Source organism: Epibacterium ulvae (assembly GCF_900102795.1).
In the GTDB taxonomy this organism is placed as follows: Bacteria; Pseudomonadota; Alphaproteobacteria; order Rhodobacterales; family Rhodobacteraceae; genus Epibacterium; species Epibacterium ulvae.
The window spans coordinates 454,209-511,879 of record NZ_FMWG01000001.1; the positions used below are offsets into that span (position 1 = coordinate 454,209).

The window sequence follows — 57,671 nt, forward strand, 5'->3', positions numbered from 1 at the left end:
GCTGCACCTCAAGAACAGATGTGGCAGTGCCTGCAAGATCATCAAAGTAGCGTGCCAACAGTTCTGCAGCTGCGCCTAAACGATAGTCGGCCGAAGCGCGCATATCGCTGAGCGGTGTAAAGTCTTGCGCAAGTGCGTGTTGCGCTTGGGCCAGCGTTGTGCGCGTCCATGGTTGGCCAAGCAATGCGGCTTCTGCGGCTGCGGCGCGTTTGGGTACGCCAGCCAAGCCGCCAAAGGCCAGCCGCGCTGCTATGATGGTCCCGTTTTTGATGTGTACATTGAACGCGCCCAGAACTGCAGAAATGTCCTGATCAAACCGTTTTGAAAGTTTGTAAACCCGCAGGGCCTCTGCGGTTTTGGGAAGGGTAAAACGTTCGACAAATTCACCCGGCGCGCGATCTTGTTTGCCGTATTCAATGAAGAAATCTTCGACGGCTAATTGACGGCGTGTCTCGCCTTTTCTGAGGGTCATCTGTGCTCCAAGCGCGATCAGCACTGGCGGACAATCCCCGATGGGAGATCCGTTGGCTACATTCCCACCGAGCGTTGCTGCGTTGCGCACTTGCTGACTGGCAAAGCGACGCAACATGTCGGTAAACGCAGGGAAATCTTCACGTACCGCAGCACGAAGAGCGCTGATGGTTGTCATCGCACCGACCTCAAGTGTCTCACCTGTGTCTGTGATGGTTTTCAGATCGTCGCACCCTTGTAAAAAGATCACAGGATCGGGGTTTTGCAATTTCTTGGTTACGTCAAGGCCAAGATCCGTGGCTCCAGCCACCAGCCGAGCTGTTGGCGTTTTTATGTATATGGCTGCAAGCGCATCCGCGCTGTCCGGGCGCATAGGGTCTGCGCTGGGTGTGGCGATTTGTGGCGCGTTGGCGATCCATTCAGGCACGGGTGCGTTTTGCGCAGCTTTGGCGGCACGTAGGATTGGGGCATAGCCGGTACAGCGGCACAAGTTGCCTGCCAGTTGATCGTTGTAATCGGTCTCGCCATTTGCATGGGCCGTGACCATAGACATCACAAATCCCGGTGTGCAAAATCCGCATTGGCTGCCATGATATTGGATCAGCGCATCTTGTATCGGGTGCAACATGCCATTTGCAGCGGCTACACCTTCGACTGTGCGAACGGACCGTCCGTGCAGCTGCGGTAAAAACAGGATGCATGCATTTTGCGCCGCATGGCCGTTTTCATCGCTGACCATCACAGTACAGGCGCCGCAGTCGCCTTCGTTGCAGCCTTCTTTTGTGCCGGTCAATCCGCGTGTCTCACGCAGCCAATCCAAAAGGGTTAAAGTTGGCGGCACATCTTTCAGTGCCACGCTCTCTCCGTTCAGAAGAAAGGTGATGTCCATTATGACACCCTGTCGCCATACCAAAAATGAGGCCGGTTGTGCCTTTGGTCGATGCGACGTAGACCAGAGGCGGCACTGTATTGTTCAGTTCAATCGAGACTGTACGGAGCTGTGCCGCCCTCTGGCAAGGAAAACCTGAAAAAATTGCTGAGCTGCTTGGAATTTGCGCATACTCCCTCTTCCAAGGATGTCGGCAAGGAGACCGGAACCATTACCATTTGCCGGATTTTTTGTGATGGAGTGAAACGCATTGGCACAATCGCGTAAATCACGGTGGCTCGTAATCGCTTGCTGAGGTAGCTTTCATGGTATGACAGCTCCTCGATTCATACACCTGCGCACTCATACGGAATATTCTTTGCTGGAAGGCGCTTTGCGGTTGAAAAAACTGCCGGACTTATGCTTGGCAAATGACATGCCGGCGATTGCGGTCACAGACACCAACGCAATGTTTTCTGCATTGGAATTTTCGGTCACAGCATCAAAGGCAGGTGTCCAGCCGATCGTTGGCTGTCAGGTGGATCTCACTTTTCAAGAAGCCGAGCCGGGCGGTAAGCCTAAATTGCCTGCTCCTGTTGTTTTGCTTGCGCAGAACGAGACCGGTTATGAACATCTGATGAAGCTGTCTTCCTGTCTTTACGTCGATAAGGGGGGGCAGCTACCGCAGGTCACGTTAGAGGAGTTAGCAGCCAATTCAGCAGGGCTTATTTGTTTGAGCGGCGGCCCGCTTGGACCTGTTGGTATGTTGTTACGGCAAGGTCAGCGTGATGCGGCTGAAGCTTTGATGCATCGCCTTAAGGCGATTTTTCCAGATCGCCTCTATGTAGAGTTACAGCGCCACCCGGGAGAGGATGGCCAACCCGAAGCGGAACGTCTGACAGAACGTGGCCATGTTGAGATGGCCTACGCGATGGATCTGCCCTTGGTTGCGACCAATGACGTCTATTTCCCCAAGGCAGATATGTACGAGGCGCATGATGCGCTGATCTGCATCGCTGAGGGCGCTTATGTGGATCAGATGGAAGGGCGCCGTCGCCTGACGCCGCAGCATTACTTCAAAAGCCAGGAAGAGATGATCACGCTTTTTGCGGACCTCCCAGAAGCGATTGAAAATACGGTTGAGATTGCGCAGCGGTGTGCGTTTAAGGCCTATCTGCGCGATCCGATTTTGCCAAAATTTGCCGATGATGAGGTCGCAGAATTGCGGCGCATTGCCAATGAGGGCCTGCAAAAACGTCTTGCGGTAATCCCGCATGCGGTGAGCGTTGAAGAATATCAAGAGCGCTTGGATTTTGAACTGGGCATTATCGAAGGCATGGGCTTTCCGGGCTATTTTCTGATCGTTGCGGACTTTATCCAATGGGGCAAAGATCAGGGCATTCCGGTGGGGCCGGGGCGGGGGTCGGGCGCGGGCTCTTTGGTGGCTTATGCGCTGACGATCACCGACCTTGATCCATTGCGCTATTCTCTCCTGTTTGAACGGTTCTTGAACCCGGAACGGGTTTCAATGCCTGACTTTGACATCGATTTTTGCATGGATCGGCGCGAAGAGGTGATCCGCTACGTGCAAGAGAAATATGGCCGTGATAAGGTGGGGCAGATTATCACCTTTGGTGCGTTGTTGTCCAAAGCGGCGGTGCGCGATATTGGCCGGGTGCTGCAAATGCCCTTTGGTCAAGTGGATCGTCTGTCCAAGATGATTCCAGTGGAAGGTGTCAAACCCGTTTCCATTGAAAAAGCGCTGGTGGATGAACCCCGTCTGAAAGAAGAAGCGCGCAACGAACCTGTGGTCGATCGGCTGTTGACCTATGGCCAGCAGGTAGAGGGACTATTGCGAAATGCCTCAACCCACGCAGCGGGGGTTGTGATTGGCGATCGGCCTTTGGATGCCTTGGTGCCGCTGTATCAAGATCCGCGTTCAGACATGCCTGCGACACAGTTCAATATGAAATGGGTGGAACAGGCCGGGTTGGTGAAATTCGACTTTCTTGGCCTGAAAACCCTGACCGTGATCCAGAACGCGATGAACCTGATTATAAAATCAGGGCGGGACATCCATGTATCAGAAGATGGGCGAAGCCTTTATGAGCCGCCCGAGGGCGCTGTGAATGAAATCAACGCCATTCCGCTGGATGATAAGGCGACATATGATCTTTATTCTGCGGCGAAAACCGTTGCGGTGTTTCAGGTGGAATCCACCGGCATGATGGATGCGCTTAAGCGCATGAAACCCACTTGTATCGAAGATATCGTTGCGCTCGTTGCGCTTTATCGTCCCGGCCCGATGGAGAATATTCCCACGTATTGTGAGGTGAAAAACGGCCAGCGCAAAATTCAATCTGTGCATCCTTTGATCGATCATATTCTTGAAGAAACACAAGGTATTATCGTTTATCAGGAACAGGTTATGCAGATCGCTCAGGTGATGGCTGGTTACTCTCTTGGTGGCGCTGACCTGCTGCGCCGTGCGATGGGTAAAAAGATCAAAGAGGCGATGGATGCTGAGCGTCCGAAATTTGAAAAAGGCGCGGCAGAAAACGGGGTGCCTGCGAAAAAGGCCTCCGAAGTTTTCGATTTGCTTGAGAAATTTGCCAACTACGGGTTTAACAAATCCCACGCGGCCGCCTATGCGGTTGTAAGCTACCAGACCGGCTGGCTGAAAGCCAATCATCCGGTTGAGTTCATGGCAGGGGTCATGAACTGCGATATCCACCTAACCGAAAAGCTGGCGATCTATTTCGAAGAGGTGCGCAAGGGGTTGAAGCTTGCATATGTGCCGCCCTGTGTAAATCGATCTTTGGCGACCTTTGATGTGGTTGATGGAAAACTGGTCTATGCGCTGGGCGCGTTGAAAAACGTTGGCACCGAGGCGATGAACCTTATTGTGGCTGGCCGGGATGATCGGCCATTTGCGACTTTGTTTGACTTGGCGCGTCGGGTGGATCTGAAAAAGGTGGGTAAGCGGCCCTTGGAAATGTTGGCGCGGGCAGGTGCCTTTGATCAGCTTGATAAAAACCGGCGTCGGGTTTTTGATAGCCTTGAAGGGTTGGTTGCTTATTCTGCCGCTATTCATGAGCAGAAAAATTCTAATCAGGTCTCGCTCTTTGGGGAAGCAGGGGATGATCTGCCGGAGCCGCGCATGGCAGGTGTTCCGGATTGGTTGCCAGCGGAACGGCTTGCTGAAGAGTTTCGCGCGATTGGGTTTTACCTGTCCGGTCATCCTTTGGATGACTATATGCCTGCGCTGAAGCGCAAAGATGTTATGACGTTGGATGAGGTCGAAGCAAAAGCAGCGCGAGGGCCATTTATGGCAAAAATGGCGGGTGTTGTTGCTGGGCGGCAAGAGCGCAAATCCGCGCGCGGAAACAGGTTCGCTTTTGCGCAATTGTCAGACCCTTCAGGGGCCTTTGAGGTAACGCTGTTTTCTGAAGTGCTGGAAAAATCGCGCGAGTTTCTGGATACGGGGTCTAAGGTCGTCATTACGGCAGAAGCCACGATGGAAAGTGATCAGTTAAAATTGCTGATCCGTTCTGTCGGACCTGTGGATGCTGCTATTGCAGATGCCGGACGCAGCTCATTGCGGCTTTATCTGGATGATGCCAGCGCGGTCCCTACCATTGCACGTGTCTTAGAAGATGCCAAATCAGCCGCCCGTTCTGCATCTCCGGGTGAGATCTATGTATATCTACAAGATCCAAAGCTGCCCGGCGATGTAGAGATGGATCTTGGTCAGATGTTTCCGATCAACCCACAGATCAAAGGCGCGCTGAAATCACTGGATGGTGTTTTGGATGTTGAAGAAATTTAGGGCAGCAGATCATCAGTGTTTTTGAGGCCAAAATCTAAAGGCGACAATAAAATATCGGCCAGCGTGTAACGGTCCAGCACCGCGAGAAAGGCACTCTGCGCTTCAATCAGGGGCGATTTAAGGCGGCAGGTTCCTGTGATTACACATTTGTTTTGGGGGCGCATGCATTCTACCAGACCGAAATCAGGTTCAATAGCGCGTGTTACTGTGCCAAGGTTAATCTGTTCAGGGGCGTGGGCTAAGCGCAGGCCTCCAGATCTGCCACGTTGAGCGACTAAAATCCCGGCTTGTGTGAGATTGGTTGCCACTTTTTTTACCGTACCATGGGGCAGATTGTAGAATGTCACGACCTCTTCCACTTTGATGATGCGGTCAGGATGCGACCCAGCAAAGATGAGCGTGCGAAACGCAATATCTGTCATATCAGTCAAGCGCATTGCTTAGGCTCCTTGTGAAGTCAAACCTTGGCCTAATGCCGCAGGCTGAAAGTGAACAGGGGGTGCGACAGATTGTCTGCCACTAAAGAGGTATATTGAATATCTGATTTGGAATGCTCATAAAATAGATACATAAAATATCCATTATGGAGAGCCCTATGACTGCCCCGTTAAGCGAAGCGACTTTAGCCACTATCGAAGCCACTGTACCTGCATTGGAAGCTGCAGGGGGGCAGGTGGTTCAGCGTTTGTATCATCACTTGTTAGCAGATCCCGAAATTCGGTCTTTGTTCAACATGTCGCATCAGGAAGGAGAGTCTCCGCAGCATAAGGCCCTTGCAGGAGCAATTTTGGCATATGCGCAAAACATCCGTCAGCCTCAGGTCTTGGCAGCTGCAATTGAGCGGATCGCACAAAAACATGTGGCCTTGCAAATCATGCCACATCATTATGATGCGGTGGAAAAAGCATTGATGGCTGCGCTTGGTGATGTGCTTGGTGAGGCCGCAACGCCAGAGATTGCTGCAGCCTGGCAGACGGCTTATCGGTTTCTCGCTTCTGTTCTTATTGATCGTGAAAAGACACTCTATGAGGCAAGCGCATCAGCGCCTGGGGGGTGGGACGGCTGGCGCCGTTTTATGATTACTGAAAAACATCAGGAAACCGCTGAAATTGCGTCATTTGTATTGAAACCTGTCGATGGCGGTGCCGTTGCAAAGCATTTGCCGGGGCAATACCTGACAGTGCTGCTGTCCATAACAGAAGTGGAGACCGTACGCCGAAACTACTCAATCTCGTGTGCTCCAAATGGGGATGCATATCGGATCACGGTCAAGCACGCGCCACAGGGCAAGGCTTCAGGCTGGTTGCATACAGTGGCACAAGTGGGCGATGAAATTGATGTGGCTGCGCCTGCGGGACATTTTTATCTGGATCTGAAAGACAAATCTGAGGTGGTTCTTGTGTCTGGCGGCGTTGGATTGACGCCTATGATTTCCATGTTGGAAGCAACATCTGGAGCAGGTGTGCCGATCACTTATATTCATGCTGCGCGCAGTGGAACGCATCACGCAATGGGCGCGCACCATCGGGCGTTGGCTGATCGCTCGGTGGTGTTTTACGATACGCCAGAGGCCGCCGATGCGGTTGGCGTGGATTATGAACACAAAGGTCAGATCTCTGCGGATTGGCTGGCTGACGAGACCAAGTCAAAGACAGCAGATTACTATATCTGCGGTCCAACCCCATTTATGCGTTCGATTGTTACGGGGTTAAAGGCGCGTGGTGTTGCTGCAGAACGCATTCATTATGAATTCTTTGGCCCTGAAAGCGAATCTTTCTAAGGAGCGGACAACAAAGCGCTGCTTAATAGTGCGGCGGTCGTTCATCGCCAAAGACCACTCCGCCGCCCGCATCGCTTTCACGTTGGGCTTCGCGTTCCATCAACATTTGGACACGACGCTGCAGCAATGCGATATCTGTCTGTTGCTGTGCGACAATTGTGCTCATCTCATCCAGATTACGGGTGAGGTGGGCAATTTGTTCTTCCAGATGCTGCATTTATCAATCTCCAAGAGCGGCGGGCACCTTCTGATAGGGTGTTTGCGGGGTGGGGTCTATGGCTTGTCTGCAGAATGGTTTCCCGTGAAACGTTGAATGCATGGCGGATTTACTCTGGATTGGCATGCACGACTTGCCGCTTGGGCGTGCATGGGCTAGACGCGGAGCCACGTTTTATCACCACCTGCGAGGAGGCCGAGATGGCCAAGATCAAGAAGCAACCCCGTCCCAAGGCGCAGACGCCGAAGGGGTTTCGTGATTATTTTGGAGCAGAGGTAAGCCAGCGCACAGAGATGTTGCAGGCGATAGCAGGTGTGTATCATCATTATGGCTTTGACGCACTGGAGTCTTCGGCTGTTGAAACCGTAGAGGCGCTGGGCAAGTTCCTGCCTGATGTTGATCGTCCCAATGAAGGTGTCTTTGCGTGGCAGGAATTTGATGAGAACGATAAGGGTGATTGGATGGCCCTGCGTTATGATCTCACTGCGCCTTTAGCACGGGTTTATGCCCAGCACCGCAATGACCTGCCCAACCCTTACCGTCGGTATGCGATGGGGCCTGTGTGGCGGAACGAAAAACCGGGCCCTGGTCGCTATCGCCAGTTTTATCAGTGTGATGCGGATACCGTCGGCACGGCTTCTATGGCGGCTGATGCTGAGATCTGCATGATGTTGTCAGACACGCTGGAAACCGTGGGTATTCCACGCGGTGACTATCTGGTGCGGGTCAACAATCGTAAAGTTCTGAATGGCGTTTTGGAAGCAATGGGGCTTGCCGAAGATGATCCTAAGCGTGACGATGTGCTGCGCACGATCGATAAGTTTGACAAAGTTGGCGAAAGCGGCGTGCGCGAATTGCTGGGCAAAGGGCGTCTGGATGCGTCTGGTGCTTATATCGATGGCGTGGGGCTGGGAGACGCGCAAGCGGATCCAGTGATCGCCTTTTTGACCTCCCGTGCGGATGATGTGGCAGGCACCATGGCCAATCTGCGTGCTGCTGTTGGCGGGAGCAAAGTTGGCGCTGATGGTATCGCTGAGTTGGAATTGATCGGTGAACTGGTAACAGCTGGTGGCTATAGCGCGGATCAGATCCTGATTGATCCCTCCATCGTACGTGGCCTTGGGTATTATACCGGTCCCGTGTTTGAAGCAGAGCTGACCTTTGAAATTCTGGATGAGAAGGGGCGCAAGCGTCAATTTGGATCTGTTTCCGGCGGTGGGCGTTATGATGGTTTGGTGAAACGTTTTACCGGTCAGGAAGTGCCAGCGACTGGGGTTTCGATCGGTGTGGATCGCCTTTTGGCAGCTTTGCGCGAAAAGGGCAGGATTTCAGCGCAGGCCAAAGGGCCGGTTGTCGTCACTGTCATGGATCGTGACAGGATGGCTGATTATCAGGCCATCGTGGCTGAGCTGCGCAATGCAGGTATTCGGGCAGAGGTCTATCTTGGCAACCCAAAGAATTTTGGGAACCAGCTGAAATACGCGGACAAGCGCAACTCTCCCGTTGCGGTTATTGAAGGCGGGGATGAAAAAGCACAAGGCATCATCCAGATCAAGGATTTGATTTTGGGAGCTAAGATTGCCGAAAATGCCACTCTGGAAGAGTGGAAAGAACGTCCCAGCCAGTTCACCGTACCCCGCGGCGATTTGATCGCTAAGGTACGTGAAATCCTAGAAAGCCAGGATTAAGACCATGGCAAATCGATCAGATATACTTTCTCGTGCGCAACGGTTTCGCACCAGTTTTGAAGCGGCGGGTGCGGTTTTGGTGGAGCCTCCGATCCTGCAGCCTTCCGATGCGCTTTTGGATCTATATGGCGAAGACATTCGTGCACGGGCTTATGTCACATCAGATGCCTTGCGCGGCGAGCAGATGCTGCGCCCGGATTTTACGGTGCCTGTTGTTCAGATGCATATGCGCGAAGGCGCAGAACCTGCACGCTATACCTATGCAGGGGAAGTGTTCCGGCGTCAGGAACAAGACACAGAGCGCGCCAATGAATATGTGCAAGTTGGGTATGAGGTCTTTGACCGTGTTAACCCAGCGGCGTCAGATGCAGAAGTGTTTGCACTGATCACATTGCAGCTTCGTGATCTGCCTCTGCGCGCCATCTGTGGTGATATTGGTATTTTAAAAGCCGCTGTGCAGGGTCTGAAAACGACGGACTTACGCAAGGCAGCGCTGATGCGCCACATATGGCGGCCGCGTCGTTTTAAATGCTTGCTTGATCAATTTTCGGGTCGCATCGATGTGCATCCCAGCCGACAGGCGCTTCTCTCGACTGAGGGGTGTGTAACCGGGACGGCACCTGAAATCGGGAAGCGCAGCTCGGTTGATATAGATGCGCGAGTCGAACAATTGCGTGCCGATGCACAGGCACCTGCGATTGATGAGCATGAAGTCGCTGCGCTCGAAGCGCTTTTGAATGTGCGTGAGACGATCCCTTTTGCAATCGAACAGCTGCGCGATGTTGCTGTTGATTTACCTGCAATTTTACCTGCGCTGGAGCAGCTGGATGCGCGTGCAAATGCGATGCGCGCGCGTGGCATTGATGTTGAGACGCTTGAATTCGAGGCCTCTTATGGGCGAACTTCGATGGAGTACTACGACGGGTTTGTCTTTGGCTTTTATGCCCGGGGGCGCCCTGATCTGCCTGCCATTGCCTTGGGGGGGCGTTATGATGCGCTGACCCGTCAACTGGGGCAGGGGAGTGAAATTCCGGCGGTTGGCGGTGTCTTGCGTCCTGATCTCATCCTGCAGCTTGAGGAGGAGACAGTATGAGCCTCAAACTTGGTGTACCGTCTAAAGGGCGGTTGATGGAAAAGACGTTTGACTGGTTTGCAAAGCGTGGTGTGACACTTTCACGTACTGGATCTGACCGTGAATATGCTGGTCGTGTGGATGGTATCGGCGGTGTTGAGCTGGTGCTTTTATCCGCAGGAGAAGTGCCACGGGAACTGGCTGTGGGAAACATTCATCTTGGTGTGACCGGAACGGACCTTGTTCATGAGAAACTTGCCCGTTGGGAACAGCAGGTTGAAGAAATTGCACCGCTCGGCTTTGGACATGCTGATCTGATCTTGGCTGTGCCGCAGTTCTGGATTGACGTGGAAACGCTGGATGATCTGGATAGTGTCGCGGCGGAATTCCGTTCAAAATACGGTCATCGTTTGCGGATCGCGACAAAGTATCACCGTCTGGTGCGAGAATTCCTGACAGATACAGGTGTTGCGGATTACCAGCTGGTCGACAGTCAGGGCGCGACTGAAGGGACTGTTAAGAATGAAACCGCTGAGATGATTGCGGATATCACTTCTACCGGTGAAACGCTGCGCGCGAACCATTTGAAAATCCTGTCCAATGGTTTGATCCTAAAGTCGCAAGCCACGATCTGGCGCAGTCGGGTTGCCTCCTATACCGCAGAAGAAAAAGACACGCTTAAGCAATTTATCCAGATGCTTTCTGTCTAAGCAAATCTGTTTGCCAAGGGCGCGTTTGAACAGTTTCAGGCGCGCCCTTTGTGTTTCATGCTTGTACTTTTTGAGCGGAGCCGGTTTTGATGGCACGATAACGCAATCGCTCAAAGGACAGGCAAATGGCAGGCCCACATGACACACGTTCCACAGTAGATTTGGGCGCTATGTTGCATCTGCGGGGGCAAGCACTGGAAAAAGGTGCGCCTATTGCGCTGCCTTTGGTTTCTAGCTCTATGTATCATTTGCCTGGTTTACCAGATGGATCCGCGGCTTATGGACGTGCGGACAATCCCACGTGGGAGCATCTGGAGCATATGCTTAGCCATTTGGAACAAGCAGAGGCGATTAGCTTTCCCTCTGGAATGGCAGCCATCGCCGCGGCGTTATTTGCAACTCTCAAGACGGGGGATCGCCTGCTGATCCCGTCAGATGGGTATTATGTGACACGGCGTCTGTCTGATCGCTTTTTGTCTCGCCTTGGTGTTGAAATTGTAGAACGTCCGACTGCGCGATTCAGTGAAGGGGGCTTTGAAGGCTTTGCTGTTGTTTATTTAGAAACGCCGTCAAACCCTGGCCTTGATATGATGGATTTGGCTGCGGTTGCAGCGGATGTGCGGGCTGCAGGTGGGGTTACGATTGCAGACAACACAACGATGACGCCTTTGGGGCAGCGCCCGCTTGATCTTGGTATCGATATCGTTGTCGCTTCGGATACCAAAGCGATGGGGGGGCACTCTGATCTGCTCATGGGGCATATCGCCAGTCGTCGTTCCGACCTGATTGAAGCAATGAGAGAATGGCGGACATTTTCAGGCTCTATTCCTGGGGCGCAGCCGGCATGGTTGCTCCATCGCGGCATGGAGACGTTGGATGTACGGTTTGATCGTATGTGCACCTCTGCTCAAATCTTGGCAGAGCGCCTATCTGCGCTGCAAGGCGCACCAAAGCTGCGCTATCCAGGACTGCCTGGTGATTCTGCCTATGTTTTGTCGCAGAAACAATGCCTGCGTCATGGGTTTTTGATGTCTTTGACCTTTGAGACTGAAGCCAAAGCAGAGGCCTTTATCAACACGTGTGCCTTGATCCGCCCAGCAACCTCATTTGGTGGTGTACATACGTCGGCTGAGCGTCGCGCACGTTGGGGCGATGCAGTCCCTGCGGGGTTTGTACGACTTTCTGTTGGAGTGGAGCCTGTCGAGGAGCTGTGGAACGCAATTTGCGATGCTTTGCCTGATTAGGGTCTGGCAGCAAAGCCTGTGATAGATTTGCCTAGAGCACGCCAATTTCTGCAAGAGCTTGAGACAGCTCGGGAGGGAGTGGATCTTCGGTTGTGGATCCTTTTGTGAGATCCGCTGGACTATCTTCGGTTTTGAGATAGCGCCAGCCTTGAAAAGGGCGTTTGGGGGCGGTTTGTGTGCTGTGTACTTTAGGTTCCAGAACAATCGCGCAACGCCTTACGCCGTCTTCTGATGTTACCTCATCTAATCGTAAAATGCGTTGTCGACATTGGATCAACCCTTTGATGACCCAGTAAATTGAGCCACCATTCAGGAGTTCTGCTTCACGCTTTGGCCACATGCGGGTTATGTGGCGCGGGCAGCCATCTGTCCAATTCTTGCGATGAAGATCTTGCCAGGCCTGAAGGGTTTCCACGCTCTCGCTTCCTACTGAAAGTTTGACGAGGTTTACGGTCTTGTCCACAGGTTATCCCCAGAGTCGTTCAACATGAATACGAGTTATATATAGTAGCTCTAGAATTGCTGCAGACAAGGTCTTGTGGTATTCTGAGAAAAGAATTGCTCGAGCAGTAAATTTCTCGTTGAGAAAATTCAAAGCTGCAGCTATCAGCTTCTGCTACTCTGACTGCCTCAAATTCATAAGGAATCACACCCAAATGAGCCGCTTTGCTGCCCCCATTGCCGAACAAATCTGGGATATGAAATACCGCTTTAAGAATGCGGATGGATCTCCGATTGATGTGACCGTAGAGGACAGTTGGCGCCGGATTGCGCGCGATCTGGCACGTGCAGAAAAAGATCCTGCAGCTTGGGAAGTGAAATTTTATGAGGCGCTGGAGGATTTTAAATATCTTCCTGCCGGACGGATTACAGCAGGTGCGGGCACCGCGCGGCAGGTGACGCTGTTTAACTGTTTTGTGATGGGCACAGTTCCCGACAGCATGTCTGGCATTTTTGATATGTTAAAAGAAGCCGCGCTGACCATGCAGCAGGGCGGCGGTATTGGGTATGATTTCTCAACCATCCGCCCACGTGGGGCTGATGTAAAAGGTGTTGCTGCAGATGCCTCTGGTCCATTGTCCTTTATGGACGTGTGGGATGCGATGTGCCGCACGATTATGTCAGCCGGGTCACGCCGGGGCGCGATGATGGCGACCATGCGGTGTGATCATCCGGATGTAGAAGATTTTATCACTGCAAAAGCGGATTCAGCGCGCCTGCGCATGTTTAACATGTCCGTGCTTATCACCGATCCATTTATGGAAGCGGTGAAAGCAGATGGATCATGGGAATTAGTCTTTGACGGCAAAGTGTATCAGACCGTTCAGGCACGTGACCTGTGGAATAAGATCATGCAGGCGACGTATGACTATGCCGAGCCTGGGGTGATCTTTATTGACCGCATCAATAAATCCAACAACCTGAATTACGTAGAGCAGATCGCAGCGACCAACCCGTGTGGTGAGCAACCTTTGCCACCTTATGGGGCGTGTTTGCTTGGCTCGGTTAATCTGGCGCGTTTGGTAACAAATCCTTTTGAAACCAATGCAGAGCTTGACCCCGAAGCGCTTAAAGAACTCGTTGGCACGGCTGTGCGGATGATGGACAATGTGGTAGATGTTTCCAAATTCCCATTAGATGCGCAAGCACAGGAAGCGAAGAACAAACGCCGGATTGGTCTGGGAGTTACCGGGCTGGCAGATGCGTTGCTGATGCTGGGTCTGAGATATGGTTCTGACGAGGCGGCGCGTCAAACCGACCGCTGGTTGCACGCGATCGCGCGCGCCGCATATCTGGCGTCGGTGGATTTGGCAAAAGAAAAAGGCGCGTTCCCTTTGTTCGATGCTGAGGCATATCTGGCCTCAGGCAATATGATGAATATGGACGAGGATGTGCGCAATGCCATCCGTGAGAATGGCATTCGCAATGCCTTGCTGACCTCGATTGCACCAACGGGTACAATCTCATTATACGCTGGGAATGTCTCCTCCGGGATCGAGCCCGTCTTTGCATATGCTTATACGCGCAAGGTTTTACAGAAAGACGGCAGCCGCACCGAAGAGGAGGTTGTCGACTATGCTGTTCAGCTCTGGCGCGATAAATTCGGCGAAAAAACCTTGCCCGAGTATTTTGTGAATGCGCAAACCTTGGCGCCCAGCGATCATGTGAAAATGCAAGCAGCAGCGCAGAAATGGATCGACTCGTCGATTTCAAAAACCATTAACTGTCCCGAGGATATCTCATTTGATGATTTCAAAGATGTCTATATGCAGGCTTGGGATCAGGGATGTAAGGGGTGCACCACTTATCGCCCTAATGATGTGACGGGATCGGTCTTGTCGGTTTCTGAAAGCTCAGAAAAAGCGCCGGGTGAAGGTGCGGAAGCCCCCCAAGCGACAACAGGCGCAGATGTGGTCTATATGTCAGATCCACTGGATCGGCCACAGTCTTTGGAAGGCTCTACCTACAAGTTGAAGTGGCCAGATTCTGAGCATGCGATCTACTTGACAATCAATGATATTATAATTGGTGGACACCGCCGCCCGTTCGAAGTGTTTATCAACTCCAAAAATATGGAGCACTATGCTTGGACGCTTGCTCTAACCCGGATGATCTCAGCCGTGTTCCGTCGCGGCGGCGATGTGTCTTTTGTGGTAGAAGAGCTGAAAGCCGTGTTCGACCCTCGTGGCGGTGCCTGGGTTCAGGGCAAATACATTCCATCCATTCTTGCTGCGATCGGTGGTGTGATTGAGACTCATATGGTGAAAACGGGATTTATCGAAGGGGAAGGTATGGGATTGAAGTCCGACCCTAAGGCGGAAGTCGTAAATCTTACAGAAGCCCCTCGTGGTAAGGCTTGCCCATCTTGCGGCGAATACAGTTTGCAAATGGTTGAAGGATGTATGACCTGCACAAGTTGTGGTTTTTCCAAGTGTGGCTAGATTTATGGGCCGTGTAGTTGTGTGTGTGGAACGACACATAAGGTGACACTTATTGACGCCGAGTTGCCACTTCTCGGCGTCAAACCTGCAATTTTTATGACAACCTTTTGCGTGCGCCATCATTTGTATTGCAACTGGTGAAAAGTGAAAATTCGGTGCAGTTGCCGGTATGGCTTCCTATGTTGGATAAAAGCAAACTCGCACTCAAAACTTCGTTGCAGCAAGTTTTTTCCAATTTTGGCAAATATATGATGGAGATCAACATAAGATTGCATCACATTATATTTATTCAATTTGAGGAATTGACGATCTAACAATGAATGAGTTTGACGAGTTACCCCCGCTCCGTAAGACAACCATATCAGGTCGTGTTCAAGTCCGACGTGCACGTACCGTCGAGCAAATCCAACGCGCAAAAAAGCACGGTTATGCTAATCTCTTGGAACGGGTGGAGATCAATGACAGATCTTCTCCTGACTACGTTGTGTCTGAAGTTCTCGTCTTCTTGATGAGGGAAACCAAGACGCACAACAACCGCGCTCTTTTTGACAAGCTCTTTTTCGTTCTGTGGCAACGCATTAAACGGTCCTTCCCGTGGTACATCCCCGGTCAGGATGGCACAGATGATTCAAGCCAGCTTCAAATGGAAGACATGGTCTTAGATAGCTTGGGAGCCCTGATTGCGAGTGATCAGGCTGACTATGATGAAGACTTAGACTATTATGAAGTCAGTTTTGACCAGGCCATAAAGTTTGATCGGATAGATGCATGGCGTTCGGTCATGGGTAACGCCGCAAAGCGTGTTTCAATGACAACTGGTGATGAGGAAGAGCGTCTGACAGCCGAGGTAAAAACTGCACTCACAAAAATGGCGAGTGATGATTTTGTTGAAAACGAAGAAAAAATTTACCTGAAAGAGTCATTGCGTGCGATTAGCCAACTCCCAGAGAAGGAAAGGGAGGTTATGCTGTACAAGATGAAGCAATACCCCATTGAGTCGACTGACCCATCCATCATTTCAATTTCATCAATCCTGAAGTGTACGCCGAAGACTGTTCAAAATCGTCTCAAGTCAGCGCGCTCCAGAATTAAGAAGATGTTAGGGGAGGAATAATGATGCCCAAGAATCTTACAAAAGAGGATGTCCTGCGTTCGTTCTCCATTGAGGAAGATCAGTCCAAGGAAACGCTTGATGCCTACCTTAAGCAATACCCTCAGTTCGCTTTGAATCTTATTGAGCTGTCGCTTGAGCTTGAGCTACTTGAGCCTCGATCATCCGACGCAGATGAAGGCGTTGAAACCAACCCAATAGACACATCACAGGTGAAAGCCGCTTTAAGCGGTGAAAATGCCAAAGGGATTGCAAAAGAGTTAGGATTCCCACGCGCTGTTGTCGCCGCATTTAGAGATAGAGTTTTTGCACCAGAAACGCTGCCTCAGTCGCTAGTGCGCCGAACCGCATCTGCTGCTTCAATCGGCAAAGCACAGCTTTTAGCTTATTTGTGCATGCCAACGCATATGCCTTCCGGTCTCTCAATGAAAGCGACGGGTAAGCCTGAGGAGATGGAGAAGATTTCATTTTCAGATTTTGTTGCGGACTTGGGTCTTGATGAGACGCAGAAGGCACGGCTCTACGACGGCGGTTACGACAATGGATCCAATTGAGCGGGGTAGACAACGCGCTGACGAGCTTCATAAAGAGATAGTTGCAACTGGCGTTGACCCATCTGACTTAATGGGCATCGCTCTAGCTGCTGTAGGCATTTGCGGAAAATACGATGTTGAAGTTCAAAAGGCCAAGCCGGGGAGCGCTCCTTTAAAGGGATGTCACGCTTACCTCGACACGGACCTTGCTGTACTTGTCTATGCCGAAACAGGTGACACTTTTCTTGATGCATTTCATGTTGCTCATGAGGTTGGCCACTTGGAATTTGGAGGCCAAGTCCACACTGACACCGAAATCGAACCGGACCCTCTACGGCCGACAGAGGTAGCTTCTGTTGGCGTTGAACGTGTTGTTGATTACGGTCGCCGGCAACGGCGCGAAGTCCAAATGGATCTGTTTGCGCGCGAGCTACTATTTCCAAGGTCACTTGCTAGGACGATGCACCTAAATGATCTAAAATCGGCGTCTAGTATTTCAGCAGAACTGGGCATTCCATTTGCGGTCACCGCAATGCAGATCATGGATGCTATTTTGCTGCCGGTGCGACCTCCGTTCGTAGCGAAAGCACCGACACCCAAGCCCCTCAACGACGTTCAAACCAGGGCCGCAGAACATCGCGGGTCACCTTTCTTACTTGAAGCAGGTCCGGGGACCGGAAAAACACAAACTCTGGTTGGCCGGATCACGTCATTGCGCGATGAAGGTGCAGACCCCGAACGGCTGCTTGTACTGACCTATTCCAACAAAGCTGCCGGAGAAATGTTGGAACGCATCACCTCAGCATGGCCGGAGGCCGCAGGCAAGATGTGGGTAGGCACGTTTCATTCGTTTGGTTTGGACTTGATCCGTCGTTTCTACGACAAGTTGGGATTGCCGGACAATCCCGTGATGATGGATCAAACTGAAGCGATTGAGCTTCTTGAAATTGAATATGCACATCTAGATTTGACCCGTTTTCGCGACCTTTGGGATCCCACAGACAAACTACGTTCCATTTTATCAGCCATTTCACGTGCAAAGGACGAGGTTGTTGATGCTCAGAAGTACGCTAATTTAGCAACTGCGATGGTGGATGAGATTGATCCGTCGGACGAAGTTCGTAAAAAGTCAGCACTTATTTGCGAAGAAGTAGCAAAGGTCTACGAGGTCTACGAGCGTCTCAAAAAACAGCGCAACAAGCTAGATTTTGGGGATCTGGTGGCACTACCGGTAGGCCTGTTTGAAAGTGACCCAATCGCACGCAGCCTGATTCAATCTGAATATGACCACGTCTTGGTCGATGAATATCAGGACGTAAACCGGGCTAGCGTTCGCTTGCTAAAAGCAGTTGTTGGAAACGGGGAGAACTTGTGGGTTGTGGGTGATGCGAAACAATCGATCTACAGATTTCGAGGTGCGTCATCGTACAATTTGATAAGATTCGATACGGAAGATTTTCCCAACGGAGCACGTGCAGAGCTAACGACGAACTATCGATCAAGCGATGAGATCTGCAAGGCATTCGAAACCTTTGCCCGCTCTGGAATGCGCAATGCTCCGGCATCATTCAAGGTCGATGCGGCTCGTGGCGCGCTTAAATCAAAACCTCAGTTCATACGTGCACGTAACAAGGATGACGAGATCGAGGTCTTAGCGAAATCTATCCAGGCGGTTCATCAAACTGGTGTGCCTTACCAAGATCAAGCAGTCCTGTGCAAAGGAAACGAACGATTGGCAGCTCTCGCTGCTGGCCTGGAGGAACGGGGGATTCCCGCCCTCTTCCTTGGGCCATTGTTTGAACGCGATGAAATACGAGAATTAATGTCACTGCTCTCGCTCGCGGTTGAGGCACGACCCATGGGTTTGGTCAAAGTAGCCTGCATGAAATCGTTCGAAATGGAACTTAATGATGTTGAGATGATCGTTTTAGCGATGCGGGAGGCAAGCATTGATCGTTTAGGTTTGTGGCCTGAGTTTGATACGACCAACTTGGCACTTTCCTCTACCGGCCGCGTTGGCTTCGAACGGCTTCAAGCAGTTTTCAAAGATATAGGGCCTGCGACAGATCCTTGGGACCTTCTGACCAGGGTTCTTCTAGATGACACGCATCACCTTGCTGATCTGGCCAAAGGAACCACTGCTTCGAATAGGAATGCATCAATTGCCATTTGGCAATTCATGAACTTTCTGCGGACCTTTCCGAGAGAGGGGGATGGATATCCCATCCAGAGATTGATGAACCATGTTCGACGCATCGCGTTGTTGGCCGATGACCGTGATTTACGGCAGTTACCAGATGCGGCGCAGGAGGTAGATGCGGTACGCCTGATGACCATGCATGGCAGCAAAGGATTAGAGTTCCCTGTAGTCCATGTTCCAAGCCTGACAAAGGACTCGATCCCAATTGGGTTTAGCGGATTTACCAAGCCGCTAGACCCACCAGATGGTATGATCGAGGGAGTTGCTGGTCCGGGGATCGATGCCTTGCGAGAAGGGCATGAAGAAGAACAAGAATGTTTGTTTTTTGTTGCGATGTCTCGCGCCGAAGACCAACTCTATCTTTATGCGGCGACTGAAACGATCGCGAAAGGCAATACTTCCGGGCGAAACCGACCTTCTTCTCCATTCGTGTCTCTGCTTGGCGACACTATTGAAACACCGCCTGTCGATGGAACAACTGCTCGAACATCGAGAAACGCTAGCCCAATTGGGGTAAATTTTGATGCACCATTGGAATTGTATCCTGCGATTCCAGATCAATATATGGCTTGCCCGAGGAAGGTCTTCTATACTCACATCATGAAGCTGGGTGGGCGGCGGCGAGAAACACCGTTCATGCTCATGCATAACACTGTCCAAAAATTTGTAGATACGGTCAAAACCATGCATGGGACTGCTCTTGCTTGGGCAAATGTAGCAGGCCACTTTGAACAGGCATGGGTCGAAGAAGGTCCGACAGAGAACCCGTACTGCAACGACTACAAATCGATTGCCCATGATCTGTGTCAGTTCTTCATTGCTAACCATGCAGGATTGCAAGGTGTGGAACCGCCCAAGTTGGAATACCACTTTGGCGATTGTTACGTCGTTTTGCGCCCTGACGAAGCACATACCATTTCATCCCCGTCAAAGACTCTGAGACGAATCAGGACAGGTCGTATGCAGCGTAAGCCGCTCGACAATCTTGAAATTTGTATGTTGTTTCTGGCATCAGAGATTGACCCAAGTATCTCCGGAGCCGAGATGTTGTTTCTAACAAGCCACGATCTTTTTCCAGTGGAACTCAAAACTCAGATGGCTAAGAACCGGGTTTCCAAATTGCACGGCTTAGGTAAGGCTTTCCATCAAGGTAGGTTTGAGACCAACCCAGATGATCGCTGCCCAAACTGCTCAAACTACTTTGTCTGCGGTAAATTACCGGCCGGTACGGTGCGTAAAAAAAATCTTAATTAATTTTTACCGACTCTCAGAAATTGAGTCGATTGACCCATTGCAAGCAGGGACAGGCAGTTCGTGCATAACATAAAGGGTCATTCAAATGGCAGACGAAAACAACAATTCTCCAATCATGGAGTTCGACGATATCGGTGACGCTGTACGCGGTCATCGTCCTTTGCATAAGGCACGTAAGTACCGTGTTGATGTTGCAGACGAAACTTTGAAAACCACAAAGATCAAACTTGATGATCCTATCCCGCTGGGTCGTCAAATTTTGGAGGCTGTTGGGGCACATCCTGTAGAAGAACATGGCTTAATCGCTGTCTTGGGCAATGGCGACTTTGAAGACATCAGCCTCGATGAGCCATTCGATCTTCGCGGGCGTGGCGCAGAAAAGGTCATCTACTTCATGACCGACCGTAGCTTCAAATTCAAAATCGATCATCGTGACTTGGAATGGGGCAAATCGCTCATCAGTGGCTTCGTTCTCAAAAAATTGGCGTCTCTGCCCGCCGGGTACGATCTTTACATGGAAGTACCTGGAGGTAAGGGCCACGATGAATTGATCGAAGACTGCGCTGTTATCAACTTGGGTGAACGCGGCGTTGAACGTTTCATCACCGTTATGGCGGAAACGACGGAGGGGCTTGAGCCCCTCCCACCCAAGGATCGCGAGTATCTTGAAGCAGAAGGGTTTTCGTATGAATTTCAAACTCACGGCGGGCAAGCTGGGGTTATCATCAAGGATTTTCCACTTCCAGAAAATGCCTATAACAATGATACCGCCGACTTGCTAATCCTATTGCCACGCGGTTATCCGGACGCCCGTCCAGATATGTTTTTTGTCGATCCATGGCTCAAGTTAAAGAAGACGGGCGCAGAGGCACGGTGCGCGAATGTACCACATGTCTTTGGTAATCGCACATGGCAACGCTGGTCGCGTCATAGCACAGCCTGGCGTCCAGGGATTGATGGTTTGCATACAATGGTGGCACGCGCTCGATGTGCGTTGGAGAAAGGCCATGTATAAACTTGAATTGGATGCAGTCCTACAATCTGCTCATTTTGAACTGATCGAAAGGCTATTGGATACGTCTGATGGGTCAGAAGCTTCTGCGTATATGTTGTTTGGAAATTCAGAAATCACAGCCGACCCTTGGTCTGGAGCACCTCGTTTGCGTGTTGTGTCCCACAAATTTGTCCCAATCGCAGAAACAGAGAAAGTCAGCTCGTCAGCTCGTCATGTGACTTGGTCGACTGGCGGATTTATGCGCCTTCTATCTAAGGCCAAGTCGGAAGGTCTAATTCCAGCATTGGTTCATACCCATCCGCGTGGCGTGGCCCGTTTCTCAAGTCAGGATGACAAAAACGAGAAGGGCCTCGCTCGTACGGCGTTTGTTAAAGGTGTAAAAGGGCTTCTCAGCATCGTTATCGACGGAGGACATAGTATCGCAGTACGGTTATGGACCCCTGATGGCGGATGTCATGAAATCAAGCGCGTAACGTCTGTTGGGCCAAAAGTTCGATTTTTGACGAGCCTTTCACTCGATACGGCAGATAACCGAGTGCTGGATCGTCAGGCACGTTTGTTCGGCTCGTCCTTCAACGATGTAATTAGTCAACTTCGCATAGGCGTGGTTGGAGCTGGCGCTACTGGTAGTGCTGTAGCGACGCTTTTGATCCGGTTAGGCTTTGGACGCGTCTTAGTCGTAGACAAGGATGTTCTAGAGCTGAGTAATCTAAATCGAGTTCATGGTGCACGCCGTTGCGATGTGCAGGCAGAACTCACCAAAGTAAAAAATATTGCACGTTTGGCGGCTGAAACTAACTTGGGTCCTAAAGTGATAGCGTTGCAATCATGGGCCGGTTCGCAAGAATCCCGTGATGCATTGAAGTCCTGTGATGTTGTATTTGGTGCGACCGATGATCATTCGGGGCGGATATTCTTGAACCGTTTGGCACGCTTTTACAGCATTCCCTTGATCGATTTGGGGTTGCGCATGAAGCGCCATGAGGATGGCCATGTTGACGTGTTTGGTCGCGTCACAACGTTTGTTGAAGGGCATCGGTGCTTGATGTGCCATGGGATAATTGATCCTCAAAAGGCAGCAGATGAAGCGCTTGAGCGCGATGACCCTGACAATTTTCATAAGCTAAAGGAAGAAGCTTACATCCTAGGTGGCGGGGATCCTTCACCTGCAGTTGTGACTTTTACCACAGAAGTGGCTTGCATGGCTGTAAATGAACTTGTCGCCGCGCTGACTTCGTTTCAGGGCCCACATGGTATGACCCCGCACAGGGTCCGCAGATTTCATGCCCAAGACGATAGGTTCCCTTCTGCCTCGCCTAGTCCTGATTGTCCGATTTGCAGCCAAACCGATGTACTTGGTCGCGCAGACGTGGAGCCCTTTTTAGGGACAGTGGGGTAAGACCATGCTAGTCAAATTGCTCAAGGTGCTTCGGTGGCTGAGGTTGCTGAAAACGGATTTTGTTGTGGTTGAGCAAGAAGTGTTTCCGGATGAGGGGAGTGTTAGTCGAGGAGACCTCGTTGTTGTTCGCTCAGGTGAAGTATCGAAATGGGCGTGCATGCGTTGCCCTGGGGGATGCGGTAAACAGATTTCATTGTCGTTGAATCCGGCTCGGCGGCCAAGATGGGGAGTATCCATTGACTACTGGCTCAGGCCAACTTTGGCTCCGTCGATCCATCAGAAGAATGAATGTGGTTGCCATTTTTTGCTGCAAAATGGGAAGGTGAGATGGTGCAAAGATGGTCGTCCAAAAGGTCAGGCCAATTCGCCAGCGAAAACAGGTGCACGGCAAAGGACCTAGTCTTCAATATTCCCAGTCTAGCAACGACAGAAACCAAAGGACGATGCATATGTCGTTAAAACCCAAGTGCTGTACCTATTCGTCAAAGTCTTCTTCGGGAAATCTGCACCGCACCGTTAGATCCGCCGGCCAATGTCCGGTAAGTTGCAATTCAGTGAGTGTCTTCTTGAGAAGATGAAGCTTGATCACTGGTCAGTGTATTTCCTTAGAGGTTGAGTTGGTTATAAGAGGCAACAAACAAAAGCGTATTTGTGCTTATCATGAGTAGAGAGAGCAAATTTCTAAGTCTGGTGCTTCGGCACAAACCTGAAGAAATTGATCTTCAGCTTGATAATCATGGGTGGGCTCGCGTTGACGAGTTGCTGCGAAAGCTTAAGAAATCCGGTCGGAAACTCAGCCACGATGAGCTTATTGAGATTGTCGAAACCAGCGACAAGAAACGCTTTACTCTGTCTGAGGACGGAAAGCGTATCAGAGCGGCACAAGGTCATTCGATTGAGGTAGATCTTGGTCTGAAGCCTCAGCAGCCTCCATGCGAGTTGTATCATGGAACGGCCAGCGCGAACTTGGATGCGATCTTTTCAAATGGTCTGTTGCCGGGGAAGCGTCAGCAGGTTCATCTGTCTCTTGATCCAGATACCGCTGAACGTGTCGGGCAGCGCCATGGTCGGCCGGTTGTCTTGCGCGTTTAAGCTCAGCGGATGTTTGACGACGGGTTTGAGTTTTTCCGCGCCGACAATGGTGTCTGGCTTACCGATGCGGTGCCTGCATGCTATTTGGGCTTCGGTCAGATGTCAGAGCAGTAGAGCTAGGCGGATTTACGAGCGGTCGCAAAAGTCGCAGGCGCAGATGCAATAAGTTAATAGTCGTTTTGATTATTAACTAACTCATTGAATTAATATTATAAATTATGAATTTTGCACTTGATTTATCTTGTGCGTCTCCCCCGGGATTGTATTGTGTACACGAGGTGACACCAGATCTGGTGCACTTGAAAGATAGCAGATTTCTGAGGCAGGCGATTCAATGGATGAACAGCGCACGGATGCAGAAACTCTGAAGTACCAGCTTAAGATGGCTGGATTTGCGCTGTCTGATGTAGCCGAGAGCGTCGGAGTCTCACGTAGTCTTGTAAGCAAAGTAATCCATCGCAGCCGGAGTTCAGAACCGGTTCAAGAATTCATTGCGAAACAGATCGGGAAGTCAGTCGGAGAACTGTTTGGCACGGATAAGCCAAAAAAGGAGAACCCGGATGAATAAATAAGCAACCCCCGGGAAGACGAAAACCCTCTTTCGTCCATGACGATCGAGGGCTCTCAGTAGGTAGATTTCTAGGCCACCTCTGACGAACTTCCCTTCTCATACGCCAAAAGTCAAGCTGCGACGCCGCTCTGCGGCGGCGCTGGCTATTGTTTTTACATAAAATGAAGGAGGCGCATGATGTCGTCACCAGAATCTGGCCCCGTGGCCGACGATCAACAACAATCTAGCCCGAAATCGGAACTTGAAGCACGGCAATCCTATGTCGATTGTTCCCAGGGAATCGTGAGGGTTCCAATGGGCAGTGCCGGAACCAGAAAGCTCAGCAAGAGATCGCGTCAAAGTAGCCGGGGAGGTATCCCATACTTTAGCCCAAAGTTGCAAAAATATGTGACTCTGAAAACTGAAAGCCACCTAGAGGGGGCTTGTCACTATGTCGCAATGGCGGATCCGAATGTTGTGCACATCTGGGATCAGCCCAAACCGGTGAAATACTATGAATGGGATGGTCGCAAGGCAGAATACACCGCAGATGCACTGATCGAATACCGATCCGGCTTCAAAATCTTGGTTGAAACAAAGCCGTCTGCGATCGCGATTAAACGACAAACGGAACTCAAGCTAACGCGGGTTGCGGAATTTGTGCCTGCTGACTTTGCCAATCAGGTTACGCTATTCACGGAAAAGAGCTGCCCGAAGTGGCTCGTCGCCGATGCACGTCGCCTACATGAGTTTCAAAAGCATCCTGACCCTGAAGCGGATGACGCGATCCGCGAAGTAATCGATCGCCTGAGTGGTACGACCACTTTGGGAGCACTGGCGGGGAAGACTGACCTGGCTGGCCGAGGCTTCCGGGCAGCATTTCGTGCCGTTTTTAGGGGTGAAATCCAACGGACAAATGCGGGATCGCTAACCGTTAGCAGCTCTGTTTTCAAAGCGGAGGCAGCAGCATGAAAGTTGCACCCATTTTCCGCATCTATCCGCATGACAAGGTGGACTACAACGGAGCAACTTGGCGAGCGTTCGCGCACGGTCCTAACGGCGTCACACTTCGCTGCAGTGACAATCCCGAGGTGTTTGACACCATATCCCACGAAAAGTTGCGGCGCCTGTTAAAGGCTCCGCATTTTAAGATTTGGCCGGGGCACTATTCCCAGAATTCGGCCCGTCTTCGGGCACTGGGAACAGAGGAGTTGATCGCTGATCAGCCTCTCTGGCAGCAGCAAAAAATCCGGGACCGGCTGTTTTGTATTCAAAGATGGTTCACCGAAGAAGATGTGGGGAGAGTGAAGCGTACTCCGCTCAACGCTAAACCATTCATCACTGCATTAGATATCGAAATGATGAAAAGATGTATTGGAAGGACGCTTCAGCACAAGAAACGGCAAACCGGACAAATTGTAGAGGTAACCTTTGGCCCGTCCTTTGATACCCTGATGAGGTGGGTCAGGAAGTATGAGAAGTCGGGCTACAACCCTCTCAGTCTCAAGGATGGCAGATGCAATTCAGGCAATCACAATCGAAAGTTCTGTGATGAAACATATGCGTTCATAGACACTCAGATTCTGGCATATGCGTCTCCGGAAAGGCGTTATGCAAATGAAGTTGCCTTTGAGACGCAGCTTGCAATCGATGACATGAACGAAGCTCGTCTTGAGGTGGGTCAAAACCAACTCGGTCGGCCCTGCGCTAGGCAGATCGAGCGGTATATATCAGAGCTTCCACCCTTCCTTGTAAAATGCGAACGCGAAGGCATAGATCGCGCACGAGGCATTTTCAACTGCTCGTCGACTGGTCTTGAAACACTCTTGCCATGTGAGCGTTTCGAGATGGACGGTTGGAAAGGCGACGTAATGCTTCTGCTTCATGATGCAGGAATATCAAGTAAACTGCCGCCCGAGGTTTTACAGAGAATTCCCAGAAGCCGTGTCTGGGTTTATGTCGTCATTGATCATGCCACACGCTGTGTTGTCGGGCTTCGTGTTGTGCTGAATGGCAGTGCAGATGAAACAGTCCGTGCCCTCGAGATGGCAACCCGCGACAAGACGACGATATCTGATGCTGTCGGCACGACTTTTAATTGGGTTGAAGGAGGCGGATTCTCAACAGTCGTTTCCGATCAGGGCAGTGAATTTGCAAATGAGCAATTCGAGACGGCAGCAATTTCAGCGCTCGGTGCGTACGAAAGAAACCCTGCTGCCGCCCCATCTCTTAGGGGCGTCAATGAAAGGCTCTTTGGGATTTTTTCAACCAAGATCACCCCGATGATGAGTGGTCGCACCTTTGGAAACATCTTTGAACGGGGCGACATTGATCCGGCTTCGACCGCCGCCTTAACGCCGGAACAACTTCTGCGGATTCTGATTTGGTATGTTGTCGATATCTATCACCGGACCCCTCACGCAGGTATCGGGTACGTTGCTCCCTCAGTCAAATGGGCCGAGCTTACCAAGGAGGTGGGGACATCCGCGCCGCCGGACGGCTACCGGATGCGTGCGGCATTTGGAGAGATGATCACCCGTCAGGTTGACGGTACCGGTGTCCTTGTGAATGGGATTCGGTATACAAGTCCGAAGCTAAGAAAATTCTTCATCGACAATTATATGTGTGACGTCGATATTCGTGTTGATCCTTACGACATTAGTTGGGTTGTTGTTCGCGTCGATGACAACTGGATTGCGGCATATTCTACCATTCCTGATCTTGAAGGGGTGACATCCGAGGAATGGGCTGAGGCCAATCTCGCGAAAAAACGAAAGGGGCAGGCGCAGTTTGAGCGCGACCTGCCAGCCATTCGAAAAGCAATTGCAGCCATCAGAAAGATCAACGGGGATGCTGCAGCTCTGGTGGGTCTAACTCCTAAGAGGTTGACTGCGGATTACATAAACCAGTTGGAAGAGGAGCTCTTCAATGGTGAAGAAGTCATCCCGTGGCGCGATCCGGAGCCAGTTCCTGATGTTGGTCAGGTTTTCACTGGCGGTATGCCAACCGGTCAACCCAAACAGGGTGAGAATGATCTAGAGTCTCCGATCGTCGAAGCTCCAAAGCCGTCAGGCCTGAAGCCCAAATGGACTCTGGAGGGCGGAGAATGAGCGATTTGAGCAGAGAGGAAACTCTGGCAAACAGCGCTGATCGCATGGTTCAGCTCGGCAAATTGTTTGTGCGCCATGATCGGTTTGTCGATCTTGAACAGCGGATTGCTGCCTTGGCCAGGCAGCGGCGTGCTGAACTCAAATTTGGGGAGATCAGGCGGCAGAAGGGTCTTTCGGTGATCGGCGAGTCTGGTGCGGGTAAATCAGAAGCACTTAAGAAAATTCGTCAAAACTACTGTGTGCCGCGCAAAAACGCGCCCGATGAACGCGTCGGTGAGTTTGTAACGGTCGAAACACCTTCACCGGCAACACTGAAGTCAACCGGCATCGCAACACTGGAAGCCCTGCAGTTTGATATTGTGGGAAAACTAAGTGCGCCTGAACTTTGGAAGTTGGTGCGCCATCATCTCGCAGAGCACAAGGTGTTCTTTTTGCATTTTGACGAGGCTCAGGACTTCATTCTAAACCAGTCTGGCCGTGAAGCGAGCAGCGTGATCAACACGATCAAGAGCCTGACCCAATCTGAGACCTGGCCGGTTTCGGTTATATTTTCAGGTAATACCGTTCTGGCCGATATTCTGGACAGTGACTTTCAGCTTGGACGGCGGCTTCCACCCATCCATTTTGAAAATCTGGCACCAGAAGCCGACCTGGATGATGTTGAACACATCCTGTCACAATATCTTGGTGCTGCGAAGCTGGAGTTTAAGCCGTCCACGGAGATGAGCGATTTCTTGGCAAGGCTGATAGTCTCTGCTTCGGGGCAGCTTGGTCTGGTTTTCGAGTTTATTCTGGAAGCGATACAGCTTGTCTTCGACGCCGGTAGAACAACTCTGGAGACAGGTGATTTCAAAGAGGTCTATCGACATCGTACCGGAGCCGTGGATGGCGCTAACCCGTTTGTTGCGGCCGATTTCAAAAGCATCAATACGCGGGTCGTTTTGGAAGGGAAGCTGGTCAGGAAAGGGGGGCAAAATAAGCCCTGGGCATTGTCATGAGGCGAGCGAGACTAGGGTTAACTCTTCCAATCGGGCGAAATGAACCAGCAGTAGCTTACGCCTCTCGGTTGGCTGCCTTAAATGGCTGCTCCAGTCTCTGGGCGTTCTGCAGTCTGGTGGGGCTTTCCGCTTTGAAGCTCTCGCGCGCTGACCCAGAGGAACTGAGCCGCCTTTCTGATCTGTCGGGTACAGTCGTCGCGGATTTGGCGCGGTTCTCCATTCGGACGAATACACGCGCCACACGTACTCTTGGAGGTCAAATATTTCCGAACAAAGATATCAAGATTCAAACCCAGTACATCTGCCCAAAGTGCGTTCTGGAAGCCGCCGATGATCGCGAATGGTATCATGTTCCCCCCGATGTGTTTTGGTATCTTGATTTTGTGCGAACCTGCCCGAAACACGGATTGTTGCTGGTCCCAATGCCAGAGCAGCAGGTCGGCTGGTTTCCATATGATTTTACGGCCCGTTTGTCGCAGGCTCAGATTGGGAGAGAGACCCTGATTGGTCTAATGACACATGCTCCAACCAGAGTAGATGAATTCTCTATTGCTTCATTCTCCGGGAACACTGACAGCACCTGGCTCGCTGGCAGCAGTGCCTATGCAGTGTCCCGTGCGAGCGAGAGACTGGGTTGCATAGTTGAGGGATTCAGATCTGCCAGGCAGTTAAGTCGTCAAGAACTAGCCAGGCTGGCAGATGTTGGCTTTGAAGTGCTTTCAAATGGGCCGGAATCTCTGCGACGCGTGCTGGAGGAACTCATAGCGCAGCGCGGTCGATCCAGCCTGCGTAAAACTTTCGGTGTGTTCTTTCATCTTATGGATGGGAAAATGGGTGACGCAATCCCAATGGTCCGGGCTGTTCTCAGAGACGTCACTCTTGAGAATTTCGTAATACACCCGGGTGACAAACTACTTGGCGAGGTGTGTACGACACGAAGGTTTCACACCCTTACGTCCGCCTCCGATCTGACCGGTGTACATCCTGTGAAGCTTGCGAATGTGCTGAGGTCGGCAGGTCTTATGGCTGAGATATCTGCGTCAGATCCCATCATGATCGAAGCAGAGCCAGCTGAAGAGATGCTTCGAAAGCTGTCATCCTCGGTACTCACAAAGGATGCGTTGAGTTTCCTCGGGCTGCCCTGGCGGCACTTGATGAGCCTTCAGGATTCCGGATTGATTGCGCCGGTTAATCCAGCCTGTAGAGGGCAATACATGTACTGTCTTCATGAACTGAAACACCTGCGGGACGCGATGTGTAAAAGCGCTCGCGTATTATCGAGAGAAAGCGCGGATCTTGTGCCTGTCTATAAGGCTGCAAATCAATCTGTTTGCAGTATCAGTGAAGTCGTAACACTACTGACTTCCGGGAAACTTCAGGACGTCGGTCTTGTTGGAGGCGTGCAAGGTTTTGATGCTATACGTGTCGATCCCGCCGAGGTTTTTGAGGCACTGCCAGCTTACCGGGAAGTTACCGATGCAATGACACGGGAAGAGCTTCTGAAGCATTTCGGCGTCTGTGGGAAAACACTGGCCTTCCTGCTGCGTGAAGGTCACTTTGATGAGTTCCGTACCCGATGCAGGCAGTCTCGAAAGGTGCGCTCATATATAACTATTTCCAGCGTTGAACGGTTTTCTGGAACCTACATCAGCCTCAGAAACCTGGCCCAGGAAATGCAAATTTCAGCACGCAATCTCAGCTATCTGATCAAAGGGGCCGGCTTGTATGAATTGCCAGTGCCGGAAAAGTGCCGAGGGAGATTTTTTCGGCGTGAAGACGTGCTATCTGGAAACGAATTAACGGGCTTGAATAGCTCAAATAAAACAGGAGGCAGCCTTTGAAACTGCTTTTCCTTTCGGACCTGCACTATGACTTCTGGGTGGATGCCGACCGTGATCCCTTTGAAGGCATCGAGGATCAAATTGGCGGGCTCGACCACCTACTGATTGCGGGCGATCTTACCAACAAGCCAAAGGTGCGGTGGAAGTACGCGTTTGAGAGATTGTCGAAGCTGCTGCCGCTTGAAAGAGTTTCGGTTTTCCCAGGCAACCACGACTTCTATGATTTTCGACTCGATCGCGAGGACCGTCTGGAACAAATCGCATCCGCATTTGGGGTCGGGTATGTGCAAAAGAAGTAGCTCGTATTTGGCAGCACACGTGTTCTTTGTGCGACACTTTGGACCGACTTTGAGTTGGGAGCAGGTAGAACCATCAACGAAAGTCACGCCTCCGCGCGAATGAATGACTTTAGGCACATTCGCGTCGCTTCCAAGGGATATCGAAAGCTGAGGCCGTCCGACCTAGTATTAGCCCATCGCAATCAACTCGATTGGCTGAGTGGCGCTCTCGCCGAGGATTTTGACGGCCAAACCTTCGTGGCAACCCATCACGCGCCTCATCCTTCCGTGCTTGAGAAGCACGACGGCAACATTGCTGCCGCCTATGCCAGCGATCTGAGTGAGCTTATTCTGAAGCATCGCCCCGAACGCTGGTTCTTCAGGCATTGGCACGGGGTTAGAAATTCAAGTGTTGGCGATACCCAGCTGATCAATGTGTCCCTCGGATATCCCGACGAAATTGCGGATCCTGCAGCGCGGATCAGAGATCTGATTTTTGAAATCTGAATGTCCGAACTCAACCTGAAGGCGGTTTACATAACACCCGTTCAGCGACGTTCCCGGTTCGTTACGATGTCGTGCTTCAACCAAAAGCTGTCTGCGCACGCCCACCAAAAGAAGCGCGCGTAGACTGATTGATGTCGCTTCGCCGGACGTCTGGCCCGGCATGATGGGCCCCAACGGGGTCGCCGTCCTTCCCATCGCCGCACTCGATCCGCCCCACCGTGCGGCGTCTCCTGCGGTCCCCGCGCTTGATGGGTCCGGGTCCCCAATAGCCGTTTCATTCAGCCGCGAGAGATCATGATGCGAAGGCCTCGTTCTCGGTGATCTTTTCAAATGCGGGTAAGAACGCGTCATGGTGCAGCGATAAGTAACGCGTGATGCGCTCGCAGCGCATCAGTTTCGCGATGTAACCACGGGTCAGGACCAAATTGAGATGATCGGCTCCGTAGCTGTCTTCAACAAGGCGGACTTCGCGTTCCAGGTTTGCAGACTCGCGCTCCATAAGCTCCAGTTGCTCGCGCGAAATCCCTTTGATCTTTTTCGGCGTTGCCGCCGACACCAACTGGTTTTCGGGCGTCGCGGCCAGAAGCGATCGGGCATAGTTGATCGTGAACTTGTTCATGGCGACCATGAGTTGCGCCGCTTCAATCTGGCGAATTGGCTTCATTTTCTTCAGAATCTGAAACCCGGTCAAAGCCACTTGTTTGTCTTTCAGCAGTTCCGCCGCCTCGTCGCAGATACCATCCAGAAGCTGGCGTTTCTGTTTCAGGGTCTTGATGTTGACATTAAGCGCGCTCGCCAGACGGGCCTCCGGCACGCCAAGAGAGAGGGCTCTCAGGATCATCTTGTGCTCTTGAATGGTCGCGAGACGAGAGATGCGTTTGTTGTAGGTGAAGGCTTCATCGTCGGTGGAGACAAGACATCGCGCATGTGTCTGCCCCTGGTCCTTCAAAACCTCAAGGCGCAGATGCCCATCAAGCAATGTATATTGACCAGCGTTGTAAGGGTCGCGGGACACGACAATAGGTTCAACAAGGCCAATTTCTAGAACAGATGCCGCGATCTGTTTGAACTTAATGCTGGCCTTCTTTTGCGGGGTGACCACGTAGAGTGGCGCGATCTCCTCGAATGGAAGCGTTACCAGCTCCTGTTCAAAAGCAGCTGCAACCGTCCGTTCTTCCCGGGTCACCGACATGCGGACGCCTCCTCGGACTGAGTTAGGCGGTCTGCAACTTGTTTTGGCAGACTGGCCAACCCTTCGGCGCGAAGCAATGTGACGAAGTTTTCGTCAGCCATCAGCGTCTTGAGCGCTTGTGTCAGAAAAAGCAGTTCGCTCCGCGTTGCGCCTGCCTTTCTCAGCAGCACCTTCTTTTTCTCGACATCGTTTTCATAGGTCTTGAGCAGAGTCTCGACAGAAAGACTCTTGCGTGGCCGTTCGACAGTGTTCGCGCGACCCTTGCCGTGTTTCTGGCGGGCTTCAACAAGACGCTTGGCTGCAAGGAGTCTTCCGCCGCGCAGGAGCTTTTTCTCATAAGCCTGCCGGAGAACACGTTGCACGCCGACGTCATCGGCGTCCGCTATGTCAACGGCAACACTGACCGGAATCTTACCGCTCTCCACTGCACGCAGGAGGCGGTGTTCATGACTTTCCAGAAGCTTTATCACGCCATGGACATACTTCTTGGACAGCTGGGTCTTGGCGGCGATTTCAGCTTCAGAGTATCCCTTTTCCTTGAGGCGCCCAATATCTCGGAGCAAATCCAGCGAATGGTGCTGCCTGCGCGCCAGATTTTCTACCAAGCTCATTACAAGGCAGTCTTCGCTGCTGGCATTGATGACGATTGCCGGGATTTCAGATTGGCCAAGAACCTTGAATGCTTCCAGTCGGCCCTGGCCGCAGACCAATTCGTATACCGGCTTGTCTCCGTCTTCAGTCTCACGCGCCGCAACCGTAATGGGTCTTTTCAACCCAAGCTCCGCAATGTTCGCAGTGATCTCATCGAACACCTTTTTGTTCCTGAGCCTTGGGTTGACCACAGTGATTGCATCGACGGGAACAAGAACAGTGTGCTCGACTGGTGCGTAATTCATCACGCTACCTCCAATATCGGCGCACGTGCAGCCATGTCGAAGAAATGAGCCAGGTTGTCGAAGCGGAATGCATCAAGGGATAAACCGTTGTTTTCCGCCAAGCGTAACTTTGATTTGGTCATGTCAAAGGTGGGCAGCAAGTAGTAGTCGAGGGGCGCAGTATTGGCCTGTCCCATCCTGACGACGATGGACAAGTCCGGAAGTTGGCCGGTACTCAGTCGAATGTTCCAGCGATACGCGCCCGCGCCTGTTTGCATGCAGCGTGCGATGACAATGGAAACGGTGAACTCGTCATTGATGATGAGAGTATCTGCATTGTGGCTTTGAGCGACGTCTCCGCCAACGGCTTCGACCCCGGCGATGATGTCCCGGACGATGTCGGAATGCAGGCTGCGCAATAGTCTGTTGATCTCAATGTAACGGTAATCTCTGTCAGGTTTGAAGCCGACGAGGCTGTAAGCACGCAACAGGCTACCAAATCTGTTCTGGTAGGCACCGCTTGATGGAAGCTTTGGTGCTTCATTGATGACAAAGCCCGAGAGGTAGCCGTTTTCTTCCAAAACCTCCTTTAGCCGATCCAGCATTTCATCGTCGGACAATACATGTGAACGAGCTGCAATAATTGCTCCGGCAGCGTTGAACAGGTTAGCGTCAACAATTGCTTCAAAAGCACCAACAGCGCGGACCCAGTTTTCCGGATCGTTCTGGACATGGCGTTTCTTGAGTTTGAAGGAGTGGCGGTTCCAGAGATTATTCCCGATGTATTTTTCGTTGGTCAGAATTTGACGTACAACCGCTGGTGACCAGTCCCGATCCAGATCAGTTCGGATGCCGCGTCGGTTCAGGTCTGACGCAATCTCAGCTTCAGACCAACCATCATTCACAAACCGCAAGAAGATCTGGTTTACTATAGCGACTTCATCAGCCGGACCCGGAACAAGCGTAACCCGGTCGGTTTGAATACTCTTGTGCTCTCCTCGCGACAGGATGCCCTTGGTACGACCGGCTTCATCGATCAACATGCGTCGCAGCCCGAACCCAGGCGCGCCGCCTTGTCGATAGCCCAACTCAATCAGTCGGCGCTGTCCTGCAAAGACCTTTTGCGACAGCTCGCGACTGTATTCGCCAGCCATCGCGCGCTTGACGCCTTTTACAATGGTGGAAACGGGACTTCCGTCGTTTTCGAATTGCTCGGCGCAATACTCGACAGAAATGCCAGCGCGCTTGCAGATATACTCATAATAGGCGCTTTCATCCGCATCCTGAAAACGGCCCCAGCGACTGACATCATAGACCAGGACTGTTTTGAAATCGATCTCACCTGCTTCGATGTCGTCAATAAGTTGCGAAAGACCAGCGCGTCCTTGAATGCTCAACCCGCTTTTGCCAGCATCAGAATAGGTTTGGATTATCTTGTAGCCGCGTTCTTCCGCATATCGCTGGATGGCGTCCGCCTGGTTTTCGGTCGAGTAGCGCTGATGCTCTGTCGACATGCGAACGTATTGGGCTGCGTTCCGGCGTTTTTCTCCGTCCGACTTGTTATTTGGCCAATTCAATGACGTGGCCCTCCATATTCAAATTCGTAATTTTGCGCAGCTGTTCTGCGATTCCTTTCACGAATTTATCGGAAGGGAGACGGAAACATGTTTCATAAAAAGGGCAACATCTTTCATGGAGGCAGCCAGGATCTGGTTTCGGCTGTAGAATATCGAGAGGCAGTTAGGTCTGCGCTGACCTATGAGCTGGGAGGCGCGGGCCGGGCGGCGAAAGCAACGATAAAGTGGACGGGAGTAAGCCAAAGGACAGCAAAGAACTGGATAGCCGGTTCATACGGCCCAAGTGGTGAGCATTTGATTGGTTTGATGAAGCACTCGGATAGTGTGATGGGCGTGGTTTTGGAGCTAGCTGGACGTCATGAGACTTTGGCAATACAGCGCGTTGAGATCGTGAGACGGGAACTCAGAGAGGTATTGAAGGTACTGGACGCGATCTGTGCTGCTGACGATGCTTCGAGTGAAACCTAGCGACAAACAAAGCTCATTTCGGTTTGTATGCCCTGCATCAAGTAACCAAGTTTTCTCATCCATCGATCGAAAGTGTTTGGGTTCTACACGGAGGCAGTGCCGGGCAATGCCGAGGGGAATTTTCGGGCGCGAAGACGCGTCATTTGGTTGAGATTTATTGAGAATTGACGTGGGTTGGGGGGCAGCACTTATTTGTTCGATGAGTTGCAAGTTACGTGTCGGGAAATGGCAAGTTAGATGTCGGCGCTATCAGGAAGCCCCACAAAACAAGGGGGTTCCAGTCGCAAAAAGTGTCACCTTATGTGTCGTTCCAGAGTAGTTGTGGCGTTTCACCCGACATGACCTAAACGTCTCAATAGATCATTTTGGCAGATTACCTGGGAAAACGGCCTCGGATTATCTTCCTGGGCCGTTCGCAAGTCTGACAGGGACAGACGAATGAGATGTGCTGGGCTGAAGACATTGTCAGGCTTTGATACGGGACGGGAAGCAGGCTTTCGCTGCGGTTTGAACGAACGGCAGCATTGGAGAAAACGTGAGTTTTCTATAGTTGCAGAAAATCATCTGAAAACGTACAGAGTACGAAGCATCGGCGGCCTGCAATCAACCAAGTGTTGTGTTACCTGCGACACCTGCGAGAAGGTTACCTTCAACTCGCCCTGCTACATGCTGTTACGGAATTGCGAAATTCCCGCGACGTTGGGAATGCGAGATTGTAGGTCGTTGATGCACCCATGTCACTAAAGTCATTTGCTAACCTTAGACAAATCGCTTTTGCGCTTGGTCGAGACTACCGTCGGAAAATGGTCTACATCGCATATGGGCTTGCTCCAGGTGCAAGATATAAAGAATTCACCATCCCGAAGAAGAGCGGTGGAGAACGCCGCATTTGCGCACCTCGTATTGCGCTTCTCAAGTTGCAGCGCGACATCCTTCAGCTACTTGAAGGCGACTATCGTCCTCGTGCTCACGTGCATGGATTTATCAGCGGGAAACAACGCAGCATCGTGAGCAATGCCCGACAGCATGTCGGTAAGCGCTGGGTTTTGAACATTGACCTCGAAGACTACTTCGAAACCATTCACTTCGGACGAGTTCGCGGGCGATTGATGACCCCGCCGTATGGCTATCCGACACCTTTCAGCAGATGATTGACGACAACGGATTTAGAATTAACCACACAAAGACGCGCCTGCTGGGCCTCGCCTTTCAACAGGAAGTCACAGGTCTGATTGTGAATGAGAAAGTCAACGTGAAGCGCAAGTTTGTTCGCGACGTCCGGGCGATGCTTCATGACTGGGAGTTAAATGGCTTTGCTGCGGCATCGGTGCGGCATTTCAACGAGAAGCGTCCGGATAGAGGCCGGTTGCCGGAACAGGAGGCTACGAACTACGAATGGGTGGTCCGAGGGAAAATTGAGTTCATTCGGCAGGTGAAAGGATCTACCGATCAGGTCTTCCGCCGCCTAGCTGCAAGGTTCAATGCACTGTGTTCGGGCCAACACATTTCGATTCCGCTGGTCGAGGATAGCGACGTTCTCAACGCAGCCGTTTGGTATCTCGAAAATGACACAGATGGCGGATCAGTGGGCACTTGTTTCGCTGTCGACACGAACCTGTTCGTTACTTGCGCGCACTGCCTCGGACCAAACCTGCGCATCTTCCCGCGACAAAATCCGGCATTCCCGATGGATGCGGACGAGTTAGCTCGCGACGATCACAACGACCTTGCGCTAATTCGGCTACGAACTCCGTTGCCCGCATTCAATCCTGCTGCCACTCTGCAAATGGCCTCGTCAGCCGAATTCAGCGCGCTCGGCATCCGATCTGCGGTGCAGGCTGCGGGCTATCCTTCAAGTCTGGACAGCACATCTCTTTCGATCCGAGACACTGAAGTAACAGGGTTCTCGCGGAAAACCTTTGACGGCACCGCCGCTACATCTGACAACGTGATCGCCTTGCTGTCGGGCACTTACGAGGGAATGAGTGGTGGTCCGGTGCTATTATCGGGAAAGGTCGTTGGCGTAATCGTCAGAGGGCCAAATGATGATGACCGGACAATCCCCTTCTTGGCGGTCAAATCAGGACATGTAAACGACCTGCTCGCGTCCCTTTGAAATGGTCGACTTAGGCCGTTTGGACCTGTCACGCTTTTGTGCCGCCCCAAGTGCTCGTTTAGGCCACTTTCCGTTCGAATGCGACCGGGCTTTTCCATCCCAATGCTGAGTGTCGTCGGCGCGGATTGTAGAAGCCATTGATGTATTCGAAGATGGCCAACTCAGCGGCTCTTCGGGTTGGCCAGGACCGCCGCCATATCAGCTCTGCCTTGATGGTCTTGAAGTAGGTTTCGACAGCCGCATTGTCATAACAATTTCCCTTGCCGCGCATCGATACCTTGAAGCCATGCTGGCGCAGCAGTTTCTGGTAATCGTGTGAGCAATACTGACTGCCCCTGTCCGTATGATGTATGCAGCCCTTTGGTGGTTGTCGCAGAGCAACGGCCATCTTCAGGGCCCGTATTGCCAGATCACGCTTCATGCGGTTGCTCACAGCCCAACCGATCACGCGGCGTGAATGCAGATCGAGGATGACAGCAAGGTAGAGCCAGCCCTCGCGGGTCCAAACGTAACTGATGTCACCTGCCCATTTCTGATTGGATCGATCCGCATGGAAGTCACGGCTCAGGAGGTTCGGTGCGATGTTGAGGGCGTGGTTGCTGTCAGTCGTTGCTTTGTATTTCCTTGACCGTTCGGCCCATATGCCGTTCTCACGCATCAGTCTGCCAACCCGGCGGTGGCCAACGTTCAGACCCAACTCCTTCAGCTCTTCAGTCATTCTGGGGCGACCATAGCTGCCCAAGCTGAGCCGGGGTTGTTCCTTGATGTGGGCCAGAACAACCACGTCGGTCCGCTGCCTTCGGCTGGCCGGACGGCTCCGATAGGCGCGCAGGCCGCGAGCGCTGACGTCCAGCACGCTGCACATGCGATCCGTAGAAAAGGCATCGCGGTGTTCTTCGATGAACCTAAACCTCATGGCTTTTGCCCCGCGAAGAACTGCGTTGCCTTTTTTAAGATCTCCCTCTCCTCCTTGAGAATGCGGTTCTCTCGCCGAAGCCGTTCGTTCTCGCGCGCAAGGTCAAGGTCCTCTTTGGAAACCACATCCGTATCACGATGCGCGGTCACCCACTTGTTCAGCGTCGAAATCCCAATTCCCAAATCCGACGCCACCTGCTTGCGTGTCAGACCGCTGGTCAGCGCGATCCGCACCGCGTCAGCCCGGAATTCATCCGTGCGTTTCGTTCCCATAGTTCGTCTCCTTTGTTGCATTAAATGCTATCAAAGGAGCGGCATCAAACCGCGACAGGTCCAGCATCTTTGTCTTTACCAACCTGTTTCAATCAGGCCGAACCATTAAGCGACAATCTTAGGTTCATAGCTGTGGACGTCGAGACTGCCGGGTACGATATCGCGAGCATCTGTCAAATTGGCCTCGCTTTTGTTGGGTTTGACAGCTCAATTGTAACTTATAGTGCATACATTGATCCCTGTACGCCATTCGCTGCAGGCAACACCCGATTGCATGGCATTCATGCTGCAACTGTCAAAAACGCCCCCAAATTTGCAGAAGTACTGCCAGATCTGCGTCCGGTTCTTGAAGCATATCCGCTTATTCAACATAGCCGTTACGATGAGAAAGCCTTTGATGCAGCGTGCCGACTTGCAGGACTTCAGGTGTTGAAGCCGGTATGGTCAGACAGCGTTGCCATCGCTCGCCAAGCCTGGCCGGAGTTGCGAGGCAATGGTGGGTATGGTCTGGCCAATCTCAAAAAGGTGTTAGGGCTCCAATTCAAACACCATGATGCCGGAGAAGATGCACGTGCTGCTGCCGAAGTTACTTTGAAAGCGGAAGCTTCTATGGGGCGGAAAATCAGGATGCTCAATACCTCACAGCAGTTGGTCTTTGATTTTCAGTGATGCGAGAGGGCGACTTCGTGGGCCGTAAGGCATTAAAACATCCATCAGCGCAAGCTGAGGGCTCAAATTTCACGAGAAATAGTACTTAGATTTAATGTACATGCTACGTGTATTTTATGGACGCCAAAGAGTAACATTCAAAGATGGGTCTTGATTAAGGCTATGATTTGTAATCTAAAAATGTTGGCCAAATGAGAAAGCTGTGGGTCATTTTACAGGAGCGACACACAAGGTGACACTTATTAACCTCGAGTTGTCACTTCTCGGCGTCAAACCTGCAATTTTAATAACAGCCCGATGGACGCACCTTCATTTCATAGTGAAAAGGGATGAAATCGGTTGTTTTTTGCGGACGCGAAACCTGGCTGAGAAACTTGATAAGCAGCCATGCGTAGAAGGGGAGCTCTACTCCACTTACTGATTTGGAAATTGAAAATCCTCGTGTCAGCGGTTCGATTTCGCCCCCAAAGGATGTTTATAAAATTAAAACAATATGATAGATGGCTTTCACTCGGCGACTTTCTACCCGTTACGGGTGCGGAATCTGTGAGCTTGAAAGGAATAGCCGCTGTCTTGTTGGGGTTCTGTGCTGCGATCATGATCATTTGGGACACAGTGGAATTGACTGCCAATCGGGTTTCCTCGCTTTGGCTGATGGCTACCTTCGCAATTCCCGCTCTCTATGCCGTCAATACGGTGTTTCCTGCACTCAACATTGCTTTAGGGTTTCCGCCGTCACCTTTCCCTCGGTAGCTTGTTTTTAGTTCGGCCTTTACTGGTCCAGTAGCTGTGTCAGGGAGCGCAAAAATCGGAACGAAAGGCTCCTCCGGAGCCAGGCGAACAAACAGGTCTTTCCAGATTGAGTTTAGGGAATCGTTAAAGACCTATTGTACGATCTCAGTCCTTACCGAGATAGCATTATCAGAAAGGTGAACCGCTCCGGTTTTACGGGAGACTGTTGAGTTTGTCTTTCAAGCTGCGATTTTGTCTGATTTCCAGGTTTGTTCGTATCGTTCCTCTGTTTCGATTGGCGTGATGTAGCTGAGCGGCTGCAGTAGGCGCCCTTTGTTGAATCAGTCTACCCATCCATTCGACCTGATCTTTGGATTTCCACGGTCCCAGCCGATGGATGACTTCGGTTTGGGTGATAAAGCGCTATTTGCTGTCTAGTCTAGCTAGTGGGTTTTTGCTCAATTCATCCGAAATGTCGTCGTCCAAGGGAACCTCAAATGTGTTTAGCGTAAATCCAAGCGTCACATAAAAGCCGACCGTGGCAATCAAGTCTAAGATACCTCGCTTACCAATCAACAGTCTCAATTCCGTGAGGGTTGGTTCAGTCAAGCTGTTGTTTGAAAACAGCTCATCCACCGCTTTCGACAATATCGCATCATCCCCTTTGATGCCGTCCAAGGGTCCACCGAGGCGAGCAATGCGAGTGTCATCCAATCCAGATTTACGCGCGCGGACGATGTGTTGATGCCATTCGTAGCATGATCCAAGTCGCACTCCCGTGCGTAGGATCACGACCTCACTTCGTTCAGCCCCAAGCGAGGTCTGATTGACCACATGCTCGCGTAATTCCGACCATGCTTTTAGCAAAGCGGGGTGGTGCGCCATGGTGCGGTAGACATTTAGACCACCGGCAAATCCAGACAACATATCGGCAATTTCAAGTGGCCAATCTTGGTCACTTATCGGTGCAAAATCTTTTTTCATCGTTCCAATTCGCTTGCTTAGCGCACAACATGCACTGAACAGCTAGAATGCCTTACGACACGTGCCGCGTTCGGTCCAAGCAGATAGTCTGCGAAATCTGGTTTATGGGCACCAATCACGATCAATCCACAATTGGTTTCCTCTGCAACCCGTAGAATCTCTTCATAGGCCGTGCCAGTGGCCACAACGTGGCGCACCTTTGCATCCGCAGCGGCACCAAGGCTTGCTACGATCTGGTCCCTCAATGCGGATTTTGCCTTTGCAAAAGCATTGTCATGGTGGGTTTGTTCAAAGAACCCTGCCACCAGACTTTTGCCGTAATCAGGGATGATGGTGACCACATCAAGCTGGGCGCCATCCAGATCGGCGAGACGCTTGGCTTCTTTCAAGACGGCATCATCTTTGCCTTGGTTGGAGATATCGATGGCACATAGGACAGAACGGCTCATGCTGGAGCTCCTTTTTGTGATGCGCGCGCTTTCTGGAGGAAGAAGATCAGACCCAGAAGCAGCAAACCTGGAATGAACAGAAGCTCTTTTGGCATCTGATCAGTCGGCGCTTTAACCTCTTTCACGGTGACATAGTCGTCAGCGTAGAAATCGTAGCCTTGCAGCGTGGTCGCAAAGGGCGTGCCAAAGAGCGGTTCTTCAACCAGCAACTTGCCATCTTCTACCATTGTTAGAAGACCCAACGCGTCCATGCGCGCACCCGCAGGCGTGTCATCAATTGCAAGCACAAGCGTCGTATCTTTCAGTTCACCCGTGTCAAAGTCTGGTCCGTTGAGCACGATCCTGAGTTCAGACCCGGCCGTTGCCGCATCTACAGCTTCAACTAATGCGGTAGGCTGAACGGCTTGGAATGGTGGTTGGATGCGATCTAGGAAGAAATCTGGGCGGAATAACGAGAAGGCAATGAGTATCAATGCTACACTCTCATAGATACGGCTCTTGGTGATGAAGTAACCCATGGTGCCAGCCGTGAAGACGAGAATGGCGATACTTGACATCACAAAGACCAAAGTGCCTTGCAGCCAGGTCACATCAATTAACAGCAGATCCGTATTGAAGATGAAGACAAATGGCAAAGCAACAGTACGAAGGCTATAAAAGAAGGCCGTGAAGCCAGTTTTGATCGCATCGCCACCTGAAACCGCCGCGGCGGCGAAGCTTGCGAGGCCAACCGGAGGCGTCACGTCAGCCATAATGCCGAAGTAGAACACAAATAGGTGCACGGCGATCAGCGGCACAATCAGCCCTGACTGCGCGCCAAGTTCGACGACAACCCCAGCCATCAGGGAGGACACCACGATGTAGTTCGCTGTTGTTGGCAGTCCCATTCCCAGAACGAGGGAGAGCAGGCCCACCATGACCAGCATCAGGATGAGGTTGCCGCCAGAGAGGAACTCAACAAGATCGGCCATGACCTGTCCGACACCTGTCAGTGTGACGGTGCCAACAATGACGCCAGCTGTTGCCGTCGCCAGACCGATGCCGATCATATTACGCGCGCCGTCGACAAGACCTTGCAGCAGGTCGACAATGCCGTCTTTGAACCGTTCAATCGTGTCGCTTTCGCCTCGGAAGATGGCCTTCAAAGGACGCTGTGTCAGAAGAATAACAAACAGCAACGATGTCGCCCAGAAGGCCGACAGGCCCGGCGATTTCTGCTCGATCATCAGAAAGTAGACCAGCACGATGATTGGCAGCAGATAATAAAGCCCGGATTTATAAATCTCACCTACGACCGGCAATTTCACCTCTTTGGCGTGAGGATCATCTGGTTCTAGGTCCGGAACCTGAGCCGCCAGATACAGCAGGGCCGTATAGGTCAGGAACACTAAGGCTGAGAGGATCAGGCCAGATGCTGGCAGAACAGAGGTGATCGCTTTGATCGGGAATTGAACGCCATAGCAAAGCGCTGCAAAACCCACAAAGAAGGCCGCCATGCCGCCAATAGTTTTACCCATGGACACAACCCGGTCGCCCAGAACTGGCATGTTACGTTTCACCGCTTCCAGATGCACGATGTAAACCAGCGCGATGTAGGAAATCGAAGCTGGCAGGAAGGCGTGGGTAATGACTTCGACGTAAGAAATCCCGACGTATTCCACCATCAGGAAAGCTGCAGCTCCCATAACAGGCGGCATAATTTGACCATTCACAGACGAGGCCACTTCGACCGCGCCGCCTTGCTCAGATGTAAAGCCGACCCGTTTCATCAGCGGAATGGTGAAAGTGCCGGTGGTCACAACGTTTGCTATGGACGAGCCAGAAATCAGACCGGTGGCAGCAGAGCCAACAACAGCAGCTTTCGCCGGCCCGCCTTTCAGATGTCCCAAAGCACCGAATGCCATCTTAATGAAATAGTTCCCCGCTCCGGCTTTGTCTAAGAGCGCCCCAAATAACACGAACAAGAACACAAATTTGGTGGAAACACCCAACGCGATGCCAAAGACCCCTTCGGAAGTAATCCACATGTGGCTCATCGCTTTTTTCAGTGATGCGCCACCCCAACGGATCACGTCAGGAACAACTGTGGATGACCCAAAGAAGACATATAGCAGAAAAATCGTCGCGATGATCGCCATCGCAGGGCCAAGTGCACGGCGCGCGGCTTCAAACAACAGAACGAGGCCAGCCAAGGCGAACCATTTGTCCATATTGTCGGCCAAGCCGCCGGAATTCACGATCTTTTGGTAGAAAAAATATCCATACAAAGCGATGAAAGCGCCTACACCCGCCATGATCCAATCTTGGATTGGAATATAGTTCCGTGGGCTCGACTTCAGCGCTGGGTAGGCCATAAAGGCTAGGAAAATCGCAAAGGCCAGATGGATCTGGCGCGAGTTGTTAATAACCGATCCAGGGAGAATGTAGTTCGCCAGAGGAGACGCCAGAACAACCTGAAACACAGACCAGACAATTGCAACAATCGCCAGGAAGGTGCCGACATGGCCAACCGGATTGCGGGCACCAGCGTCGGAAGACGATACTAGATCCTGTAGCTCCTCCTCGCTAAGGGAGCGGCCTTCGGTCTTTGGTTCAGTCATTTGAATTCCCCCTGAATATCCCAATTTTTTTGGTGTATTGGTAAAAAGAGGCACCAATGATGCCTCTCCTTTTGGTTTGGTTAACTGGGTTATTCAATCCAGCCTTGCTCACGGTAATATTTCGCGGCACCAGGATGCAGCGGAGCAGACAGACCCGCAGTGGCCATTTCTTCTGGCTTCAGGTGTGCAAATGCTGGGTGGAGTTTTTTAAAGTCATCAAAGTTTTCGAAGACCGCGGAGACCACAGTGTAAACTGCGTTTTCAGAAACTGAGTCGGAGGTCACGAAGGTCGCACCAACACCGAATGTGGATGTGTCACCATCGTTACCGCGATACATACCACCTGGGATGGTTGCGGAACGGTAGAAAGAGTTGTCAGCAATCAAGCCATCCACCGCTTCACCGGACACGGTCACTAGAACAGAGTCACAAGCGGTCGTGGCTTCTTGGATGGAACCGGATGGGTGCCCAACGGTGTAAACCATCGCGTCGATCTGATTATCACACAACGCCGCAGATTGTTCTGCTGCTTTCAACTCGGTTGCCAACGCAAAATCGCCAGTTGTCCAACCAAGTGCTCCCAGCAGAACTTCCATTGTGCCTCGCTGACCGGAACCTGGATTGCCGATGTTGACTCGTTTACCTTTCAGATCTTCAAAAGAAGAGATGCCAGCGTCTGCACGTGCGACAACTGTGAAGGGCTCTGGGTGTACAGAAAAGACGGCCCGCAGACCTTCAAATGCGCCGGCATCTTCAAATTTGGATGTCCCATTGTACGCGTGGTACTGCCAGTCGGATTGTGCGACACCAAACTCCAGTTCCGCTTCGCGGATGGTGTTGATGTTGTAAACGGAACCACCTGTGGATTCCACAGAACAGCGGATGCCATGCTCTTTGCGACCTTTGTTCACCAGTCGACAGATCGCGCCACCAGTTGGGTAGTAAACTCCTGTGACACCACCCGTACCAATGGTGATGAAATCTTCGGCGAAAGCAGCAGGCACGGACACAGCAAGCGCGAGGGCAGCAGCCGCCGCTGTATTAAATTTTGTATATGACATTGATGTCTCTCCCAGTTGTCGGTTACGCGCTGCCTCCCGCTCCAAGGTAACAATGACCCCAAAAGAGATTACCCAGCATTTGACGTTCAAATGCAGGAATATCAGTACAGCGCGCTTTAAAATGGTCTCCGAGACAAAGGTTTCTGTCTATGCGCGTCACTACCTATAGAATTTGCGTGCTCAAAATGATTGCATGTGGCGGAAAAAATACGGAATCAGACACATGAGCCACGTTTTTCATAGAAATTCCAATAATTTACCTCCAATTGGCATGAAAGGCGATGGTGTTTACCTGTATGACACTGATGGTAAAGCTTATTTCGACGGATCAGGAGGCGCTGCCGTTTCCTGCCTTGGCCATGGTGATCAAGACATTATCAATGCGATCAAACGACAGCTTGATTCTATGGCGTTTGCCCACACCGGCTTCCTAGGATCGCAACCTGCAGAAGACCTGGCGGACTTGTTGGTTAAACATGCACCAGAAAGTTTGGAACACGTCTATTTCGTGTCTGGTGGTTCGGAAGCAGTGGAAGCTGCGCTGAAGCTTGCGCGGCAATATTTTGTCGAAATTGGCCAGTCACAACGCTCCAAAATCATTGCTCGCCGTCAAAGCTACCACGGTAATACGCTTGGTGCCTTGGCAGTCGGCGGCAACGAGTGGCGGCGCGCGCAGTTCGCCCCACTTCTGATTGACGTGAGTCACATTGGTCCTTGTTATGAATATCGAAATCGTCGCGCAGAAGAGACAAGCTTTGAATACGGGCAAAGGGTTGCCAATGAGTTGGAAGAGGAAATCCTGCGTCTTGGACCGGACCAGGTCATGGCTTTCATTGCTGAGCCAGTGGTTGGTGCGACCATGGGCGCTGTGCCGTCGGTGGAAGGTTATTTCAAGCGCATCCGCGAGATTTGTGACACCTATGGCGTTCTTTTGATCCTAGATGAAGTCATGTGTGGCATGGGCCGTACCGGTACGCTTTTTGCCGCAGAACAAGAAGAGATCAGCCCTGATATTTGTACCATCGCCAAGGGTTTGGGGGCTGGTTATCAGCCGATAGGTGCGACGCTATGTTCGGGGGAAATTTTTAATACGATCAAAAACGGTAGTGGTTTTTTCCAACATGGCCATACCTATATTGGTCACCCAACGGCCTGTTCAGCTGGTCTTGCAGTGGTCCAGAAACTGACCCAAGGCGGTGTCGTTGAACACGTCACCGCCAAAGGGCAACAATTGCTCGATCTGCTACAGCAAGAATTTGGCCGACATCCGAATGTCGGTGATATCCGTGGTCGTGGGCTGTTTGTCGGTATGGAGTTTGTCGCTGACCGTGGCAGAAAGGCCGTAATTGATCCATGCCATAAATTCAATTCACGCCTCAAGGCTGCTGCCTTTGACGCCGGTTTGATTTGCTACCCGATGGGCGGTACCATCGATGGCAGGCATGGGGACCACGTATTGCTCGCACCGCCATTCATCTCTGAAACACACCATCTCGAAGAAGTGGTAAGCAAGCTTGCGACCGCCGTCAGGAAAGTCACCGCAGAGCTAGGAATGTGAGCAAAGCACTTGGCATATCGATTTAGGCAAGATGGTCTAAGGTTTTCACTAGGCTTTATTCTGGCGATCTCCCTTGCTGGTTTGCAGTTTATTGCCATTCTGTTTGTGGTTACAACCTCTTACCTGTCGTCCGAACGCGCTATCCTCAATCACGCAAATGGGCTAATGGAGCGGGCCGGCGCAAATGCGGTGGGTCATACAAAACGTTTTTTGGAACCGGCCGGGGAAGTGGTGGATCAGGCAAGCCGCGTTCTGAATTCTGGACTTGTTGGCACCACCGACCGTGACACAATGGAGCGCTATTTTTTTGAACTTCTTCAAACGGAGTCGAGTGTAGCTGGCATCAACTATGGCGATGAAAAAGGTAACTTCGTCTATGTGATGAAAAGCGATGGCCCTGGGCCCTACCGCACAAAATTCATCACAATTGAAGAAGGTGTTCGCAAGACCGATTTCATTTGGCGCACCGAAGACTATGAAATTGTCGCTCGCGACAATGACCCGCTTGACCCTTATGATGCGCGCACGCGGCCCTGGTATATAAAAGCAAGTGCTCTGGACACACGCATCTGGACCAACCCTTACATTTTCTTTACATCTCAACAGCCTGGCGTCACCGTGGCATCACCGGTGGTTTTTGAACAAGAAGGTCTGCAGGGCGTTGTGGGCGTCGATATTGAGATTTCCGATATCTCTAATTTCTTGAGTGAATTGCAGGTGAGTAAGAGTGGGGCAGCGGTGATTTTGCACCAAGATGGAAGCGTGCTCGCGCATCCAGACCCCGATCAGATTAAAGTCCTGAATGACGACGGGACGCTTAGTTTCGCCAATATCAAAGATATCGATGACCCAGTATCACGCGCGGCATTTGCAAATTTCGAAGATGAGGCTGTCACCAACTTTGGTTTACCTTCGAACTTCTCATTCCGGCGAAACGATTATCTTGGCCTGTTTGAGTCTCTCGAGGGAGTAGGCCTCCCTTGGACGGTCGCTGTCTATGCGCCAGAAAATGACTTTATTGGTGAGATCAAAAGAAACCGCGCCCGTAATATATGGATTGCGGCGGGTATTTCACTTTTGACAGCGTTCGTTGGTCTGACAATTGCCGAATGGATCCTGCGCCCGGTAAGGGCCTTTGCGGTACGGACGGCGCTGGTATCACAGGGAGAAGTCTCTGCCCAAGCGCCTCTCCCTAGAACCTATCGAGAATTGAGCAAGGCAAACAAAACGCTGATCAACGAGATCGCGCAGCGACGGGATTCTGAAGAGAAAGTTCAGGAGTTGAGCCGCGACCTGGCGCATTTCTCTCGCGTCAATCTCATGGGGCAAATGGCGAGTGGATTGGCGCATGAGCTGAGCCAGCCATTGACCGCGATCACCCAGAACGTGGATGCCGCAATTTCGACGGCGAAGGAAAGCGGTGCTGCGAGTGAAGATTTGATGTTGATTTTAAAGGAGCTTGATGAACAGGCTCATCAAGGTGGCAATGTTGTGCGTGCTCTTCGTGGATTTGTACGTAAAGATCGCGGGCGAATGGCTGTTTTCAACTTCAATGAATTGCTGGATCAGGCCAAACGCTTGATGCGTCATGAGGCGGAAAGTCGTCACGTCGCGCTGATTTATGAGCCCGCGAAACATCCCATGGTGAAAGGCAACCGCACCCAGATCGCGCAGGTTCTGATCAACCTCATCCGTAATGCCATCGAAGCCATCGCAACTGCAGATAGCGAGATCCGCCAAGTGGTCGTGCATGCGGAAACCGCAAGCGACGTACTCCGTGTTCAGGTAAAGGACACAGGCCCGGGCGTACGGGAAGGCGTGAGGCTGTTCAAGCAATTCCAAACCAGTAAAGAGAGCGGCATGGGTCTTGGCCTTTCAATTAGTCGCAGTATTGTCGAAAATAACGGTGGTCGAATCTGGCATGACAAAGAAGCTAAGGACTACACAATTTTCTGTTTTACCATCCCTTTGGAAACGCAATAGATGTACCAGATGATTTCGGTGGTGGAGCCCAAGTGTGACGAACTCAACAGTGTTTTTGGTCGATGATGAAGCCGAAGTGCGGATGACGCTTTCGCGTGCCCTGCGCAAGCGCGGCTTTACAGTTGAGGCCTTTGACTCGGCAAATAGCTTTCTGAATCAATACAATCCAGACCAGCCGGGCTGCCTTGTTCTGGATTACGGGATGCCAGAGATCGACGGTCTTGAGCTCCAATCTCTGATGAATAAAGCCAAAATCTCGCTACCGATTGTTTTTATATCCGGCCATGGTGGCGTGCCGGAATCAGTACAGGCGATGAAAGCAGGTGCCGTTGATTTCCTTGAAAAACCCTTTCGGCAATACGAGTTGGTGGCCTGCATTCAGACGGCCTTTGAGCGCGATATTGAGATGCGCCAGAAGGCTTCCGAACAAAGTGATGCGCAAGCACGGTTCGAGCGCCTGACTTCTCGGGAAAAAGAAGTGGCGATCTTCATGATGAAGCACCCGTCAAACACAGCCAGTAAAGAGATCGGTCGTGCTCTTGATATCTCGCCCAGAACGGTCGATCATCACCGTGCACGTATTCTTGAAAAACTAGAGATAGGCTCAGTTATCGAACTAGTGGAACTGTCGCATAGAGTGATGCCATAAAATTCGTGAAACTGATGACTAATAGTCGTGTACTTCACGAAAGTGAACGATCACGCGTTGCAACAAGAGTCGGTTTCCTAAAGGTTTTTCGATGTGGTTCAGGGCGCAACTTTGCCATCAGATGCGGTGTGAATCAATCGGGCCGGTTTTGTCCGAGCCTGTTAAGTTTGTATTTCAAGCTACGATTTTATCTGACTTCAAGACTTATTGATATCGTTCCTCCGCTTCGATTGGCGTGATGTAGCTGGGCGGCTCAAGCAGGCGTTTTTTTGACCCAATTGAACCATTATACTGACCCACCCCTCTAAGATCAGGCCACAGAGGGATTCGTAATCTATCCAAGGAAAGGGTGGACTATGAAACGAAGATTTTCTGACGAACAGATTATTGGAATGTGCAAGGAGTACGAGGCAGGTGTTTAAATTCCGGAGCTGTACCGCAAGTACGTGATGAACGTATCGGACGCGAAGAAGTTGCCTGTTCTGGAGGATGATAAGACCCGTTTGGCATGCATGCTTGCGGATGCCATGTTGGATAACGCCGCATTGAAGGATCTTGCGGCAAAACGACTGACGCCTGATGTGAAGCGGGTCAGTCCTACTTGATTGCTAGTGTATGGCCCGCCTTTGATCCAGAGACCAAATGCTGCACACTGTATGAATGGCAATTTCAATGAAAATCACGGCTTGGGAAGAGGCGCTTTGCTTGGTCACGGGGGTGCATGGCGCGGGTGGGATAGCGTGATTGCTTGGGTGTGTCGTCGGCGCGAGGGCCCTCAGTCGTCAGAGCTTCTGGCTCTGGGTGACCCAGTTCGAAAAGTTTATGCGACATGTCCTGAATGTCCTGCGCGATCAAGTGTATGACGATGCCTTCGCGTTGCAGATAGCCTGTTACGCGCAACAATCGTCCACCCATAACAATCCGCCGAAACCGTTCATAAACGTTGCGCCAAACCACAACATTGCTGACGCCGGTTTCATCCTCAAGTGTCAGGAAAATTACGCCAGAGGCCGTGCCCGGGCGTTGCCGGGTGATGACAAGGCCGCAGACGCTGTAGCGCCCCAGCGCAATGTTCTGCAATGATGCGTGTGTGACAAGGCCAGAAAGCGTGGGGCGCAGCAGTTCCATCGGGTGGGCGCGCAGAGTCAGGCGAGTTGAAACGTAATCTTCCACCACCTCTTCGCCCAGTTGCATGATGGGTAAAGCGACCTGTGGTTCGTGGATATTTTCCCCGTCAATCGGATCATTAAACAGGGGCAACGGCTTGGGGCTTTGGATGGCTTTGACTTGCCATAATGCGTCGCGACGCGTGAGGCCCATATCCGAGAACGCATCGGCCTCGGCCAGACGTGTTAACACGTCTGGATGCAGGCCCGCACGGAGCCACAATGCTTCTGGGTCAGGATAGCCATTGCCGCGCGCAGCCACGATCCAACCGGCATCTTCCTCCTTCAGCCCTTTGATCTGGCGAAAGCCCAAGCGCAGTGCCAAAGTGCCGTCTGGACGACGCTCCAGCGTATTGTCCCAGTCTGAATGGTTCACGCAAATCGGACGGGTTTCAACTCCGTGCTCGCGCACATCACGTACGATCTGTGCCGGGGCATAAAACCCCATTGGTTGCGAATTCAGCAAGGCACAGGCAAAAATCGCTGGATGATGGCGTTTCAGCCATGCCGACACGTAAGCCAGCATAGCGAAAGCGGCGGCGTGGCTTTCGGGGAAGCCGTAATCGGCAAAACCCTCGATTTGGCCGAAACAGCGTTCGGCCACGTCCGGGGCGTAGCCATTCCGCAGCATACCGGCGATGAACTTGTCACGATACTTGCCGATGGTGCCCATGCGCCTGAATGAGGCCAGCGAACGGCGCAGATGGTCCGCTTCTTCCGCAGAAAACCCAGCACCCACCACCGCGATTTGCAAGGCTTGTTCTTGAAATAGTGGTACGCCAAGGGTGCGTCTGGTGACCTCCTCCAGCGCGGGGCCGAAGGGTTCTATTTCCTCCAGTCCATTTCGCCGCCGGATATAGGGCTGCACCATGTCGCCTTGGATCGGGCCGGGGCGGACAATGGCGACCTCGATCACCAGATCGTAAAACTCGCGGGGGCGCATCCGGGGTAGGAAGTTCATCTGCGCCCTGCTTTCCACCTGAAAGACACCAATCGCGTCCGCCTGGCAAAGCATATCATAAGTGGCCTCATCGCCCTGAGGAACCGAGGCAATGCTATGCGTGATGTTGTCATGCTCTTGCATCAGGGCAAAGGCTTTTCTGATGCAACTGAGCATCCCAAGCCCCAGTACATCCACCTTCAAAATCCCCAGGGCATCAATGTCATCCTTGTCCCAGCAGATCACGGTGCGGTCTTCCATCGCAGCATTCTCAATAGGGGCAAGCTCATCCAGCCGCCCGCGCGTGATGATAAAACCACCAACGTGCTGGGACAGGTGGCGGGGAAAGCCGATGATTTCACCAATCAAGCGAATGGTTTGCATCAGGCGGCGGTCATTCGGATCAAGGCCAAGCTCGCGGATGCGATCCAGATTAACGCCGCCATTTGTCATGCCCCAGATCTGGCTGGATAGTCCTGCCGTGACATCCTGACTGAGCCCCATGACCTTGCCGACTTCGCGGATGGCTGCGCGGGTGCGGAAGTGAATGACTGTTGCACAGAGGCCCGCGCGGTGACGGCCATATTTCTCATAAATCCACTGAATCACCTCTTCGCGGCGTTCATGCTCGAAATCCACGTCGATATCCGGCGGCTCGCCCCGGTGTTTGGACACAAAGCGTTCAAACACCATTGTGATCATATCAGGGCTGACATCGGTGATGCCCAAAAGAAAGCAAAGAATGGAATTGGCCGCAGAGCCGCGCCCCTGACATAGGATGCCCTGTGATTTCGCGAATTGCACAATGTCATGCACGGTCAGGAAGTAGGCGGGGAAGTTCAGTTCTTTGACTACGGTAAGTTCTTTTTGCATCAGATCAAGCGCCCGGGTGGGGGGGGCATCTGGATAGCGGCGCTTCAAGCCTTCTGTTGCGAGCCGCTCCAAACGATCTTGCGGAGTTTCGCCCTGGGTTTCCTCATGCGGATATTCGTAAGATAGTTCTTCCAGATCAAAGCTGCACCCATCGGCGATTTCCAATGTCCGGCGCAGTGCCGCCGGGTGATTGCGAAAGAGATGCGCCATGTCGGCCCCGGCCTTTAGACGGCGTTCGCCATTGGGCAGCGCGCGGGTGCCGATTTGATCGATGGTTATATGTTCGCGCATACAAGTCAGCACATCGGCCAACTGTCTACGATTGGCCCGGTGCATCAACACATCACCAACAGCAACCATCGGGGCCGAGGTCCTTTGTGCCGCCTGCGCGCAGGAATTCAAATAGGTCTGATCACTGCCGTCATAACAGGGCGCGGCCCCCAAAAAGACATGGTTTGGGAACTGTTGCCGCAGCTTCCGGATGTCTGGTATTGCCTCGTCTAAAGATCTTTGGGGCAGGGCGATCAGGATCATGCCTTTACAGGCAGCCATCATATCTTTGATGTAAAGAAGGCACTCGCCCTTTTTTGTCCGCCGTTTGCCAAGGGTTAGCAGGCGTGTCAGACGTTTATAGGCGGCGCGGTCGCGCGGTAGGGTGATCCAGTCAACCGGACTATCCTGCAAAACTAAGCGGCATCCGACAATGAGCTTGGGTAACGATATGGCACCTGGTTTTGCAATCGGTGTGTTGTGGCCAATTTGCTGCCGTGACGAGGAATCCGTCCGCTGCTGCGACCGGATTTCCACTATCTCCTTTGTCTCGTGCTTAAGTTCTTTCAAGGCGGACCAGGCACGCACTACTCCTGCGAGTGAATTTTGATCGGTGATGGCGATGGCCGATAGTCCGAGTTCTGCAGCGCGCACAACTAATTCTTCGGGATGCGATGCGCCGGTCAGAAAGGTGAAATTCGTGGTGACACACAACTCGGCATAGTCCTGCCCTTGCATCCGGGTGTCCAGAATATCGCGTTGGAACGCCTCAACCGGGCGGTGGGTGCGATTGACCTCAATCATGCAAACTCCCCCTGCACAAACCAGCCGGGATTTTGCGGTGTGTAAAACAGCCAGAGCCGACGTCCTTCACGCGTTTCCACCCGCCAGTAATCGCGCAGGCCGGAGCGCCAATTGTCGTCTTCCAACCACCATTCGGGGGCAATGCGTTCCGGCCCGGTGGCGCGGCCCGTGGTGAGAGACATTCGACGCCAACGAAAGCGTGTAGGCGGGCGCTTGCCTGTGCCCGCGATGGATTCGGGTGGAAACAGACAGATCGGACGGGGCTGGCTGCTGCTCCAGCCGCTGGCAGGCTCGGAATAGGCGACGGGTGCGATGATAAAACTGCGCTCGGGGATGTGACTGTCAGCTGGAAGGAATCGCTGAATATTTTCCAACCCAATTCGGGTACCAAGGCGCGAAATCAGATCATCTAGCCGGTTTTTGCCTCTGTCTGAGACATGACTGATCTGCTGCATGGGCACAGCCTCGACCTGCGTGGCCTCAAGACGGAGCATATCAATGCCAAACCCCGCATCCACCTCGGCCAGCCCACGTTCAAACAGGGGCAATATACGCTTGGGGTCCCGTAGGGGACGGGCCAAACGCAGATCAACCTGTTGCTGGTCCTGATCTACCCGGCGTAGTGTTATGCACAGGTTCCGCGCGCCTACTTCCTGTGTTTTCAATTTCGCACAAAGCTGCACAAGAAGCCGCTCGATCCCTGCCATCACGTCCGAAAGCAGGCCGATTGGTTCAGGAAGCGTCATTCGGATCGCGAAATGCGGAGGATCAACATAAGGGGAAATCTCTTCGGGTTGGGTGCCCAGGGCCTGATCCAAGCGCAGTAAAAGATCTGGGCCAAACCGGCGGGTCAGAGGGGGGCGCGCGGCTCCCGCCAAGTCGCCAATACTGCGCAATCCTAGACGTTGTAACGTGACCGATGTGCTGTCATTGAGCCGCAAAGCCGCGACCGGTAGGGGCGCTAGGGTGGCCAGAGCCTCGCCGCTGAGGGCAATCCCCTCGCCATAATGTGCCAAAGCCCAAGCCGCTCCACGTGTATCTGCAAGACCGATCCCTACCGAAATCCCGGCGTGTATCAATCGTATACGCATGTCTGCCAGCATAGCGGTCTCACCGCCAAGCAGATGCGCCGAACCGGTGACATCCATCACCAGCCCATCCTTGCCCTCAAGTCCGACCCACGGGCAGTAACGTGTCGCCCAGCGACGGAGCGTGCGTAAAAACCGCTGGTCCTGCTCAGGTTGCGCCATTTGGCTTTGCAGGTTTGGACAAAAGGCCCGCGCATCTGCATAGGACATCCCATGATGCAGGCCTTGTTGTGTGGCAGCCGCATTCAGGCAATAAAGCCGGTTGGCATTTTTCTGCTTCAGCGTCAGCGCAAAAGGCCCTTCGATTGGGCGCTGGCGTAAAACCCGGTCACTTGCGAGCCGGGGAAACCATAGTGAGACGACGCGACGCTGTATCCCATCGAACATGCCAGACACCCAATGTTCCTGATTTGTTCTTTATAAGTTCCCATCTTTGCAGAGTCGAGTCTGTTGGGTCGAACACAGGAAGACAGTGCCAACGCGTTTCCGCCGCATTGCTGCCCATGCCTTCGGGAATAATAGCGAGCCCCGTGGACTTTCCATCCCGTGCAGCCAGTTGCAAACGCCGCCCTTCTGTCAAACCCAAAGGCTTATTAAGAGATATGACAACCAGCGACACAACACCGGATCGTAAGGCTTCTTCCGCTACTGCTAGCCCTTCTGATTGATTTCTGGTGTTGCAAACGGTTAGGTCTGACGGTTGCATAAAATCCACAAATCCTGTTGGGTTGATCTGAGTGTTATCCCAGTCTTCTCGCACCCATATCGAATGCCCCCCCAATCGTGCCGCAAGTGCAAAGGCAAACACATATGCGCCCGCCCCACAAACTTCATGTGTGCGGGATCTTGCAGGTGGAAAAAATGGAACATCGACGTTTTGCATGGGGAGAATGTAGCGAGAAACACCGGTACCAAACAATACCGGACCTTGGTGGAATCGCAGCGAAAGCTCACTTCGTTGCGCAAAACGTGGGTCCGTAGAGCTCTTGATTTGGCGACTGCGGCAAATATCTGTCAATGATCCGTGAGAGGCGATGCTGTCTGTTCCCTTGGTAGCGCGCGGGATCGGGAAACCCGGCCGCGTTTAAATATTTGGATGATTTGCATTGCTCCGCTGCATCTGAGGCATAGGTCATGGGGCTGGTTCAGCCTCGAATGTTGGCTCATGCTCTGGTGTGCTTACCCCAATCGGAACGCGAACACTGGTGATGTTGGCCCTGCATTGAGCGGAAGCAAGCAGGTAGGAATGGCGAATGCGATGGCACCCATCGGGCAGAGGAGGTGGCTGTTCAAGGTCGCAACGCGGTAGATATGCCGAAAAAGAACCGTAGCGCCACGATCTGCATGTCGAAAGTCGAGGACGTCACACCATTCTCGGTCATATGCAGTTGATAGGCTCTCAATTTTTCAGGCGTGGTTGTGTTCGGCGAATGAGGCAGAAGCTTCGCAAAATCCTTGTTCGTCGGCATATGGGACGTCTGGGGTTTATCGCTTATCCCACCACAGTACGCGTATTTTCCATCATCCACGCACGCAGCGGGCTTACATTCACCTATATCACGGGAACCTCCTGTTATTAGATTAAGAAACCTCAATCGTCAGGCAGGTCTGCAAGGGCGCAAAATACGTGTCTCAAAGTTGGCGCACAACATTCGCCACAAGTATTGATGCAGCGTTGCGGCTTTGTCCAAGGGCTGGCCACGGGCACCGGAAAACTCTTTTCTTCAGGCTGATTTCCGCAGGAATTGGCAAGGGTGCCTTAGAAAAAAGCCCCAGATGCGATGTGTTGAACTAGGCGCGCTTTGTCGAACCGCGTTCAACCAAACGCGCACTCAACAAAGTGGAGCTTGGGATTTTCCCTCTTTCCACCCAATCTGCCAGAGCATTTGCGGTGATCGACCCCATTCGGGAAACTGGCAAATGCACGGTGCTAAGGGATGGGAATATGACCGCGGAACCTGGTAGGTCGTCCAACCCCATCAAGGAGATGTCATCAGGAACCTTGAGGTGCTGACTTTGCAATCCAAAAAGCGCTCCTGTTGCCAAAACGTCAGATAAGCAAAACACGGCGCTAGGTAACCTCGGGTTCTTACATATTTCGAGGGCCGCCGACGCGCCTCCAGACTGGCTCATCTCCGTTTCAAAATAGCTAAGTTCCAACCCTTCTTCTATCGCTTTGATCCCGTTCAAACGAGCGATGGTTCGATCATTGTTCTTTTGGGATGCGTAAATGATGGCTATGCGGGTGTGCCCGAGATCTCGGAGGTGATTAATCGCAATCTGAGCTGCGGACGCATTGTCATAGCCAACCGTAGGCAAATAATGGTTTGGATCATAAAACGAAGTAGCGATTGTTGGCGTGCGTCTTTGTCGTAGGAGTGCGTGAAAGTCGGGATCATGCGTTACGCCTGAAACAACCAACCCTTCTGCTCCAATATCTAATAATTCGCGTGCTTTCTGGCTCTCTTTTTCGGGGTCGGAGTCCGTTGTCGCCACGATAAGAGAAAGGCGATGAGTGCCAAGGCCTTGTTCTAAAGAATTCAAAAACCGCGCAAAGATTGCGTTGTCTAAGGTCGGGACCAAAGCGCCAACAAATCTGGATCGACCAGAATTGATCGCACGTGCAGCTGCACTCGGGACGAATTTTAACTCGTCGATCTTTTGTTGAACCTTTTTCCGGGTTTGTTCGTTTACAGAATCGGGTGAGTTCAATACGCGAGAGACAGTAGCTACAGACACCCCTGCGGCCTTTGCAACATCGCGCAAGTTGGAGCGTTTCTTTGCTTCTATTCGCTTCATAAGAGTTGGAAAAACCGCGCAGCACTTAACTAATTAACTATGAGTATTGACTGGTGTAACTAGTTACGTCAAGTTGTGTAACTAGTTACATTCAAATTTCATAAGCGATTAGGTGCTGAGATGACTGCCCTCTGTGTGCTCCGGGAATTCAGCAATGTGGGGTTCATTTCCCCAAGACGAGCTTTCCATGGTTTTTCGGATCGCACAAAGCCCAAAGCCTATGTTTTGGCTCCAAGGGTGGCGGTGAAAATTCAAATGAAACCCGGCGATTTGTTATCAGTAGATCTAATTTCTGACGATCAGACACTGATGATTTGGGCCTTTGATCAACGCGGCGAAACCGCGCTCAACAGCCTGAACTTAGCGGTCACGATGCATTTGGATACGCAGAATTTTGACTCTGAAGAGTTTTTAAGCTGGTTAAGATCTCTCGGCGGACAGGATGACTCGAACATCCGATGCCATGCGCTATCAAATCAGTCTGAACCAGTTTTTTTGAAGTCCAACGCCGACATAATTGTCTGGTTGGCGTCTCCTGTGTCACCGGTGGACTTGGTTGATGGAAAAGCGAGTAATTCGGTGCATATTTCTCATCAACCTTCTTGCTCCTCATCACCAATGTTGCCCAATCTGCTCGGAGATACACGAGACGAATTCACGGTCAAGCGTGGCTCTGCGGAGGCCTATGAGGTCAAGAAAGGCGAATACATTCAGATAATTGACGTGCAAGGGCAGCAATGCTCGGACTTCATGGCATTTCGTGCTAAAGGATTGGATCAAAATAAAGAATGGATGATCGACAGCACTGCAACCAGAACAATGGTGCGCGGTGCATATCCGAGACCGGGATTGTACGACAAATTTTTTGACCAAGACCTTCAGCCCCTTTTGAATGTGGTTCAGGACACTTGCGGCCGTCAC

General features: G+C 51.9%; 45 protein-coding genes and 1 pseudogene (2 of these 46 cut by a window edge). 30 read left to right on the forward strand and 16 right to left on the reverse strand.

Annotated features, from left to right (window positions below; genetic code table 11):
• Nucleotides 1-1,360, reverse strand: the 5' portion of a protein-coding gene (xdhA, locus tag BLP79_RS02150) for a xanthine dehydrogenase small subunit (RefSeq protein ID WP_090215438.1). Its footprint begins 5 nt before the window's first position; only the first 1,360 of its 1,365 coding nucleotides appear in the window; its start codon is at nucleotides 1,358-1,360; the stop codon falls past the left edge of the window.
• Nucleotides 1,361-1,670: 310 nt separating this feature from the next.
• Here xdhA and dnaE point away from each other — a divergent pair, with 310 nt between their 5' ends.
• Nucleotides 1,671-5,168, forward strand: coding sequence for a DNA polymerase III subunit alpha (dnaE, locus tag BLP79_RS02155; RefSeq protein WP_090215441.1), 3,498 nt, complete (start codon nucleotides 1,671-1,673; stop codon nucleotides 5,166-5,168).
• Here dnaE and BLP79_RS02160 read toward each other — a convergent pair.
• Complete coding sequence (locus BLP79_RS02160) at nucleotides 5,165-5,605, reverse strand: RrF2 family transcriptional regulator (RefSeq protein ID WP_090215444.1); 441 nt, start codon at nucleotides 5,603-5,605, stop codon at nucleotides 5,165-5,167. The two genes, dnaE and BLP79_RS02160, sit on opposite strands and share 4 nt — an antisense overlap.
• A gap of 158 nt (nucleotides 5,606-5,763) precedes the next feature.
• Here BLP79_RS02160 and hmpA point away from each other — a divergent pair, with 158 nt between their 5' ends.
• Entirely contained in the window at nucleotides 5,764-6,948 is a 1,185-nt protein-coding gene (hmpA, locus tag BLP79_RS02165; RefSeq protein WP_090215447.1) for an NO-inducible flavohemoprotein, read from the forward strand.
• Nucleotides 6,949-6,970: 22 nt separating this feature from the next.
• Here the strand turns inward: hmpA and BLP79_RS02170 are convergent, their stop codons facing one another.
• A complete protein-coding gene (locus tag BLP79_RS02170; protein ID WP_090215451.1) occupies nucleotides 6,971-7,165 on the reverse strand; it encodes a SlyX family protein in 195 nt (64 codons plus the stop codon).
• Between the two features lie 200 nt (nucleotides 7,166-7,365).
• Here BLP79_RS02170 and hisS point away from each other — a divergent pair, with 200 nt between their 5' ends.
• The 4 genes from hisS (at nucleotide 7,366) to BLP79_RS02190 (ending at nucleotide 11,879) form a co-directional block, all read left to right on the forward strand.
• Entirely contained in the window at nucleotides 7,366-8,853 is a 1,488-nt protein-coding gene (gene hisS, locus BLP79_RS02175; protein WP_090215744.1) for a histidine--tRNA ligase, read from the forward strand.
• A 4-nt stretch (nucleotides 8,854-8,857) separates the two neighbouring features.
• The gene (locus BLP79_RS02180; protein ID WP_090215453.1) at nucleotides 8,858-9,946 is read left to right on the forward strand and encodes an ATP phosphoribosyltransferase regulatory subunit; all 1,089 of its coding nucleotides are present in this window, start codon (nucleotides 8,858-8,860) and stop codon (nucleotides 9,944-9,946) included.
• Nucleotides 9,943-10,635, forward strand: coding sequence for an ATP phosphoribosyltransferase (gene hisG, locus BLP79_RS02185; protein WP_090215460.1), 693 nt, complete (start codon nucleotides 9,943-9,945; stop codon nucleotides 10,633-10,635). Before BLP79_RS02180 ends, hisG begins: the two co-directional genes overlap by 4 nt.
• Before the next feature lie 125 nt (nucleotides 10,636-10,760).
• Nucleotides 10,761-11,879, forward strand: a complete 1,119-nt coding sequence (locus tag BLP79_RS02190) for a cystathionine gamma-lyase (protein WP_090215461.1) — start codon at nucleotides 10,761-10,763, stop codon at nucleotides 11,877-11,879.
• Nucleotides 11,880-11,910: 31 nt separating this feature from the next.
• Here BLP79_RS02190 and BLP79_RS02195 read toward each other — a convergent pair whose 3' ends face one another.
• Nucleotides 11,911-12,342, reverse strand: a complete 432-nt coding sequence (locus tag BLP79_RS02195) for a DUF1489 family protein (RefSeq protein ID WP_090215464.1) — start codon at nucleotides 12,340-12,342, stop codon at nucleotides 11,911-11,913.
• Between the two features lie 193 nt (nucleotides 12,343-12,535).
• Between BLP79_RS02195 and BLP79_RS02200 the strand changes: the two genes are divergently transcribed.
• The 15 genes from BLP79_RS02200 (at nucleotide 12,536) to BLP79_RS19440 (ending at nucleotide 30,709) form a co-directional block, all read left to right on the forward strand.
• Complete coding sequence (locus BLP79_RS02200; RefSeq protein ID WP_090215467.1) at nucleotides 12,536-14,821, forward strand: adenosylcobalamin-dependent ribonucleoside-diphosphate reductase; 2,286 nt, start codon at nucleotides 12,536-12,538, stop codon at nucleotides 14,819-14,821.
• Nucleotides 14,822-15,137: 316 nt separating this feature from the next.
• Nucleotides 15,138-15,935 carry an RNA polymerase sigma factor gene (locus BLP79_RS02205; RefSeq protein ID WP_090215471.1) on the forward strand — a complete coding sequence of 266 codons (798 nt, stop codon included), beginning with the start codon at nucleotides 15,138-15,140 and terminating at the stop codon, nucleotides 15,933-15,935.
• 2 nt (nucleotides 15,936-15,937) lie between these two features.
• The gene (locus BLP79_RS02210; protein ID WP_090215474.1) at nucleotides 15,938-16,486 is read left to right on the forward strand and encodes a hypothetical protein; all 549 of its coding nucleotides are present in this window, start codon (nucleotides 15,938-15,940) and stop codon (nucleotides 16,484-16,486) included.
• Nucleotides 16,473-19,919: a UvrD-helicase domain-containing protein gene (locus BLP79_RS02215; protein WP_170830438.1), complete on the forward strand. Its 3,447-nt coding sequence runs from the start codon at nucleotides 16,473-16,475 to the stop codon at nucleotides 19,917-19,919. The genes BLP79_RS02210 and BLP79_RS02215 overlap by 14 nt, the downstream gene beginning before the upstream one ends.
• A gap of 85 nt (nucleotides 19,920-20,004) precedes the next feature.
• Nucleotides 20,005-20,934 carry a multiubiquitin domain-containing protein gene (locus BLP79_RS02220; protein ID WP_090215481.1) on the forward strand — a complete coding sequence of 310 codons (930 nt, stop codon included), beginning with the start codon at nucleotides 20,005-20,007 and terminating at the stop codon, nucleotides 20,932-20,934.
• Nucleotides 20,927-22,333, forward strand: a complete 1,407-nt coding sequence (locus BLP79_RS02225; RefSeq protein ID WP_090215484.1) for a ThiF family adenylyltransferase — start codon at nucleotides 20,927-20,929, stop codon at nucleotides 22,331-22,333. Before BLP79_RS02220 ends, BLP79_RS02225 begins: the two co-directional genes overlap by 8 nt.
• 4 nt (nucleotides 22,334-22,337) lie before the next feature.
• Nucleotides 22,338-22,733 (forward strand): ubiquitination-like system serine protease family protein, encoded by a 396-nt coding sequence (locus BLP79_RS20340; RefSeq protein ID WP_090215486.1) that lies wholly within the window; start codon nucleotides 22,338-22,340, stop codon nucleotides 22,731-22,733.
• 260 nt (nucleotides 22,734-22,993) lie between these two features.
• On the forward strand, nucleotides 22,994-23,425 hold the full coding sequence (locus BLP79_RS02235; RefSeq protein ID WP_232716327.1) for an RNA 2'-phosphotransferase: 432 nt from the start codon (nucleotides 22,994-22,996) through the stop codon (nucleotides 23,423-23,425).
• A 334-nt stretch (nucleotides 23,426-23,759) separates the two neighbouring features.
• On the forward strand, nucleotides 23,760-23,993 hold the full coding sequence (locus BLP79_RS02240) for a helix-turn-helix domain-containing protein (RefSeq protein ID WP_090215490.1): 234 nt from the start codon (nucleotides 23,760-23,762) through the stop codon (nucleotides 23,991-23,993).
• 390 nt (nucleotides 23,994-24,383) lie between these two features.
• Nucleotides 24,384-24,947, forward strand: coding sequence for a TnsA endonuclease N-terminal domain-containing protein (locus BLP79_RS02245; RefSeq protein ID WP_139163157.1), 564 nt, complete (start codon nucleotides 24,384-24,386; stop codon nucleotides 24,945-24,947).
• Nucleotides 24,944-27,085 carry a Mu transposase C-terminal domain-containing protein gene (locus BLP79_RS02250; RefSeq protein ID WP_090215494.1) on the forward strand — a complete coding sequence of 714 codons (2,142 nt, stop codon included), beginning with the start codon at nucleotides 24,944-24,946 and terminating at the stop codon, nucleotides 27,083-27,085. The genes BLP79_RS02245 and BLP79_RS02250 overlap by 4 nt, the downstream gene beginning before the upstream one ends.
• Nucleotides 27,082-28,083 (forward strand): TniB family NTP-binding protein, encoded by a 1,002-nt coding sequence (locus BLP79_RS02255; RefSeq protein ID WP_157843955.1) that lies wholly within the window; start codon nucleotides 27,082-27,084, stop codon nucleotides 28,081-28,083. The genes BLP79_RS02250 and BLP79_RS02255 overlap by 4 nt, the downstream gene beginning before the upstream one ends.
• The gene (locus BLP79_RS02260; protein ID WP_090215498.1) at nucleotides 28,080-29,924 is read left to right on the forward strand and encodes a TniQ family protein; all 1,845 of its coding nucleotides are present in this window, start codon (nucleotides 28,080-28,082) and stop codon (nucleotides 29,922-29,924) included. The genes BLP79_RS02255 and BLP79_RS02260 overlap by 4 nt, the downstream gene beginning before the upstream one ends.
• A complete protein-coding gene (locus tag BLP79_RS02265) occupies nucleotides 29,921-30,223 on the forward strand; it encodes a metallophosphoesterase (RefSeq protein ID WP_090215501.1) in 303 nt (100 codons plus the stop codon). The genes BLP79_RS02260 and BLP79_RS02265 overlap by 4 nt, the downstream gene beginning before the upstream one ends.
• A gap of 99 nt (nucleotides 30,224-30,322) precedes the next feature.
• A complete protein-coding gene (locus BLP79_RS19440) occupies nucleotides 30,323-30,709 on the forward strand; it encodes a metallophosphoesterase family protein (protein ID WP_139163158.1) in 387 nt (128 codons plus the stop codon).
• 292 nt (nucleotides 30,710-31,001) lie between these two features.
• Here the strand turns inward: BLP79_RS19440 and BLP79_RS02280 are convergent, their stop codons facing one another.
• The 3 genes from BLP79_RS02280 to BLP79_RS02290 are packed head-to-tail and all read right to left on the reverse strand — an operon-like array spanning nucleotide 31,002 to nucleotide 34,353.
• The gene (locus BLP79_RS02280) at nucleotides 31,002-31,901 is read right to left on the reverse strand and encodes a plasmid partitioning protein RepB C-terminal domain-containing protein (protein ID WP_090215509.1); all 900 of its coding nucleotides are present in this window, start codon (nucleotides 31,899-31,901) and stop codon (nucleotides 31,002-31,004) included.
• Nucleotides 31,892-32,797, reverse strand: a complete 906-nt coding sequence (locus BLP79_RS02285; RefSeq protein WP_090215512.1) for a plasmid partitioning protein RepB C-terminal domain-containing protein — start codon at nucleotides 32,795-32,797, stop codon at nucleotides 31,892-31,894. The genes BLP79_RS02280 and BLP79_RS02285 overlap by 10 nt, the downstream gene beginning before the upstream one ends.
• The gene (locus BLP79_RS02290; RefSeq protein WP_269799311.1) at nucleotides 32,797-34,353 is read right to left on the reverse strand and encodes a recombinase family protein; all 1,557 of its coding nucleotides are present in this window, start codon (nucleotides 34,351-34,353) and stop codon (nucleotides 32,797-32,799) included. The genes BLP79_RS02285 and BLP79_RS02290 overlap by 1 nt, the downstream gene beginning before the upstream one ends.
• A gap of 87 nt (nucleotides 34,354-34,440) precedes the next feature.
• Here BLP79_RS02290 and BLP79_RS02295 point away from each other — a divergent pair, with 87 nt between their 5' ends.
• From BLP79_RS02295 to BLP79_RS02305, 3 genes are all read left to right on the forward strand, one after another.
• Nucleotides 34,441-34,821 (forward strand): hypothetical protein, encoded by a 381-nt coding sequence (locus BLP79_RS02295; RefSeq protein ID WP_198511975.1) that lies wholly within the window; start codon nucleotides 34,441-34,443, stop codon nucleotides 34,819-34,821.
• A 734-nt stretch (nucleotides 34,822-35,555) separates the two neighbouring features.
• The gene (locus BLP79_RS02300; protein WP_090215520.1) at nucleotides 35,556-35,972 is read left to right on the forward strand and encodes an RNA-dependent RNA polymerase family protein; all 417 of its coding nucleotides are present in this window, start codon (nucleotides 35,556-35,558) and stop codon (nucleotides 35,970-35,972) included.
• Entirely contained in the window at nucleotides 35,969-36,937 is a 969-nt protein-coding gene (locus BLP79_RS02305) for a S1 family peptidase (protein WP_090215525.1), read from the forward strand. The genes BLP79_RS02300 and BLP79_RS02305 overlap by 4 nt, the downstream gene beginning before the upstream one ends.
• A gap of 58 nt (nucleotides 36,938-36,995) precedes the next feature.
• Here the strand turns inward: BLP79_RS02305 and BLP79_RS02310 are convergent.
• Nucleotides 36,996-38,125, reverse strand: a protein-coding gene (locus BLP79_RS02310) for an IS3 family transposase (protein WP_090215527.1) whose coding sequence is annotated in 2 segments (ribosomal slippage) — nucleotides 36,996-37,882 and nucleotides 37,882-38,125 — 1,131 coding nt in all. Because the reading frame shifts where the segments join, the coding sequence is not laid out codon by codon here.
• Between the two features lie 132 nt (nucleotides 38,126-38,257).
• On the opposite strand from BLP79_RS02310, the gene BLP79_RS02315 reads away from it, so the two are divergent.
• A complete protein-coding gene (locus tag BLP79_RS02315) occupies nucleotides 38,258-38,794 on the forward strand; it encodes an exonuclease domain-containing protein (protein WP_232716326.1) in 537 nt (178 codons plus the stop codon).
• A gap of 1,155 nt (nucleotides 38,795-39,949) precedes the next feature.
• Here BLP79_RS02315 and BLP79_RS02325 read toward each other — a convergent pair.
• The 4 genes from BLP79_RS02325 to BLP79_RS02340 form a co-directional block, all read right to left on the reverse strand.
• Complete coding sequence (locus tag BLP79_RS02325) at nucleotides 39,950-40,510, reverse strand: carboxymuconolactone decarboxylase family protein (RefSeq protein ID WP_090215535.1); 561 nt, start codon at nucleotides 40,508-40,510, stop codon at nucleotides 39,950-39,952.
• Between the two features lie 17 nt (nucleotides 40,511-40,527).
• Nucleotides 40,528-40,959, reverse strand: a complete 432-nt coding sequence (locus BLP79_RS02330) for a universal stress protein (protein WP_090215539.1) — start codon at nucleotides 40,957-40,959, stop codon at nucleotides 40,528-40,530.
• Nucleotides 40,956-43,559, reverse strand: a complete 2,604-nt coding sequence (locus BLP79_RS02335) for a TRAP transporter permease (protein WP_090215541.1) — start codon at nucleotides 43,557-43,559, stop codon at nucleotides 40,956-40,958. Before BLP79_RS02335 ends, BLP79_RS02330 begins: the two co-directional genes overlap by 4 nt.
• Nucleotides 43,560-43,648: 89 nt before the next feature.
• Complete coding sequence (locus BLP79_RS02340) at nucleotides 43,649-44,620, reverse strand: TAXI family TRAP transporter solute-binding subunit (RefSeq protein WP_090215544.1); 972 nt, start codon at nucleotides 44,618-44,620, stop codon at nucleotides 43,649-43,651.
• Nucleotides 44,621-44,843: 223 nt separating this feature from the next.
• Between BLP79_RS02340 and BLP79_RS02345 the strand changes: the two genes are divergently transcribed.
• The 4 genes and pseudogenes from BLP79_RS02345 to BLP79_RS19905 form a co-directional block, all read left to right on the forward strand.
• Entirely contained in the window at nucleotides 44,844-46,178 is a 1,335-nt protein-coding gene (locus BLP79_RS02345; protein ID WP_090215547.1) for an aspartate aminotransferase family protein, read from the forward strand.
• A 9-nt stretch (nucleotides 46,179-46,187) separates the two neighbouring features.
• Nucleotides 46,188-48,161, forward strand: a complete 1,974-nt coding sequence (locus BLP79_RS02350) for an ATP-binding protein (protein ID WP_090215549.1) — start codon at nucleotides 46,188-46,190, stop codon at nucleotides 48,159-48,161.
• A 34-nt stretch (nucleotides 48,162-48,195) separates the two neighbouring features.
• Nucleotides 48,196-48,810, forward strand: a complete 615-nt coding sequence (locus tag BLP79_RS02355; protein WP_090215552.1) for a response regulator transcription factor — start codon at nucleotides 48,196-48,198, stop codon at nucleotides 48,808-48,810.
• A 356-nt stretch (nucleotides 48,811-49,166) separates the two neighbouring features.
• Nucleotides 49,167-49,400, forward strand: a pseudogene (locus BLP79_RS19905) (IS3 family transposase); the annotation flags it as partial.
• A 79-nt stretch (nucleotides 49,401-49,479) separates the two neighbouring features.
• Here BLP79_RS19905 and BLP79_RS02360 read toward each other — a convergent pair.
• The 4 genes from BLP79_RS02360 to BLP79_RS02375 all read right to left on the reverse strand — a co-directional run bounded on the left by BLP79_RS02360 (nucleotide 49,480) and on the right by BLP79_RS02375 (nucleotide 56,750).
• A complete protein-coding gene (locus tag BLP79_RS02360) occupies nucleotides 49,480-52,863 on the reverse strand; it encodes an error-prone DNA polymerase (RefSeq protein WP_090215555.1) in 3,384 nt (1,127 codons plus the stop codon).
• The gene (locus BLP79_RS02365; protein WP_090215557.1) at nucleotides 52,860-54,338 is read right to left on the reverse strand and encodes a Y-family DNA polymerase; all 1,479 of its coding nucleotides are present in this window, start codon (nucleotides 54,336-54,338) and stop codon (nucleotides 52,860-52,862) included. Before BLP79_RS02365 ends, BLP79_RS02360 begins: the two co-directional genes overlap by 4 nt.
• Nucleotides 54,280-54,834 (reverse strand): ImuA family protein, encoded by a 555-nt coding sequence (locus BLP79_RS02370; protein ID WP_090215560.1) that lies wholly within the window; start codon nucleotides 54,832-54,834, stop codon nucleotides 54,280-54,282. The genes BLP79_RS02365 and BLP79_RS02370 overlap by 59 nt, the downstream gene beginning before the upstream one ends.
• 908 nt (nucleotides 54,835-55,742) lie before the next feature.
• The gene (locus BLP79_RS02375; RefSeq protein WP_090215564.1) at nucleotides 55,743-56,750 is read right to left on the reverse strand and encodes a LacI family DNA-binding transcriptional regulator; all 1,008 of its coding nucleotides are present in this window, start codon (nucleotides 56,748-56,750) and stop codon (nucleotides 55,743-55,745) included.
• Nucleotides 56,751-57,005: 255 nt separating this feature from the next.
• On the opposite strand from BLP79_RS02375, the gene BLP79_RS02380 reads away from it, so the two are divergent.
• Nucleotides 57,006-57,671: the 5' portion of a DUF1989 domain-containing protein gene (locus tag BLP79_RS02380; protein ID WP_244516065.1), read on the forward strand. Its footprint extends 1,527 nt past the window's final position; 666 of the gene's 2,193 nt are visible here — the first part of the coding sequence; it begins with the start codon at nucleotides 57,006-57,008; its stop codon lies beyond the right edge, outside the window.

Coding starts and splice junctions, on each gene's coding strand:
- dnaE (WP_090215441.1), top strand. CDS start 1,671: ATGACAGCTCCTCGATTCATACACCTGCGCACTCATACGGAATATTCT.
- BLP79_RS02160 (WP_090215444.1), bottom strand. CDS start 5,605: ATGCGCTTGACTGATATGACAGATATTGCGTTTCGCACGCTCATCTTT.
- hmpA (WP_090215447.1), top strand. CDS start 5,764: ATGACTGCCCCGTTAAGCGAAGCGACTTTAGCCACTATCGAAGCCACT.
- BLP79_RS02170 (WP_090215451.1), bottom strand. CDS start 7,165: ATGCAGCATCTGGAAGAACAAATTGCCCACCTCACCCGTAATCTGGAT.
- hisS (WP_090215744.1), top strand. CDS start 7,366: ATGGCCAAGATCAAGAAGCAACCCCGTCCCAAGGCGCAGACGCCGAAG.
- BLP79_RS02180 (WP_090215453.1), top strand. CDS start 8,858: ATGGCAAATCGATCAGATATACTTTCTCGTGCGCAACGGTTTCGCACC.
- hisG (WP_090215460.1), top strand. CDS start 9,943: ATGAGCCTCAAACTTGGTGTACCGTCTAAAGGGCGGTTGATGGAAAAG.
- BLP79_RS02190 (WP_090215461.1), top strand. CDS start 10,761: ATGGCAGGCCCACATGACACACGTTCCACAGTAGATTTGGGCGCTATG.
- BLP79_RS02200 (WP_090215467.1), top strand. CDS start 12,536: ATGAGCCGCTTTGCTGCCCCCATTGCCGAACAAATCTGGGATATGAAA.
- BLP79_RS02205 (WP_090215471.1), top strand. CDS start 15,138: ATGAATGAGTTTGACGAGTTACCCCCGCTCCGTAAGACAACCATATCA.
- BLP79_RS02210 (WP_090215474.1), top strand. CDS start 15,938: ATGCCCAAGAATCTTACAAAAGAGGATGTCCTGCGTTCGTTCTCCATT.
- BLP79_RS02215 (WP_170830438.1), top strand. CDS start 16,473: ATGGATCCAATTGAGCGGGGTAGACAACGCGCTGACGAGCTTCATAAA.
- BLP79_RS02220 (WP_090215481.1), top strand. CDS start 20,005: ATGGCAGACGAAAACAACAATTCTCCAATCATGGAGTTCGACGATATC.
- BLP79_RS02225 (WP_090215484.1), top strand. CDS start 20,927: ATGTATAAACTTGAATTGGATGCAGTCCTACAATCTGCTCATTTTGAA.
- BLP79_RS20340 (WP_090215486.1), top strand. CDS start 22,338: ATGCTAGTCAAATTGCTCAAGGTGCTTCGGTGGCTGAGGTTGCTGAAA.
- BLP79_RS02235 (WP_232716327.1), top strand. CDS start 22,994: ATGAGTAGAGAGAGCAAATTTCTAAGTCTGGTGCTTCGGCACAAACCT.
- BLP79_RS02240 (WP_090215490.1), top strand. CDS start 23,760: ATGGATGAACAGCGCACGGATGCAGAAACTCTGAAGTACCAGCTTAAG.
- BLP79_RS02250 (WP_090215494.1), top strand. CDS start 24,944: ATGAAAGTTGCACCCATTTTCCGCATCTATCCGCATGACAAGGTGGAC.
- BLP79_RS02255 (WP_157843955.1), top strand. CDS start 27,082: ATGAGCGATTTGAGCAGAGAGGAAACTCTGGCAAACAGCGCTGATCGC.
- BLP79_RS02260 (WP_090215498.1), top strand. CDS start 28,080: ATGAGGCGAGCGAGACTAGGGTTAACTCTTCCAATCGGGCGAAATGAA.
- BLP79_RS19440 (WP_139163158.1), top strand. CDS start 30,323: ATGAATGACTTTAGGCACATTCGCGTCGCTTCCAAGGGATATCGAAAG.
- BLP79_RS02280 (WP_090215509.1), bottom strand. CDS start 31,901: ATGTCGGTGACCCGGGAAGAACGGACGGTTGCAGCTGCTTTTGAACAG.
- BLP79_RS02285 (WP_090215512.1), bottom strand. CDS start 32,797: ATGAATTACGCACCAGTCGAGCACACTGTTCTTGTTCCCGTCGATGCA.
- BLP79_RS02295 (WP_198511975.1), top strand. CDS start 34,441: ATGTTTCATAAAAAGGGCAACATCTTTCATGGAGGCAGCCAGGATCTG.
- BLP79_RS02300 (WP_090215520.1), top strand. CDS start 35,556: ATGTCACTAAAGTCATTTGCTAACCTTAGACAAATCGCTTTTGCGCTT.
- BLP79_RS02305 (WP_090215525.1), top strand. CDS start 35,969: ATGATTGACGACAACGGATTTAGAATTAACCACACAAAGACGCGCCTG.
- BLP79_RS02325 (WP_090215535.1), bottom strand. CDS start 40,510: ATGAAAAAAGATTTTGCACCGATAAGTGACCAAGATTGGCCACTTGAA.
- BLP79_RS02330 (WP_090215539.1), bottom strand. CDS start 40,959: ATGAGCCGTTCTGTCCTATGTGCCATCGATATCTCCAACCAAGGCAAA.
- BLP79_RS02335 (WP_090215541.1), bottom strand. CDS start 43,559: ATGACTGAACCAAAGACCGAAGGCCGCTCCCTTAGCGAGGAGGAGCTA.
- BLP79_RS02340 (WP_090215544.1), bottom strand. CDS start 44,620: ATGTCATATACAAAATTTAATACAGCGGCGGCTGCTGCCCTCGCGCTT.
- BLP79_RS02345 (WP_090215547.1), top strand. CDS start 44,844: ATGAGCCACGTTTTTCATAGAAATTCCAATAATTTACCTCCAATTGGC.
- BLP79_RS02360 (WP_090215555.1), bottom strand. CDS start 52,863: ATGATTGAGGTCAATCGCACCCACCGCCCGGTTGAGGCGTTCCAACGC.
- BLP79_RS02365 (WP_090215557.1), bottom strand. CDS start 54,338: ATGTTCGATGGGATACAGCGTCGCGTCGTCTCACTATGGTTTCCCCGG.
- BLP79_RS02370 (WP_090215560.1), bottom strand. CDS start 54,834: ATGCAAAACGTCGATGTTCCATTTTTTCCACCTGCAAGATCCCGCACA.
- BLP79_RS02375 (WP_090215564.1), bottom strand. CDS start 56,750: ATGAAGCGAATAGAAGCAAAGAAACGCTCCAACTTGCGCGATGTTGCA.